The following is a 57,540-nucleotide window of genomic DNA, read 5'->3' as shown; positions in this document are numbered from 1 at the left end:
CGCCATCGCGAGCAGCGTGGCCTGCGGGATCTCCTTGTACGCCTCGAGACGCGCCTTCTCACCCGCCGCCTCTGCCTCGGCGAGCTTGCGGATGCCCTCCGCCTTCGTGTCGTCGTAGACCCGGCTGGACCGGGCGTGGTCCTCGGCCTTCTTGAGCGCGTTCGCTCCTTTTTGGACGACCAGCAGCTCTTCCCGCTTGGCCAGCTCGATCTGGTTCTGCAGCTCGTTCTCGCTGATCGCCCGCTCCCGTTCGACCGCGAGCGCCCGGCGTTCGTAGGTGGCCTTGTCCGCCTCCTGCTGGACCTTCTCGCGGATCGTGGTCTGCAGCGCCTTCTCCATGTCGGAGTCGGGCCGGATCGCCACGACGCGGACGTCGATGATGTCGAGCCCGATGTGCTCCGCTGTGAGGTTCGCGCTCACGGACTCCTTGACCCGCTCCACGCCGGCACGCAGGGCGGTTTCCAGGTCCAGCGTCGAGAGGACCTTCAGCGCCAGCTGCTGGGCCCGCTCCGTCAGCATGCTCGACACCTGGCTCAGCGGGTCCTGGCGCCACGTGCCGGTGTCGGGGTCGATCGAGAAGTCGATCCTGGCGGTCGTGGTCTCGGGGTCGGTGCAGCGGTAGGTGACGGTGAGCTGGACCGTCACCTGCTGGTAGTCCTTGGTGCGGGCGTGGAACAGGGTGGGGAGCTCGCGGTCGTCCACCGGGACTTCACTGAGCACTGCGGTTCTCGGGCGGAACCAGAAGCTCAGGCCCGTGCCCTCGTGGATCAGCTTGCCCTTGCGGACGTGTCTGATGTGGACGGTGGGGGCTCCTCTGAGGTGCCTGAGTCCGGGGTAGCTGCTGATGTCGGCCATGCGGGTCGCTCCTTCGAGTGCTTGTCGTCGATCTGACGATAAGCCTATACTCGTCGGTGTGTACACGCCAAGTGATTTCCCTCCCTTCGCGGTCACGGTCGACCTCGTGGTGCTGACTGTGCGGTCTGACGCACTGTGTGCGCTGCTGGTTCGGCGAGGGGAGGCGCCGTATCGGGGGCGGTGGGCGTTGCCCGGGGGGTTCGTGCAGGTCGCCGAGTCGGTGGATGCGGCGGCTGTTCGCGAGTTGCGTGAGGAGACCGGGGTGTCCGGGCTGCACTTGGAGCAGCTCGGAACCTATGGGGAGCCTCGCCGTGATCCGCGGATGAGGGTCGTCTCCGTTGCGTACCTTGCGTTGGCGCCGGATCTGCCCGTACCGGTGGCCGGCACTGATGCCGCCGCGGCTTCCTGGGTGCCGGTGGACGAGGTTTCCGCGCTGGCGTTCGACCACGCGCGGATCTTGGAGGACGGGGTGGAGCGGGCTCGGGCCAAGCTGGAGTACACGCCGTTGGGCACCGAGTTCTGTGCTGCGGAGTTCACCGTGGCCGAGCTGCGGCGGGTGTACGAGATCGTGTGGGGGGTCTCGTTGGATCCTCGGAACTTTCATCGGAAGGTGACCGGGGTGGCTGGGCTGCTTGAGCCGACCGGAGAGACGACTACACGAGATGGGGGGAGGCCTGCGGCGTTGTTCCGGCGTGGTGGGGCTTCTGTGTTGTATCCGCCGTTGGTGCGGGTGCCTGTTCCTTAGGAAGGGACCGCTGGTGACCAGCCCTGAGGCGCAGATCTGGGAACGGTACGCCGCGAAGTACGAGCCGCGTCGCGCCGTCAACGCGGCCGGCGCGACGACGTGGCTCAACTGGGCCCAGTACCCGGACCACGGCCCCGACGAGACCGTTGAGGCAGGGTTCAGCAAGGTCGTGGCGGAAACTCTCGACGCTCCTGAGTCGGGCATGTCAGGAACCGTGCTGGTGCACGCACGTGCCGCAGGAGCTAGAGGGTGACCGAGTCGCCGGTGATGGCGGATTGTTTGGCGGCTTCGATCACTTCCAGGCCCGTCACGGCGTCTTGCGGTGAGACTGGGGCCCTACCGGCGGCTACGGAGGCGTAGAAGTCTTGGTAGGCGCCCGGTTCGGTGCGGTGCGGCTTGCCTGCCAGGGTGCCCCAGGCGGACTCGGGCTCCTCGCCCCAGCCTGGGCCGGCCGGGGTTTCGCCTGCCTTGAGACGGTCTTCCTGCGGGTCCATGCCGTACTTGACGTAGGCCGCGTCGTGGCCGAGGACTCGGAAGCGTGGGCCCAGGTCTGCTGCCAGGGCGCTCATCCAGAGGTGGGAGCGGACGCCGCCTTCGTGGGACAGGGAGAGGAAGACGTCGTCGTCGGCTCGGGCGCCGGGACGGACGGTGGCGATCTCCGCGTAGACGGACAGAGGGCGGCCGAACAGCGCGACGGACTGGTCTACCAGGTGGGTGCCCAGGTCGAAGAGGATGCTGCCGAGGTCCGCCGGGTCTCCGGATTCCTTCCAGGAGGACTTGATTTCCGGGCGGTAGCGCTCGAAGCGGGACTCGAACTTGTGGACTGCGCCCAAAGCGTTCGAGGACAGGAGCTTTTGGACGGTCAGGAAGTCACCGTCCCAGCGGCGGTTGTGGAACGGGACGAGCATGAGGCCGCGCGACGAGGCGATCGAGGCGAGGGCGCGGGCTTCGGCGGCTGAGGCGGCGAAGGGCTTGTCGACGATGACGTTGAGACCGTGTTCCAGGACCTGGCGGGCGTGGGTGGCGTGGAAGCGGTTCGGGGTGGTGATGACGACCAGGTCGAACTGGCCCGCCCAGACTTCGTCCAGAGAGGACAACAGCTGGGTTGAGGGGTAGCGGGAGCGCACCTCGGCTTGGCGGGCGGGGTTCGACGTGACCACGGCGGATAGTTCGAGGCCCGGGGTTGCCGCGATGAACGGGGCGTGGAAGGCCGCCCCACCTAGTCCGTAGCCGACCAGAGCTGTGCGCATGTGGTCAGACTAGGCGTTCGCAGCGGAGTCCTATTTGGACCGCGAGAACCGGAGGCGGGTGCGGCTGGTTACCGTGCGGTTGAGGCTTCGCGGCCGCCCGACCCTCAAAACCGCGCGAAAGTTTAAATGGTGTTTTCAATGTTACTGTTCAGGGGCATGAGTCAGGACATTCGCGAGTTCATCAGTCCCTTCACGGAGCTCTTGGCGTTCGGCGAGCCGACGCACCTGGAGCACGCTCACACCTGGGTTCGCAACGAGCTGTTCGAGCAGCTGGCCGCGCTGGGGTACCGCTCGATCGCCCTCGAAACCTGCCGGGTGCGCGGGGTGGTGGTCAACGACTTCGTCCTGCACGGCATGGGTGAGCTCGACACGGTCATGAAGGAAGGGTTCTCGCACCGGTTCGGCGAGTGGCCGGCCAACCGCGAGCTGGTCGCGTGGATGCGGGAGTACAACGCGGACAAGCCGCAACAGGACAAACTCGCCTTCTACGGCTTCGACTTCCAGACCGAGACGACCAGCGCGCCCAGCCCGCGGCCCTACCTGGAGCTCGCGCGCGACTACCTGGGTGAACAGGCGGACTTCAGCACCGACGACGAGAAGTGGAGCCGGGACGAGGCCGTCATGGACCTCACGAAGTCACCGGGCAAAACGCAAGAGGCCATCAGGTTCCGCGAGATCGGCACGGGCATGCTCCAGCGGCTGCACGCGCGCATGCCCGAACTGGTCGCCAACACGTCCTGCGAGGAGTGGAACAACGCCGAGCTGCACCTCACGGCCGCGCTGAGCCTCCTGCAGTACCACCGGGAGTGCGCCGAGCCGAACCCGTTGGGCGTGCGGCTGAACCGGTTGTGCCAGATGCGCGACGGTGTCATGGCGCGGAACCTGCTGGAGATCCGCAGGCTCGAAAAAGGCCGGGGGCCGACGTTCGTGCACGCCCACAACGCCCACCTGCAGCGCACCAACAGCAGCATGGAGATGGCGGGCGAGCGGATCGAGTGGTTCTCGGCGGGCGCGCTGGTGGCGCCGATTCTTGGTGATCAGTACACGGTCATCGCGGGCACCCTCGGCCGCAACGACAGCTTCGGGCTGGGCGAACCGGACAAAGCCACCCTCGAAGGGCAGCTGCAGAGCCGGTTCACGACCTGGGGCATGACGAAGGACATGCCCCAGGGGCCGGCGCGCACGGTCGCGGACGAGATCTCGTGGGCCTACTTCCCGCTCGACCAGCACCTCATGGCCGGGGTCGACGCACTGCTGCACGTCAGGGTTGGTCGTCCAGTGACGCGGTGATCCACGGCGCGACGGGCAGGTCGCGCGTCTCGCACTCGATGGCCAGCTTCAGGGTCCACCGCAGGGCTTGTAAGACCACGGTCGCGAGCTCCTGCGGTTGGCCGTTGGCCAGGGCGATCTCGATCTGCTCCGAGGCCGCGTCCTGGTCGCCGTGCACCTCGGCCAGCAACGCGCGGATCGCCGTGCGGACGGGCGGGTCCGCGTCGTCGATCTGGACTTCGTTGCCGTCCTCGTCGAACACCTGCATCTTCACCGGTGTCGCGCCGCCGGAGCCGAGCGCGCCGACCATGCTGCTGCACTCGGCGAACAGCAACAGCACCAGCTCACGGATCTCCTCGTTGCCCTCGGGAGACCCGCTGAGGTAGCCCGTCACGAGGTCCACCGCCACAGCGTCCTCACCGGCCCTGGCCGCGGCCAGCGCCTCACCGGCCACGGCGGTCAGCCGTGCCCAGCGATCTGGATCCTGTGGTGGTCTCACAGGTACTGCCTACCGCGCGGTGTGACGCGTTCGCAATGCCCCATCTTGATCAGAGTGCTACCGGGGTATGTCACTCCGCAGGTCAATGTGGGAATCAGCGGATCCACCTAGCATCGGGTGGTGTTTCGCACGCTGTACCGAACCGTCCTCGGCCCCGACCGCACTCGAGTGCTCGCGAAAGTGCTCGGCCGGTTCCGCGTACCCGCGTACGCGATGTTGATCATCTACGCGCTCGTGTGGGCGATCATCGGCAGCGTGGCCTACGTGGACCGAGCGCTTCCACCCGGTGCACCGGACCGCGGTGACGGCTGGTGGGTGCTCATCTTCTTCGTCACCCTCGGCTCGTACGTGCTGCTGATCCGGTCTCCGCTCTACGCCTGGCGACTGGCGGCGCCGGGGTTCTTCTTCATCAGCTTCATCATCGAGGGCGACCGCGCCGCGCCCTTCCAGTACTGGACCGCCATCCCGATCCTGATCGCGGTCGCGGCCTTCTACTCGCGCGGAATCGTCGTCACGGTCGCGTTGATCACCATGGCGATGGTTCCGTTCGCTGAGCCTCAGCGTGCCGCCTTGGCGTTTTACGTACCGCTCATCGTGGCCGTCGTCTATCTGTTCGGCGCGCGAGGACGGGCCGAACGAGAGCTCGAAGAAGAGCGCAGCTCCAAAGCGGCTCTTGAGGAACGTGCCCGCATCGCGCGCGAGATGCACGACGTCGTGGCGCACCACATGTCGATGGTGGTCGTCAGGTGCGAGACCGCGCCCTATCGTCTCAAGGGACTGAACGAGGAAGCCGAGAAGGAGTTCGCCGAGCTCGGCGACGCGGCGCGCGAGGCGATCTCCGACATGCAACGGTTGCTGGGCGTGCTGCGGACCAACGGCGCGGAGCCGGAACGGGAGCCGCAGCCAGGCATCAGCCGCATCCCCGAGCTGGCGAGGCCCGGCGACGAGGCTGAGGTCGACGTGGACGACGTGCCGGAGGCGGTCGGGCTCACGGCGTACCGGATCGTGCAGGAGGCGCTCACGAACGCCACCAGGCACGCGCCCGGCTCGAAGGCGTCCGTCCACGTGCACAAGAACGAAGGCCAGCTCGACGTGCTGGTGATCAACACCGCTGGTGGGCCGTCCATGGGCGGTGGCAGCGGGCAGGGGCTGGTAGGCATGCGCGAACGCGTCGCGGTGCACGGTGGCACGCTGACCGTGAAGTCCACCGAAGACGGCGGATTCATGGTCAGGGCGCGGATTCCGTTGGGGGACAAGTGATCAGGGTGGTCGTGGTGGACGACCAGGAGATGGTGCGCGAGGGGTTCTCCGCGCTGCTCAACGCCCAGGAGGACATCGAGGTCGTCGGCGCGGCGGGCAACGGCGTGGAGGGCGTCGCACTCGCGCGCAACGTCAAGCCGGACGTCGTGCTGATGGACATCCGCATGCCTGAAATGGACGGACTCACCGCGACTCGCCTGCTGCTCGACGGGTCGCTGGAGGCCAAGGTCCTCGTGCTGACCACCTTCGACCTCGACGACTACGTCTACGAGGCGCTGCAGGCCGGCGCGAGCGGGTTCCTGCTCAAGCACGCGCCCGCCCGCGAGCTGCTCAACGCCGTTCGCGTGGTGGCGGCGGGAGATGCGCTGCTGGCACCGTCGATCACCAAGCGGCTGATCGAGGACTTCGTGAAGTCACGCCGCACCGAACGCGTCCGGCCCGCGCAGCTCAAGGCGTTGACCGAACGCGAGACCGAGATCCTCGTGCTGATCGCGCAGGGCCTGTCGAACGTCGAGATCGCCGCGCATCTCGTACTGGCCGAGCAGACGGTCAAGACGCACGTGAGCCGGGTGCTGACCAAACTCGGGCTGCGCGACCGGGCGCAGGCGGTCATCGCGGCTTACGAGAGCGGGCTCGTAGTACCGGGGTAGTGGCGGGAAAACGGCACGTCAGAGGGACGATTGCGGTGTCGTCGTCTTCCTAGTTTCGGTTCATGCGCCGAGCCGTTCTGTTCCTCCTGCTGATCGCCGTTCCGTCGATCGCGCCGTCGATCGCAGAGTGGCGCGCCGACGTCGCCCGCCGGGTCGCGATCGTCGGTGATCTCGCCACCGCACGTGACGTCGTGATCGTCGTGCCGGGTTCCGACGTGGACGTCGACCGGTTCGACCGGACCGTCGGGAAGATGGCGACCAACCTGTACGAGCAGGCGCACCGCGACGACCTCGCGGTGATCGCGTGGCTCGGATACCGGACGCCGCAAGGGCTTGGGGTGGACGCCGCCACCGGTGGGCTTGCGCGCCAAGGATCTGCGGCGCTCGTCGAGTTCGTACGGGCCTTGCAGACCAACGCGCGGATCCACGTCTTCGGGCACAGCTACGGCTCGGTCGTGGTGGCTCTGGCGGCGCACGAGCTGGACGTCGACGACATCGTGTTCACCGGAAGTCCTGGTGTGCGGGCGGAATCGGTGTCGGAGCTGGGGACGAAGGCGCGCGTCTGGGCGCTGAGGTCGAGCGGTGACTGGATGCGGTTCGTGCCCAACGTGCGGCTCTTCGACCTCGGCCACGGCACCGATCCGACTTCGGACGACTTCGGTGCGACGGTGCTGCGGTTCGAGGGCGGAAAGCACGACACCTACTACGAACCGGGCAGCGAGACGCTCGCCGCACTCGTGCAGATCGCTTCGGGGGAGAAGAAGCTGTGAGGAATCCGTTCATCGATGCCGTGCGTGCCATCGCCGTCGTTGCTGTCGTGCTCGGGCACTGGCTCGTCACCGCGCTGGTCGACACGCCCACCGGCATGTACATAGACAGCCCGCTCAAACACTTACCCGAGCTCACACCGCTGAGCTGGGTGCTGCAAACGCTCGGTCTGTTCTTCTTCGTGGGCGGCTACGCGGCCGCCCACTCGAAAACTCCGTTCCTCGTCAGGCTGAAGCAGCTGGCCGTGCCGACGTCGCTGATGCTGGGCGCGTGGGCTGCTGTCCTCTTCGGACTGTCGATGCGCGGCGTCGACCAGGGCACCGCCTACAACATCGGCTTCCTGGTCACGACACCGCTGTGGTTCCTGGGCGTCCACCTGATCCTGCTGGCGATGAAGCCGTTGGTGCGCAAGCTGGACGAGTACTCGTGGGGTGTGCTCGTCCCGGTCGCTCTGGTGCTCGTGCTGCCGTACGCGGTGTGGTGGGCGGCCTGGCAGCTCGGCTACTCCTTGGCCCGCAAGAAGATCCCGGGCCCGCCGCTGCTCGTGCTGGGTGTCATCGGGTATGCGTTGCTGACGCACTTCGGCGGCTACCCGACCTCGGCGGTCGGCATTCCGGGCGCGGCCGTCTCGAACCTGAATCCGCCGAACTACGCGACGCTCGCGCTGGCGTTCGCACAGATCGGCCTGGTGCTCACGATCGCACCGTGGCTCACCAGGCTCGGCACGGCGAAACCGGTGAGGTGGCTGAACAAACGGGCGCTGGGGATCTTCCTGGCGCACCAGAGCGCGTTGATCACCGTGGCGCTGGCACTCAGCGCGTGGGGGCCGTTGCCGGGGCTCCAACAGCCACCAGATCATCCGGGCTGGGTGTGGCAACGACTGCTGTGGCTGCCGGTGTGCGCGGCAGTGACCTGGGGATGGCTCCGAGCGCTGCAAGGCCGATCGCCACGGCGTGCAGCACCACCACCGGAGGCGTCGGATCCAGTGCCAGCATCGGCGGAACGCACGCCAGCGCCGTGAGCAGCCACGGCAACCGGGTGTCGCAGCTGCCGGTGCGCGCGGTGTGGATCAGGTACCAGCCGAGCAGCAGGTGGATGAGGTTCTGCAACGGGTCCACCGGCAGCAGCACGAGCGTCCCGTCGCCGAGGAACCCGCTCACCACGAACCCGAGCACGCCCAGCGTCCCGAACGACACGCCCATCGCGGTCGCCAGCTGCGTGCGGCGCGACTCGTGCGAGAGCCGCGGGAACCCGACCATGCGCGCCTCGAACCGGTGGAACACCAGCACGAGCGGCAGCAGCAGGAACACCAGCCAGATCGGCGCCTGCGACACGCCCAGCAACCCGACGACCGCGCCGACCCCGGCCAGGTAGGCCAGGTACACCGTCATCGGCGCCCGGCGCGCGAAGTTCACGACGTGCCACGAACGGCCTTCGAGCCACGTGGTCATTCGCCCGCGGGCCAGCAGCGCCAGGCACACCTGCGCCACCCCGAGCACCATCGTCGAACGCGGGTAGTCGCTGAAGAACACCAGCGCGGGCAACGTGATCGCGCCCAGCGCCGCGAGCACCCGGCGGGAGATCTGCTGCAACGTGCCGTCGGCGTAGAAGAACCCGATCTGCTGCATCAGCAACGCGCCGACGATCAGGTTGACGTACCCGCCGGTCTTCCAGTCGGTCGACGTGCGCGCGACCTCGACGACGAGCGTGAGCAGCGTCAGCACGAACGGCGTGGTGCGGCGGAAGTGCTGGTGCAGCCACGCGGCGGCGGGCGTCGCGGCCACCGCGAGCAGGTAGACCCCGAGGAACCACAACGGATGCGTGATCAGCCGGCTGTACGCGTCGACCCGCACGTCCAGCAGGTTCAACGCCGCGAACAACACCACCCAGAGCAACACGAACGCGAGCACCGGCCGCAGCAGCCACGACGTCCGCGACGACACCCAGCAGCCGAAGCCACCCTCGTGCGCCTGCCAGGAACGAAGGTTCGCGTGCCCGCCCGCGAAGAAGAACAACGGCACCGCCTGCAACGCCCACAGCCACGCAGTGCCGTCACCGCGCAGATGAGCCAGCATCGCCACGGTCTCGCCGAGCACGAGGAGAGCGAGGCTGAACAGCCGTAAGAAGGTCGCATACCGGTCCTGCCGGGCGTAGGCCTGCTCCAGCGGCAACGAGTTGACGGGCGGGTCCGCGGGGAAGGGGTCACGGCGGCGGCCGTGCAGGCGTGCCAACAGCAGGAACACCACGATCGCACTGCCGAACGCCCACGCCACCACGGGTTCGTGACCCGGCGGCCCCCACCGCTGGCGCCACGAGTTGAACTGCAGCCCCAGCGCGTAGGTCTCGGCGACCGCGTGACAGCTCGACTCGGAGCCGCGCGGGTTCAGCCGGCACTGCGCGTGCAGGTCCGTCGTCAGCCTGTCGTCCAACGCCTTGCGCGCGTCCGGCCCGAGCGCGTGCCCCTTCTGCTCGGCATAGCGCAACAGGTCGTAGCCCATGTCGTGCGCGCGGCAGGCGACGCTGAAGTCCCACTCGGTGTCGCCGGCCGGTCCCGAGCACCCACCGGAGATGTCGACCACCCGCAACGTGCCGTCCGGCGCCATCACCGTCTTGGGGTCGCGGGCGAGTTCCTTCGCGAAGTCCGACGGCAGGTTGATCCTCGGATCGTGCGTCGCGGAGGGGACCGCGAAGGCCTGCACCGCGTTGGCCGCGGCCACCACGTCACCGTTGGAGAGCACCCCGTCGTCGCCGGTGGCCGGGCGCGAGGCGATGACCCCGCACACGAACACCGCGAGCGTGATCACCGTGAACCGGAACCAGGCCGGGAGTCGGAAGAGGAGTCTGCGCGCGCCCATTGTCGCGCCAGGTTACGGAAGGGTCACGCGTGATCGCCAATTCAGGAGGTCACGACGACCGGAGTGAGTGAGGCGAGAGCCATCCGCGACAACAACGCGGCCATCTGGTCGCGGTCGAGATGAGCGCTGTGCGGCGTCGAGTTGATCAACCCGAACACCGCGTGCGCCGCCGCCCGCGCGGTCGGTTCGTCGAAGTCCGGCACCGTGCGCCTGATCGTCTCGACCCACACCTCGACGTACCGGCGCTGCAACGCCCGCACCCGCCGGCGGTCCGGATCGGTGAGGTTCGCCAGGTTGCGCATCTGCACCGTGATGAGCGCCGGGTCGTCCAGCGCGAAGTCGACGTGCCAGCCGACCAGCTCCCGCAACGCCTCCGACGCGCTCGACGCCGCGTCCACCCGCGCCTGGCCGCCGTCCAGCAGCCGTTCGGAGATCGACGTCAGCATCTCGCCGAGCATCGCGTCCTTGCTGCGGAAGTGCCGGTAGAGCGCCGGGCCGGAGATGCCGACGGCGGCACCGATGTCGTCGATGCCCACGCCGTGGAAGCCGTGCCGCGCGAAGAGCTCGGCCGCGGCGGTGAGGATCTGGTCCCGACGTGAGGGTTTCTCGGCCACATCGGGAGGTTAGCAGCCGTTTACCTAGTCGTCCGATAGATGGAATTTGCGCAGGTACAAGCCCCAAATGTTGACTCTTCACGAATACTTCACACAGGTCTTACTCGTGAGTAACCATTGGCGTGCAAAGCATCACCCCTGCGGCCCCTTCGGGAGTCTTCGATGCGTCCTGCTCACTTCCTCGCCTCGGTGGTCACCGCCGCCGCGGCCGTCATCGCACTGGCCAACCCCGCCAGCGCCGCCGCCGTCAACTACGTCGCGCTGGGCGACTCGTACGCTTCGGGCCTGGGTACGGGTTCGTACGACGGTGCCAGTGGCAGTTGCAAGCGCGGCCCGCTCGCCTACCCGGCGTTGTGGGCGGCCTCGCACGCACCGGCGTCCTTCAAGTCCGTGGCCTGCTCCGGCGCCCGAACATCCGACGTGCTCAACAACCAGGTCTCGTCGCTCACGGCCTCGACCACGCTGGTCACGTTGCAGGTCGGCGGCAACGACGCGGGCTTCACGGACGTGGTCACGACTTGTACTTTTGGTTCAGACCAAGACTGCGTCAACCGGGTGAATCAGTCGAAGGCCTTCATCCAGAGCACGCTGCCGGGACTCCTCGACAACGTGTACGGGACGGTCAGGTCGAAGTCCCCGTCGGCGCGCGTGGTCGTGCTCGGCTACCCGCGCCTCTACAAGGTGCCGGGGTCGTGCAGCGTCGGGCTGAGCGACACCAAGAGGTCCGCGATCAACTCCGGTGCCGACGCGCTGCACGCGGGCATCAGTGCGCGGGCCGCGGCGGCCGGGTTCAGCTACGTCGACGTGCGCGGGGCGTTCACCGGGCACGAGATCTGCTCGTCGAGCTGGTGGCTGAACAGCCTCAGCTGGCCCGTAGAGGAGTCGTACCACCCGAACCAGAACGGGCACCGCAGCGGCTATCTGCCCGCGCTCCAGTCGGTCATCGGCTAGGTTGATTCCGGAACGTGAGAGTGCCCGATCTGGTCCCTGACCTGCTATCTGGTCACTCTCGAGCGGTTCCGGTGGACCGTTAGGTGAGCGGGCGTTAACATGAGGAAGTTAACGCCCGCTAACCTGAGGTCTGGGGAGCATGGACGCACCCGCCCTGCGCAGCGCAGCCGAACCGTCGGACCGCTACGCCAAGGAGCACGCCGCGCTCGTCGACGAGCTGCGCGGCAAGCTCGCCACCGCCGCACTGGGCGGTCCCGAGAAGGCACGGCAGCGGCACGTCGACCGCGGCAAGCTGCTGCCCCGCGAGCGCGTCGACACGCTGGTCGACCCCGGTTCGCCGTTCCTGGAGCTCTCGCCGCTGGCCGCGAACGGCATGTACGGCGACGAGGCGCCGGCCGCGGGCATCATCACCGGTGTCGGGCGGGTCTCCGGCCGTGAGTGCGTGATCGTCGCGAACGACGCCACGGTCAAGGGCGGCACCTACTACCCGATCACGGTCAAGAAGCACCTCCGCGCGCAGGAAGTCGCGCTGCAGAACAACTTGCCGTGCATCTACCTGGTCGACTCCGGCGGCGCGTTCCTGCCGAAGCAGGACGACGTCTTCCCGGACCGCGAGCACTTCGGCCGGATCTTCTACAACCAGGCCACGATGTCGGCGCGCGGCATTCCGCAGATCGCCGCCGTGCTCGGGTCGTGCACCGCGGGTGGCGCGTACGTGCCCGCGATGAGCGACGAGGCGATCATCGTGCGGAACCAGGGCACGATCTTCCTCGGTGGTCCGCCGCTGGTGAAGGCCGCGACCGGTGAAGTCGTGTCAGCCGAAGATCTTGGTGGCGGTGATCTGCACTCGCGCACCTCCGGCGTCACCGACCACCTCGCCGAGAACGACGCGCACGCGTTGAGGATGGTCCGTTCGATCATCTCGACGCTCGGTCCGCGCGTGCAGCGTCCGTGGAACGTCGAACCGGTCGAGGCTCCGGCCGTCACCGACGATCTCTTCGGTGTCGTGCCGACGGATTCCCGGACGCCCTACGACGTCCGCGAGGTCATCGCACGGGTCGTCGACGGCTCGAAGTTCCAGGAGTTCAAGAAGGAGTACGGCACCACGCTGGTGACCGGCTTCGCGCGCATTCACGGCCACCCGGTCGGGATCGTCGCCAACAACGGCATCCTGTTCGGCGAGTCCGCGGTCAAGGGCGCGCACTTCATCCAGCTGTGCGACAAGCGGTCCATCCCGCTGGTGTTCCTGCAGAACATCACCGGGTTCATGGTCGGCCGCGAGTACGAGGCGGGCGGCATCGCCAAGCACGGCGCCAAGATGGTCACCGCGGTGGCCTGCGCTCGGGTGCCGAAGTTCACCGTGATCATCGGTGGCAGCTTCGGTGCCGGCAACTACTCGATGTGCGGCCGGGCGTACTCGCCGCGCTTCCTGTGGATGTGGCCGAACGCGCGCATCTCCGTGATGGGTGGCGAGCAGGCTGCGTCCGTTCTCGCGACCGTGCGCCGTGACCAGCTCGGCGACGAGTGGTCGGCGGAGGACGAGGAGGCGTTCAAGGCGCCGATCCGTCAGCAGTACGAGGACCAGGGCAACCCGTACTACTCGACCGCGCGGCTGTGGGACGACGGCGTGATCGACCCGCGCGACACCCGCATGGTGCTCGGGCTGGCGTTGTCGGCTGCCGCCAACGCCCCCATCGACGATGTTTCCTACGGCGTCTTCCGGATGTGATCATGTTCGACAGCGTTCTGGTGGCGAACCGCGGGGAGATCGCGGTCAGGGTGATCCGCGCGTTGCGGTCGCTCGGGATCCGTTCCGTCGCCGTGTACTCCGACGCGGACGCCGATGCGTTGCACGTCCGGCTGGCCGACGAGGCCGTGCGGATCGGGCCCGCGGCGGCTCGTGACTCGTACCTGTCCATCGAGAAGATCGTTCAAGCGGCCATTTCGACCGGAGCGCAGGCGATTCACCCGGGTTACGGCTTCCTGGCCGAGAACACGGCTTTCGCGGCGGCTTGTGACGCTGCTGGTGTGGTGTTCGTCGGGCCGCCCGCTTCGGCGATCGACGCGATGGGCGACAAGATCCGCGCGAAGCTGACCGTGTCCGCGGCCGGTGTGCCTGTCGTTCCTGGGCGCACCAAGGAAGGCATGTCCGACGACGAGATCGTCGACGCGGCCCTGGAGATCGGCTTTCCGGTGCTGCTCAAGCCTTCCGCCGGTGGTGGCGGCAAGGGCATGCGGCTGGTGCACGAAGAAGCCTTGCTGCGCGAGGCGATCGAGTCGGCCCGGCGGGAGGCGCGCGGGTCGTTCGGTGACGACACGCTGCTGATCGAGCGGTTCATCACGAACCCGCGGCACATCGAGATCCAGGTGCTGGCGGACTCGCACGGCAACGTGATCCACCTCGGTGAACGCGAGTGCAGCCTGCAGCGGCGGCATCAGAAGATCATCGAGGAGGCGCCGTCGCCGTTCCTCACGCCCGAGATGCGCGAGGCGATGGGTGCTGCCGCGGTCGACGCGGCGAAGTCCTGCGGCTATGTCGGTGCGGGCACTGTCGAGTTCATCGTGGACGGTGCGACCGGCGACTACTTCTTCATGGAGATGAACACCCGGTTGCAGGTCGAGCACCCGGTGACCGAGATGGTCACCGGCGTCGACCTGGTCGAGTGGCAGCTCCGCGTGGCCTCCGGCGAGGTGCTGGACCTTTCCGTTGAGCTGACCGGACATTCGGTCGAGGCTCGCGTGTACGCCGAGGACCCGGCGCGCGGCTTCCTGCCGACCGGCGGCCGGGTGCTGGCGCTCAGCGAGCCCACCTCGGTGCGCGTGGATTCCGGGCTGTACGAGGGACTTGTCGTCGGCTCGGACTACGACCCGATGCTCGCCAAGGTGATCGCGCACGGCCGCACGCGCGACGAAGCACTCAGGCGACTTGATCACGCACTGGGCCAGATGGTGCTGCTCGGCGTCACGACGAACATCCCGTTCCTGCGGGCACTTCTGCGTGACGAGGACGTTCGTGCGGGCGCGCTGGACACCGGTCTGGTGGAGCGGAAGCTCGACTCGCTCACCTCGGCCGAGATTCCGGACGAGGTGTACGTCGCGGCGGGTCTGGAGCGGTCGCTGGAGCCCCGTGGCGAGGACCCGTGGGACCAGCTGTCCGGCTGGCGCGTCGGCGAGCACGCGTGGACGACGTGGCGGATCAACGACGTCGACGTGCGGGTTCGTGGCGATGAAGTCGTTGTGGGTGCGGGAGAACCGGTCAAAGCCCGGGCTCGTCGGGAAGGCGCCGACCTGCTCGTCGGGGCGCGCCGGTACGCGATCGCCCGCGACGGCGACGTGCTCTGGCTCGGCCACGACGGCGCCTCCTGGGCGTTGACCGAGGCCGAGTTCCTGGTGGGCGCCTCCGGTGGCGCCGCCGCTTCGGGTGGTCCGGTGAAGTCGCCGATGCCCGGCACCGTGCTGGTGGTCCGCGCTCAGCAGGGCGACGAAGTGACCGCCGGTCAAGCGTTGTTCGTGGTCGAGGCCATGAAGATGGAGCACACCGTGACCGCACCGGTCGACGGCGTGCTCGCCGAAGTGAACGTGCAAGCAGGCCAGCAGGTCAAACTCGACCAGGTGCTGGCCCTCGTCGTCTCTCACGAGGAGTGACAGCAATGTTGGACTTCAGGCTCCCGAGCGAGTACGAGGACCTGCGCAAGACCGTCGAGGAGTTCGCCCGCGACGAGGTGGCCCCGGTCATCGGGGACTACTACGAGCGCGAGGCCTTCCCGTACCCGATCTTCGCCAAGATGGGGCAGATGGGCCTGTTCGGCCTGCCGTTCCCCGAGGAGTTCGGCGGCATGGGCGGCGACTACTTCGCCCTGTGCCTGACCCTGGAGGAGCTGGCGCGCGTCGACTCGTCCGTGGCGATCACGCTGGAGGCGGCGACGTCGCTGGGCGCGATGCCCGTCTACCGCTTCGGCACGGACGAGCAGAAGGCCGAGTGGCTGCCTTCGCTCACGTCCGGCGAGAAGCTCGGCGCGTTCGGCCTGACCGAGCCCGGCAGCGGTTCGGACGCGGGTGCTTTGGCCACCACCGCGCGCCTTGAAGGCGACGAGTGGGTCATCAACGGCACCAAGGCGTTCATCACCAACTCCGGCACGGACATCACCGGTCTGGTGACGGTCGCGGCGGTCACCGGCACGCTGCCGGACGGCCGCAAGGAGATCTCGTCGATCATCGTCCCGTCCGGCACGCCGGGCTTCACGGTGTCGAAGAAGTACTCCAAGGTCGGCTGGTGCGCCTCGGACACCCGTGAGCTGTCGTTCGCCGACTGCCGCGTGCCCGCCGCGAACCTGCTCGGCACCCGCGGCCGCGGGTTCGCCCAGTTCCTGCGCACGTTGGACGAGGGCCGCGTCGCGATCGCCGCGCTGTCCGTCGGCCTGGCACAGGGCTGTGTGGACGAGTCGGTGCGCTACGCCCACGAGCGCGAGACGTTCGGCGCGAAGATCGGGACGTATCAGGCGATCCAGTTCAAGATCGCCGAGATGGAGACCCGCGCGCACACCGCCCGCCTGGCCTACTACGAGGCCGCGTCCCGGATGCTGCGCGGGGAGCCGTTCAAGAAGCAGGCCGCGATCGCGAAGCTGGTGGCGTCCGAGGCGGCGATGGACAACGCCCGCGACGCCACGCAGATCTTCGGCGGCTACGGCTTCATGAACGAGTACCCGGTCGGCCGCTTCTACCGGGACGCCAAGATCCTGGAGATCGGCGAGGGCACCTCGGAAGTCCAGAAGATGCTGATCGCCCGCGAGCTCGGCCTCTAGAGCGGAGGTTGATGAGGGGAGCTTTCATAAACGTCAGGTTTGAGAAAGCTCCCTTCATCGACCTCAGAGCTTGGGGACCGCGCGGTCGATGATCGAGGCGAAGTCGGTGGACTTGGGGAGTGTGCCGAAGGCGTGGCCCCAGTCGCCGGCCAGGCGTGAGGTCAGGAAGGCGTCTGCGACTGCTGGGTGTCCGTGCTTGATGAGCAGGGCGGCCTGCAGGATCAGCGCCATGCGTTCGACCACTCGGCGCGCCTGCGACTCGTCCACGTCGGACAGGGCTGTGCCCAGTTCGTTGAGAGCCTTGTCGATGCGCGGGTCGACACCGCTGACGACGCTGAGGAACTCCTGCACCGACTCGGGTTCCTTCTTCATCGCGCGCAGCACGTCCAAAGCGGCGACGTTGCCCGAGCCCTCCCAGATCGACATCAGCGGTGACTCGCGGAACAGTCGCGGCATCCCGCTGTCCTCGATGTAACCGTTGCCGCCCAGGCACTCCAGTGCCTCGGCCGCGTGTGCCGGCCCGCGCTTGCACACCCAGTACTTGGTGACCGCGAGCCCGAGCCGCGGCCGGGTGGCGGCCAGCCACATCGCTGCCGTCGTGGCTGCCTCGGACTCGACAGCCAGGTCCGCCAGCACGTTCCGCATCGCGGGTTGGTCGATCAGGTAGCTCCCGAACGCCTTGCGGTGTGCGGCGTGGTGCGCTGCCTGCCTCAAACCCGCCCGCATGCCCGCTGCTGAACCGAGAACGCAGTCGAGCCGGGTCGTGTTGACCATCTCGATGATCGTCCGCACGCCGCGGCCCTCGTCGCCGACGCGCCACGCGAACGCCTGGTCGTACTCGATCTCGGCGGACGCGTTGGACCTGTTGCCCAGCTTGTCCTTGAGCCGCTGCAGGAAGAACCGGTTGCGCGTGCCGTCCGGCAGCACCCGCGGCACCAGGAAACAGGTGAGCCCGCCGGGTGCCTGCGCCAAGGTGAGAAACACGTCGGACATCGGCGCCGACGTGAACCATTTGTGCCCGGTCAACACATATCCGTCGTCGACGGGCTGGGCAGTTGTCGTGTTCGCACGGACGTCCGAGCCGCCCTGCTTCTCGGTCATCGACATGCCGGCGATCAGGCCCTGCTTGGTGAGAGGTGCCCTGAGGCCGAAGTCGTAGTTCCGGATGGTGAGAAGCGGTTCGTAGATTTCGGCCAGTTCCGGCTGGACGCGCAAAGCGGGCACAGCCGCATAAGTCATCGAAATCGGACAGCCGTGGCCGGCCTCCACTTGCGACCACACGTAGAACTTGGCGGCACGCTCCACATGGCCACCGTCGACATAGGCGTGCAACCCGTGCGAAACAGCCACGTTCATCAGGTCGTGCCAGGCGGGGTGGAACTCGACCTCGTCGATCCGGTTCCCGTACCGGTCGTGCGTGCGCAGGACCGGCGGATACGTGTTCGCGAGCCGTCCTCGCTCCTGCCACTCCTCGCTGCCCGCGAGCTTGCCCAACGAGTGCAGTTCGGCGTCGTCGACCCAGCTGAGCAGGGCAGGATCGTCCGCGACGTCGTGACCGCTCAGCGGCGGAACCTGGTTGGTCACCTCGTGCGTAGCCATGTCCCGCACGCTACTACTGGTAAGTAACTTTCGGCAGGGTGTGATGAAAGATCGCTGGCCCATTCGGGCTTTTGGGCGTGCCAACGGCGCTGACGAGGAATAACGTCGTTCTGGTGAGTGACCATGGGCACAGCACGGCCGTTGCTGCGTTGACCGCGCAGTACGCCGCTATGCGCGAAGGTGCGCCGGTGCGGCTCGCGAAGAAGACGTCGAACCTCTTCCGGTTTCGCGCCGAGCAGTCGGGCGGGTTGGACGTCGGCAGGTTCGACCGGGTGCTGGCGGTGGACCCGGTCGGACGCACCGCGCAGGTACAGGGCATGACGACCTACGAGAACCTCGTCGCCGCAACGCTGCGCCACGGCCTGATGCCGCTGGTCGTGCCGCAGCTCAAGACGATCACGATCGGTGGCGCGGTGGCGGGGCTGGGCATCGAGTCCACGTCCTTCCGCAACGGACTGCCGCACGAGTCGGTGCGGGAGTTGGAGATCCTGACCGGCGACGGCGAGGTCGTGATCGCCAAACCGGACGACGACCTGTTCCGCGCGTTCCCCAACTCCTACGGGACGCTGGGTTACGCGCTGCGGCTGGAGATCGAGCTGGAACCGGTGCGCCAGTACGTCCGGCTGCGGCACGTGCCCTTCGGTTCTTTCGCCGAGTGCGCTGCCGTGATCGAGGAGGTGTGTTCGGACGGTTCGGCGGACTTCGTCGACGGCACGGTGTTCTCGCGCGGCGAGATGTACCTGACGTTGGGGCACTACGCCGACATCGCGCCGTACACGTCGGACTACACCGGCAACCAGATCTACTACCGGTCCATCCAGAAACGCCGCACGGACCACCTGACGATCCACGACTACCTGTGGCGCTGGGACACCGACTGGTTCTGGTGCTCGCGCGCGTTCGGTGCGCAGAACCCGGTGGTGCGGCGGTTGTGGCCGAAGCGCTACCTGCGTTCGGACGTGTACCGCAAGCTAGTGGCCAAGCATCGGCAGTTGAGGCCGCGGGTCGACGTCGAACCGGTGATCCAGGACGTGGAGATCCCGGTCGGCGCGCTGGCCGACTTCCTGGACTTCTTCGACCGCGAGATCGGCATCGCGCCGGTGTGGCTGTGCCCGGTTCGCCTGCGCGACACCACGGGCTGGCCGCTGTACCCGATGGACAAGGACACGTTGTACGTCAACGTCGGGTTCTGGTCCGAGGTCCCGGTGCGGCCGGGGGAGAAGATGGGTGACCGCAACCGGCTGATCGAGCGCGAGGTGGCGCGGCTGGGCGGGCACAAGTCGCTGTACTCGGACTCCTACTACGAGGAGGACGAGTTCTGGCGGCACTACAACGGTTCGCACTACCGGTCCGTGAAGAGCCGGTACGACCAGACGAACCGCTTGCCGGATCTGTACGCCAAGTGTGTCAGGGGACGATGAATGCGGTTGGCCTCCATTTTCCAGCGCATCACAGGTGGCAGCGACGTTCGCTTCCAGGCCTACGACGGCAGTACCGCCGGGCCGAGCGCGGCCTCGGTGTCCATCGACATCAAAACACCGGAAGCCTTGTCCTACCTGGCTTCCGCACCGGGTGAGCTCGGCCTGGCCCGCGCCTACGTGACCGGTCACCTGGAGATCCTCGGCGACGTGCACGCCGGCCTCTCCCAGCTGTCCGAGTTCTCCCTGCGCGAGCTCCCGTGGCTGCAACGGGTGGAGCTGCTGCGGTTCCTGGGCCGGATTCGCCTGTCGCACAAGGTGACCCCGCCGCCGCAGGAGACCAGGCTGCACGGCCTGCGCCACTCCAAGGCGCGCGACCAGGCCGCCATCGCCCACCACTACGACGTGTCGAACCAGTTCTACGAGTGGATCCTCGGTCCGTCGATGGCCTACACCTGCGCGGTGTACCCGTCACTGGAGTCCACTTTGGAGGAGGCCCAGTTCGCCAAGCACGATCTCGTGGCGCGCAAGCTGGGCCTTCGCTCCGGCATGAGGCTGCTGGACGTCGGCTGCGGCTGGGGCGGCATGGTCATGCACGCGGCCCGTGAGTACGGCGTGCGGGCGATCGGTGTGACGCTTTCTCGCAACCAGGCGGAATGGGCTCAGAAAGCCATTGTCGAGGCCGGTTTGTCGGACCTGGCCGAGGTTCGGCATCTCGACTACCGCGACGTGCGGGAAACCGGATTCGACGCGGTGTCGTCCATCGGCCTGACCGAGCACATCGGCAAGGCTCAGCTGCCCGCGTACTTCAAGTCGTTGTACGGGAAGCTGAAGCCGGGCGGCCGGCTGCTGAACCACTGCATCACCCGGCCGAACAACAAGGAGAAGGCGTTGTCCGGCCCGTTCATCAACCGGTACGTGTTCCCGGACGGTGAGTTGGTCGGGCCCGGTCACATCGTGTCGCAGATGCACGACACCGGGTTCGAGGTGCGGCACGAGGAGAACATCCGCGAGCATTACGCGCTGACTCTCGCGGCCTGGAGCCGCAACCTGGACGCGCACTGGGAAGAGGCCGTGGAGGAGGTCGGGGAGGCACGGGCACGGGTGTGGCGGCTGTACCTGGCGGCGTCGCGGCTCGGGTTCGACCGCAACAACATCCAGCTGCACCAGGTGCTCGGGGTGAAGCTGGACGGAACCAAGTCGCACATGCCGTTGCGCCCGGACTGGCTGTCCTGACGGAAGGCGGGCGGCTCGTCGCCGCCCGCCTCGCACTCGCAGCGCTTTTGCTAAGGAGCCGGCACGGGGAACGCCGCCGGGCTGCGCCGCCCGTTCGCCCCGATCGCCCGCACCCCGAAGAACACGTTGTCCTTCGACAGGTCCACGGTGTGCGCGTTCACGGGGCCGAGCGGAATCCGGTGCGTCCAGTCCGCCGCCTCGGTGGGCCGCCACACCACCTCGTACCCCGCGGCCGTCGGGTCCGCGTCCCACACCAGGTCCGTCTCGTTCGTCAGCCGGTTGGTGCGGATGCGGACGTTGCGCGGCGTGCCGGGTGCGGTGGCGAGCGACCACAGCGTGGCGGCGTTCACGCGCGCGACGCCGGCCATGTACTTGAAGTCGCAGAACTCGGGCAGGTCGCCGTACTGCACGCCGTTCTCCACGCGGACGTTCTGGTGCTGGTGCGCGTAGTCCTCGTGCGGTTCGGTGAAGCGTGCGGCCGGGAAGCCCTTCTCCAGGAACGGGATGTGGTCGCCGCCGCGCAGGTAGCGGTCGCGCCGGTAGATCACCTCGACGGTCATGCCGGTGCCCGCGAGGTCCGTGACGAACCGGGCCAGCTGCCGTGACGGCGAGTCGTTCTCACCGCCGACCGAACGCCGGATCGCGGCCTGCTCCGGGGTTTCCGAGGTGGGCACGCCTTCCGCGAACAGCCGGACGATGTTGGCGGCTTCCGGAGGTGCGGCGCCGACGATGTCGTTGGTGAACATCCCCTGCACGCCGGCGAGCGTCGAGGCCAGGTGCGCCGAGCCGTAGAGCCCCTGCTCCTCACCGGCCACCGCCGCGAAGATGATCGTGGCGTCCACTTCCCGCGTGGCCAGCACTCGGGCGATCTCCATGACCGCCGCCACCCCGGACGCGTCGTCGTCGGCCCCCGGAGCGTCGCTGACGGCGTCCAACGGATCGGAGGCGCGCGAGTCGTAGTGCCCGGACACCACGTAGATCCGCGACGGGTCCTTCGAGCCTCTCAAAGTCGCCAGGACGTTGGTGATGGGCGTCGCCACCGGAACCCGCGGCGACGGTGGCTGCACGAACGTCTGCAGCTCGACGGAGAGCTTGCCGGGGTAGGACCTGAGTTCGCGGAAGATCCAGTCCCGCGCGGCCCCGATGCCGCGCACCGGGTCGGTCTGGCTGGACAGCGTGTGGCGGGTGCCGAACGACACCAGCTTGCGCACCGTCGCCTCGATCCGCCGCTGGTCGATCTCGGTGAGGATCCGCCGCAGCTCCCGGTCGGGTTGCTGCTGGGGGGTGCGGCGACCAGGGCCGGTCGGCCAGTCAGGGGTAGCCGCGGAAGGTGCACTGGTCGGGGAAACGGCCGCGGCCGCGGGGCTGAGAGCCGCCGCGGCCATGAACTGTCGTCGACTGGGCATCACCCCGGTCTAGACCCGGAACGCAGGCCCGCACAAGGTCCTAGCTGAGCTTGTCGACGATCTGCTTCGCCGTGTTGGACGGGATCGCGAACCCGATTCCCACGCTCCCGGCCTCACCACTGCTCGACGCCGGCGAGTAGATCGCCGAGTTGATGCCGATCAGCTCACCGGCCGCGTTCACCAGCGCGCCGCCGGAGTTGCCGGGGTTGATCGACGCGTCGGTCTGGATCGCCTGGTACGAAACGGAAGACGCGCGGCGGCTCTCGCCCGGCACGGTCACCTTGCGGTCCAGCGCGGAGACGATGCCGGTCGTCACGGTGCCCTGCAGGCCCGACGGCGAGCCGATGGCCATCACCGCGTCGCCGACCTTGACGGAACCGGAGTCGGCCCACTTGATCGGCGTGAGGCCGGAGACGCCGGAGGCCTTGATGACGGCCAGGTCCGAGGACGGGTCGGTCGCCACGACGGTGGCGGGGACCTGACGGCCGTCGTTCAGCGTCACGGTCAGCTGGCCACCGGAGGCCGCGACGACGTGGTTGTTCGTGAGGATCTGGCCGTCAGCGGTCAGGATCACGCCGGAGCCGAGGCCGTTCGGGAGGTTGACCTGCACCACCGAGGGCAGCACGGACGAGGCGACGGCGGACCAGTCCAAAGTGGACGTGTTCGAGACCGTCTGCGCGGACACGGAGGAAGAAGCCGGCGGGGTCGAGTCCGGCGACGCGATGACCGCGCCCGTCACACCCCCGAACAAACCGGCGACGAGTGCCGCCGCGGTGAGCATCGGGGCCGTGCGGCGCCAGAACTTCGGCGCCGGGGTAACGGCGGGCTGCGGTTCCACCAGTGACCCGCTCATGGCGGGGAAGCTCTGCTCGGTCATGGCTCCACGATGGACCGCCATCATGTGAGCAACCTGTGGGCCAAGCCAAAAAAACCCTGATAAGAACTAGCTGAGAAGGAGCGTCGAGACGTCCGAGGCCAGCAGCGGCGGCCCGAAGTGCGGCCCCTGCCCGCCCGTGACGCCCAGCGACGCCAGCCGCGCGGCCTCGGCGTCGGTGCGCACGTCCTCGGCGTAGAGCGGCAGCCGCAGGATCGACGCCCACTGCAGCAGCGCGACCGACGCGCTCTCGTCGACGCGGTTCGCCCCGGAGTCGAGCCCGTGCACCACGGCGCCGGTGAACTTCACGCCGCTCAACGGCAGCAGCCGCAGCCGGTCGACCCCGACGTTGCCGCCGTTCACCTGGTCCAGCACCAGGCCGACGCCGCGTTCGGCCAGGATCGTCAGCTCCTCCATCTGCTCGTCGTTCAGCAACGCCGGCAGGCGCTCGTGCAGCTCGAAGCGCAACAACGAAGCGGGCAACCCGGTCCGGTCCAGCACGCGGGCGACCTCGGCGACCAGTTCGGGCTCCTGGCACAACCGCGGCGGCAGGTCGAAGGCGAGCACCGGCGTGGCAGACCCCAGCACCGAGTACCACGACGCAGCCTGCGCGCACGCCTCCGAAAGCGCCCAGTGCACGAGCCGGACGATCATGCCGTTGGCGGAGGACTGGTCCATGAACATGTTGGGGCACAACACCCCGTGCACCGGGTGGTGCCAGACGATCTTCGCCTCGAGGGCCATCATCGAACCGTCGGTCAGCGAGTACACGGGCAGGTAGTCGACCCGGAACTGACCCTCCTCCAGCGCACCGGGGATCGACGCGGCGAGCGCGTAGCTCTCCTTGTCGCGCAGGTCCCGGTCCTTGTCGTACAACGCCCACTGCGCCTTGCCGTCGCGCTTCGCCCAGCCGACGGTGACGTCCGCCGCGCGCAACAGGTCCACCGCGTCGCCACCACGAGCCGCCCGCGCCACGATGCCGACCGACGTCGTCACGCCGACGCCGTGCGAGCCGATCCAGATCGGCTCCTCCAGCCGCGCGGTGAACTCCTCGACCAGCGCGATCACGCCCAGCACGTCGCGCGGGTCCTTGATCAGCACGCCGAACTCGTCCTCGCCGATCCGCGCGACCTTGCCGACCTCGGAGAACACCGCCCGCAGGTGCGTCGCGACCTGGTTCAGCACCCGGTTGCCCGCCTCGTGCCCGAACGCGTCGTTCACGCCGCGGAACCCGTCGATGTCGACCTGCACCAGTGCCAACGCCTCCGGACCTTTGGTGCCGACCGCGCCCTCCAGCCAGCCGAGGAACTGCGCGCGGTTCGGCAGGCCGGTCTGCATGTCGTTGAGGCTCTGCCGCACGAGCTGCGTCTGCAGCGCGCGCATCTCGTTCATGTTCTCGATCATCGTCACGAAGTACGGCGGCGCGTTCTCCTCCTCACGCACCAGCGAGATCGCCATGTGCGTCTGGATCGTCTCGCCGTCGCTGCGGATCATCCGCTTCTCGACCCTGATGTGGTCGAGGTCGGTCGTGATCAACGTCTGGCCGATCTCCCGCAGCGCCTCGCGGTCGTCCGGGTGCGCGAGCTCGCGGCCGGTGATCTTGCGCATGTCCTCGCGCTTGTAGTCGAGCATCGTCAGCAACGCCTCGTTGACGTCGATGATCTTGCCCTCGAGATCGACGACCACGATCGGGAACGCGGAGCTCTGGAAGATCGCCCGGAACTTCGCCTCGCTCGCCCGGACGGCGTTCTCCGCGCGGCGCATCGTGTTGATCGCGGCCGTGCGGCTGATCTCCTGCTGGTCGAGCGTGCGGTCGCGCAGCCCCTCCGCGTACCCGGCGGCGAGCGCGGCCAACTGGCCCGGGGTGAGCAGCTCGTGCTCACCGAGGTAGGAGAGCGACTGCTCCAGCGTCGCCGAGGAGATGAAGTCGTGCTCGACCATCGACCGGCCGACCTGCCGAGCGTCGTCCACGCCACCACCGAGCAACTGCTCGACGTAGCCGCCGAGCAGTTGCTGGAGTTTCTCGCGGGTGAGGTTCGCGAGGAGGGTGGTGGAGATCATCGCTGCCCAGTGGACGGCGTGCTCTCGGCTGTCGACCATGTTCATTCAGCTCAGGTGGCCATTCGTGGGGACCGGTGTGATCTGCTGATCGATCGTCGGACGCCAATCGATACGCCTGCGCAACCCACTTCCGCCAGATTCGGTCGAACGGGTGACATCCCCGCGCGGTACCACCACCGGGTGTGGGTCCAACGAAACAGCTTACTGATCACGACTGGCCTGTCCAACCGAACCCGGAATCCCGGTCACGAATGACTGGATCGGCGACGAATTCACTCGTTTGAACTAATGAATCACCTTCTCGAACGGGAGCGGACCTATTGTCAGTGGGTCTGTATCAACGTCGAACAACGGCGTGTAGCCCGTCGCCAGGTACAAAGCTTTCGCCTCTGGCTGCCGCGGCCCGGTGGTGAGGTAGACGCGGCGGTAGCCGAACGCCAGCGCCTCCTTCTCCAGTTCTTCCACGACCCGGCGGGCCAGGCCGCGCCGGCGATGGCGTGAATGCGTCCAGATCCGCTTCAGCTCCGCCGTCTCGTCGTCGAAGCGTTTGAACGCCCCGCCCGCGACGGCTTCTCCGGCCTCCATGAGCAGCAGGAACTGCCCGTGCGGTGGCTCGAACACGTCCGCCGCCCGCTGCATCTCCTCTGCGCCACTTGGCCCGTAACGAGTCGTGTACTCGTACGTCAGCTCAGCGACCAACGGCGCCGCGTCCGGATCCGACTGCCGGACGCGGCGCACTTCGAGAGTGGTCATGCGGCCTTGGCCCGGTCCCGCTTCGCGACCTCTTCGCGCACAAGGGGAATCACGTACCGGCCGAAGTCGATCGCGTCGTCCAGCAGGTCGTATCCGCGTGCCGACAGGATGTCCACGCCGAGGTCGTAGTAGTCCAGCAATGCCTGCGCGACCGTCTCCGGAGTGCCGACGAGCGCGTTGGAGTTGCCCGCACCGCCGGTCGCCTTCGCGGTGGGCGTCCACAGTGCGCGGTCGAATCGCTCACCGCGTTCCGCGACGGCCAGAAGTCGTTGCGAGCCGGTGTTCTCCGGGTTCGTCAGCGAATGCCGCCGGCTCAACGGCCCGCCGGCTTTCCGCGCCTCGATCCGCTCGACCGTCCGATGGGCCTTCTCCCAGGCCAGTTCCTCGGTCGGCGCGATGATCGGCCGGAACGCGACCTGGATTCTCGGCACGTCCTTGCGCCCGGCGTCCTTCGCGGCCTGCTTGACGGACTCGATCTGCTGCGCGGTTTCAGCCAAAGGCTCGCCCCAGAGGCAGAAGATGTCCGCTTCCGCACCACCCGCGGCATATGCGGCGGGAGAGGAACCGCCGAACGACACGCCCGGACGTGGTTGCTGCACCGGGAAGACGTCGCTCACGAAGTCCGCGAACTGGTAGTGCTCACCGTCGTGGTCGAAGGCGGACCTGCTGGTCCAGGCCTTCTTGACGATCTGGATGTACTCGCGCGTGCGGCTGTAGCGCTGGTCCTTCGTCAGGTAGTCGCCCTCGCGCTGCTGCTCGTGGTCGGTGCCGCCGGTGATGAAGTGCACCGTGATCCGGCCGTCGCTGATCTGGTCCAGCGTCGCGAACGTCTTGGCGGCGAACGTCGGGTAGGAGACGTTCGGCCGGTGCGCCAGCAGGATCTGCAGCTTGTCGAGCTTCGAGGCGAGATAGGCCGCTGCCGAGGCGGGTTCCGGCGCGCCAGAGCCGTACGCGAACAGCACGCGGTCCCACCCGTGCTCCTCGTGCGCCCGAGCGAGCCTGAGCGTGTAGTCCTTGTCGAACGCCCCACCCGACCGCGGCGTCGTCTCCGACCCGTCGTTCGTGGCTGCGATCCCGAGAAACTCAACTGGCATGGCCGATTCCCCAGAGTTGGTAGGAGATTTAGGGGTGCGTTGAGGGAGACGCCCTTCGAGTGCACACCTGGTGCCGGCTCGTCGCAACGGTGTCCACAGAGCGGGATTTGCTTGCACGCGCGGGGTACTGTGGTGGTGTTCGCGTTGAGGGGCGCGGCTCGTTTCTCGTTGCCCTCCAACGGAAAGACGCGCATGCGCTCACTCGTCGTCATCGGCGGCGGTCCTCGTGCCGCCGGCCTGCTCGAACGCATTGCCGCCCAATCGCCGACGCTGGACCTGGCCGTGCACGTCATCGACCCCTTCCCACCTGGTGCGGGACGGGTGTGGCGGCACGCGCAGTCACCGTTGCTGCGGATGAACTCCATGGCCGAGGACGTGACGGTCTTCACCGACTCGTCGTTCGACGGCGTCGGTCCGGTTCGCCCCGGCCCGTCGCTGGCGGAGTGGGGTGACGTCGACCCGGCGTCGTTCCCGTCCCGTCAGGTGCAGAGCAGGTACCTCGCGTGGTTCTTCGACCACGTAAGGGAATCTCTGCCTCCGAACATCTCGGTGACCGTGCATTCCGCGCGTGCGTTGAAGGTCGTCGGCAACTGGGTGTGGCTGGACAGCGGGGAGTCGCTCCAGGCGGACGTTCTGGTCCTGGCGCTGGGGCACCTCGACGCCGAACCGGAGCCAGAGCACCGCAAGCTCGCCGAGCACGCCGCGGAGCACGGCCTGGTCTACGTGCCGCCGCTGTACTCCGCCGACGCGGATCTCTCCGAGGTCGCGGGAGACGTGGTGCTGCGCGGGTTCGGGCTCGCGTTCATCGACCTGATGGTGCTGCTGACCGAGGGCCGTGGTGGCAGGTACGAGCGCGTTGACGACTTGTTGCGTTATGTGCCTTCAGGTTTGGAGCCGCGGTTGTTCGTGGGCTCACGGCGTGGCGTGCCGTACCACTCGAAGACCGGCTATCGGCTGCAGGGAACCAGGCCGTCCTTGCCGCACTTCTTCGTCGCGTCGGACTTGAACCGCGACTTGGACTTCCGCGCGGACGTGTGGCCGTTGATGGCCAAGGAGATCGCGTGGGGCTACTACCACGAGCTCTTCACCGGCCATCCCGGTCTGGTGCGGATGCCGTTCGTCGAGTTCGCCACGTCGTTCGCCGGTTTGGACTGGTACAGCGACGAAATGCGCTCGTTGGAGCTGCTGGCGGTGCCCGACCCGGCCGACCGCATCGACTTCGAACGGCTGGACCGCCCGCTGACCGGCCTGACCTTCGCGTCCGGCGAGGAGTTCCAGGACTACCTGCGCGCCTACATCGAGGCGGACGTGACCCGCCGCTCCGATCCCCGGCACAGCGCGGATCTGGGCGCTTTCCTGGCCCTGCTGTCGGTCTACGGGCAGATGGCCCAGGTGATGCCGCACGACGGCTGGTGGCACGGTTACTTCAGCTACCTCGCCTCCGGTCCTCCACCGGACCGGCTGGAGGAGTTGCTGGCGTTGTCCCGCGCGGGAATCGTGCGGTTCGTCGGCGCGGACATGTGGGTGGAGGCGGTCAGCGGGGCGTTCCTGGCGGGCAGTCCGACCACGCCCGACGTGGTGCGCGCCAACGGTTTGGTCGAGGCGCGCCTGCCCACGCACGCGTTGTCCCGCACGGCTGATCCGGTGCTGCAGTCGTTGCGCGCGGTCGGTGACGTCTCCGAGGACGACGCCGGGCTCGTGCGGGTGTCGCCGGAAGGACGCCTGATCAACGAGCGCGGCGAGGAGGACCCGGCGCGGTTCGCCGTCGGGCCTTATACGACGGGAAAGGCGTTCGCGGCCTTCGCGCGGCCGCACACCAACGCGCCGGCGTTCCGGCAGAACGACGTGCTGGCCCGGGAGATCCTGAAGGTGTTAGGCGACTGAGGTGTAGCGCCCCTGGTGCCGCACCAGGGGCGTGGCGATGTCGGCGTGCGTGATGTCCAGCGGCTCGCCGACGAGCGCGATGTGATCCCCGACCACGATCCTGCGCGCGGTCCGGCACCGCAGCCGCACCGGCGCGTCCAGCAGCCACGGCACGCCGTCCTCGTCTGGCTGCCAACGGGTCTCGGCGCCGAACCGGTCGACGTTCTTGGTGGCGAACAGGTCCGCGAGCCCGGTCTGGCCCGCGTCCAGCAGGTGCACGGAGAACAAAGGCGCGGTTCGCAGCACCGGCCACACCGAAGCGCCTTCGCCGATCCACACGACGACGAGAGGCGGCTCGAAGGACGCCGAGGTGAACGACGACACGGTGGTGCCGACAGGTCCGTCGGGCCCGGCCGCCGTGACGATCGTGACGGCTTGAGCGTGGTGCCTCAACGCGTTGCGCAGCTGTTCCTTCATCGCAGCACCTTCAGGGAGTCCAGGTCGAAGTCGGTGACGTCGGCGGGCAGCGAGGCCTCGTTGAGGAACACCGCCTGCGGGACAACAGCACCCAGCTCGGCCAGCACCGGCCGCAAGTGCACCTCGACGGCCAGCGCGTGCTTGTCGGACGCGGCGATCTGCAGCGGCACGACGATCTTGCCGCGCAGCCATCCCGACGGCGCCTGGTCCAGCACGGCCTTCAGCAGCCCGGTGTACGCGGCCTTGTACGTCGGCGTGGCGATCACCAGCACGTCCGCCTGGCCCAGCGTCTCCAGCGCGGCCTTGATCGTGTCCGGTTGCGTGAACACGGCCGGTGCCAGCTCCGCAGCCTCCACCACAGGTCCCTCGACGGGCACGCCCAGCGTCGAGGCGAGGGCCTCGCGCAGGGCCAGGGCCGCCTGCAGCGTGCGCGAGGCGGGCCGCGGGTTGCCGACCAGAACACCGATCTGCGTCATGCCTCCAGCACAGCCGCAAGCCGGGAGACCGTCAACCCGCGTCCACCACGCGAGATCAGTACAAAATCTCTTTCGCGACCCACGAGTTGATGGCATCGACCCGCGCGTAGATCGCCGGGTGGTCCGGCCGCGCACAGCCGTCGCCCTTCGACACCAGACCGATGAGCTTGCCGCCCGCGACGAACGGGCCGCCCGAGTCACCGTTGCAGGCGTCGATCCCGCCTTCCTGATGACCGCCGCACAGCATGCTCTTGTTCTCGTAGAAGTCGTTGCCCTCGTCGTCCTTGCCCCAGAACACGCGGCACGTCTCGTCTTCGAGGATCGGGATCGACGCCTTCATCAGGTAGCCGTTGGTGCTGCCGCCCTCTTTGACCGCACCCCAGCCCATCACCGTGGCCGACTTGCCGGGCTTGTACAGACCGCGATCGGCCGCGCCGGCCATCTTGATCGGCTTCTGCTTCAGCGAACGGTCGAGCGTGAGCACGGCGGAGTCGAAGGAGATGCCGTCGTACTTGGGATTGATGACGATCTTCGTGAGCTTCGCGACCACGCCCTCGTCGGTGCTGTGCACGTTCTCGCGGCCGGCCACGACCACGCGCTTGGTCAACGGGATCGGCTTCGGCCCGGTCACACCCTCGTCGACGCAGTGCGCGGCGGTGAGGATCTTGTTCGGCGCCACGATCACACCGGTGCAGTGCGGATCGCGCGTGTCGGCCGGAGGTGCCAGGTACACCGCGAACGGGTTGTCCTTGATGGACGCTCGCGTGCCGCCGACGACCAGGACCGACGGATCCGCGACCGCCGTGCCCGCCATCGCGAGCACGAGCAGGCCCGTCGCGATTCCACCTCGTAAAAGCATTCGCCGTTCCTTCCGCGGGGGAACTTCGGTTACGCGGCGAGGAACGGCGGATGATTCGTCTCAGTTCGGCTCTGTAACTTAGGAAACGGCATCGGCCGCGGAACGACCGGCGACCCGTCCGGAGAACAGGCAGCCGCCGAGGAAAGTTCCTTCCAGCGCGCGGTATCCGTGCACACCACCGCCACCGAAGCCGGCGGCCTCACCGGCGGCGTAGAGGCCTGGCAGCACCTCGCCGGAGCTGTCGAGCACCCGCGACGACAGGTCGGTGTGCAGGCCTCCCAACGTCTTCCGGGTGATCACCGACAGCCGGACGGCGATCAGCGGCCCGGCCTTGGGGTCCAGCAACCGGTGCGGCTCGACGACGCGGATCAGCTTGTCCGTGAGGAAGTGCCGGGCCGCGCGGATCGCGTTGACCTGCATGTCCTTGCCCAGCCCTGAAGTCACCTGCCGGTCGCGCTCGACGATGATCTTTTCCAGCGCGGCCGCGTCGATCCGCGAGTCGCCGGTCAACGCGTTCATGCCGCGCGCCAGGTCCGCGACCGTGCCGGCCTGGATGAACTCCTCGGACTTCTGCGCGAACGCCTCGACGGGCGCCACCGCACCCGGCAGCGCGCGTTTGAGCACCGCCCGCGTGTCCTTGCCGGTCAGGTCCGGGTTCTGCTCGGAGCCCGACAGCGCGAACTCCTTGCCGATGATCCTCTTGTTCAGCACGAACCACGAGTGCTCGTGGCCGTGCGTCGTGATGTGCTGCAACGAGCCCAGCGCGTCGAAGCCGGGGAACAGCGGGATCGGCAGCCGGTTGCCGTCCGCGTCGAGCCACAGCGGCGACGGGCCGGGCAGGATGCGGATGCCGTGCCTGCTCCACACCGGCGCGTAGTTCGCGATGCCCTCGGGGTAGTGCCACATGCGGTCGGCGTTGATGATCGACGCGCCGGCCTTCTGCGCGACCTCCATCATGTGCCCGTCCACGAAGTCCGGCACACCGGACAGCATGAACTTGGGCGGCGTGCCCATGCGCTCCGGCCAGTTCCTGCGCACCAGGTCGTGGTTGGCGCCGATGCCACCGGACGTGACGATCACGGCCTGCGCGTTGAGTGAGAAGTCGCCGACGACCGTGCGCGACGACGGTTCGGCGCGACTGACCGCGGACGGCTCCAGCACCTCGCCGGACACTCCGTCGCACACGCCGTTCGTGACGTTGATGCCGGTGACCCGGTGGCGGAACTTCAGCGTGACGAGCCCCTTCACCACACCCTCGCGCACCCGGCGCTCGAACGGCTCGACCACGCCCGGCCCGGTGCCCCAGGTGACGTGGAAGCGCGGCACCGAGTTGCCGTGGCCGCCTGCGAGGTAGCCGCCGCGTTCTGCCCACTGCACGAACGGGAACCAGCGCACCCCCATGTTGTGCAGCCAGCTTCGCTTCTCGCCGCTCGCGAAGTCCACATAGGCCTGCGCCCACAGCCGGGGCCAGTGGTCGCTGTCGCGGTCGAACTGCGCCGAGCCCATCCAGTCCTGCAGGGCGAGGTCGTGCGAGTCCCTGACCCGGAGCCTGCGCTGCTCCGGGGTGTCGACGAGGAACAACCCGCCGAACGACCACCACGCCTGGCCGCCGAGGGTCGCTTCCGGCTCCTGATCAAGGAGGATGACCTTGCGGCCCGCGTCCGCGAGCTCTGCGGTCGCGACGAGACCTGCGAGGCCCGCGCCGACGACGATGACATCCGCGTCATGTGCCATCGGCCGAGCATAGGTCCACCGCTGATCACGCACGAGACCTGAGCGATTTTCATATCTGGGGAGTTGTTTTTCGATGAGCTTTCGACCGGCTTCTGAGGTGGGCTTCAGCACCAAGACCACCCGGTTCGTGGCACCCGGCTCGGTGACGAACGGCGAGTTCGGCCTGTTCGAGTGGCGCATGGAGGCTCGCCAGCCCGGCGCGCGCCCGCACTTCCACAAGACCTTCTCCGAGTCGTTCTACGTGCTCGAAGGCGAGATCACGCTGTACGACGGCGACGAGTGGATCAAGGGCGGGGAGGGCGACTTCCTGTACGTGCCGCCGAACCGGCCGCACGCGTTCCGCAACGACAGCGACGCACCGGTGCGGATGCTGATCCTCTTCTCGCCCGGGATCGCCCGCGAGAACTTCTTCCTGGAGGTCGGTGCGGCCAAGGGGCTGGACCCGGAGGCGCTGGCGGCCTTCTACGCCCGCCACGACCAGTACAACCTGTAGGGGATGCCGCCGACCGCCACAACCAGAGAGGGGGGTTTCCGGTGTGCCGGCCGACGGCGGGTTGACCGCGGCGCGAGCACGCGACGCCTGCGGAAGGACTTTTCCAGCCTGGGGGTGCCGGATCGTCCTGGCGAGCAGCTCGAGCGCCCGCGGCCAACCACATTGTTGAACGTACAACCGGACCGCTGTGTTCCGGTCGGTTTTGACTGTGACACGGCTCAATTCCTTCAGGTTCGCTTCAGGTTCGGCCTGGGTATGTCACCTGGTGTGACGGATGAGCTGCCCACGATCACGAAACTCGCCGAACTGGTCGGCCTCCTGGGTGACGACGTCTACGTGCGCTGGTCGAAGGGACCCGACGCCGACGCCGCCTCGGTGTCACGCGACTCGTTGACCGGCGTGGAGCTGCCGGGCCTGTCCGCGAACCCGTTGCGCATCGAGCCGTGGTGGGGCGAGCGCTCGCACGAGCTGTGGGTGGCGCGCCGCCTCTTCGACTACCGCCACCTGCGTGACCTTCGCGGCCCGGACGTCTGCGCGTGGGTGCTGCGTGGCGCCGAGGTGGGCCGTGGGCCGGACAACGAGCCTCTGGTCCGTTGCCTCGAACCGCTGGCATGGGTGGCCGACACCGCGCTGGACGAGTGCATCGAGCTGGTCGACGCCCAGAACTCCGAGGAGTGGGGCCCGCTGGACCGCTCTAGCTGAGATCGTTGAGCTTGCGTTCCGCCGCCTTGCGAGCCTTCTCCGCCGCACTCGCGACCCTCTTGGCGTCCTCCAGCCGTTCCGCGGCCCGGTCGAACGCCCGCTGCGCCGCCAGCTGGTCCGCCTGCGCCTCCCCGAGCGCCTGTTCGGCCTCGTCCAGCGCCTGCTGCGCCTCGGCCCGCTTGCGCTCCTGCCGCTCCCGGCGCTTGCGGGCCAGCGCGTCCTCACCGTCCGGTTGAGCCGGCTCGGGCACCGGCAGCGCGAAGCCGAACCCCGAATATTCGAGCGGCTTCGTGAGATGCCCGGTGCGCACCTGCTCGGCCGACTCGGGATCGGACATCGCGGCCGTGAGCGTGTTCCGCACCTGCGTGACGGCGTCGTCCGCGAGCGGCCCGGTCAGCTCCAGCGTCCGGTAGACCAGCGTCTCCAGCAGCTCCTTGCGCTTGCGCCCGAGCTCGCGCATCGTCAGCTGCGCCGTGGAGAGCCCCAGCGCCTCCTCCAGGCCGTCCGGAGCGTCTCGGACCAGCCTGTTGACCGCCCACGCGCCCACCGTCGGCTTGCGCAGGTCCGCGATGGCCTTGGCGAGGTCCTTGTCGTCGGCCTGCTTGGCGGCGGCGTTGCGGGCCGCGGTGAACTCCTTCGGGGGCAGCCCGTAGAGCTCGTCGGCGACCGGCTTGAGGTCCATGCGCGCAAGGTAGCGCCTGATCAGCCTCCAGTCCCGCTGAATCGGCTCAACGAGCCGGGCGCGGCCCGCGTTGAAGAAGCCGGTACCCGAATCGGGTAAACAGGATGGGGAGATGCACACCAGGTGGAGATGGGTCCTGTTCGGGCTCGGCGGCGCGGTGGCCGCCAGCGGGCCGATCGCGATGGCGGGCGGCCCCTGGTACGGCTACGTCTTCGGCGGCCTGTGGGCGTTGATGGGCGGCACGGTCGCGTGGCGCAGTTTCCGGATGGGAACGAAGCTCACGTCCGACGGCATTACGTCGAACAGTCTCGACCGCGAGACCGCCATTCAGTGGTGCGATGTCCGAACAATCGAGCCCAAAAGACGTCGAAACCTGATCTTCTTCCACACGATCGCGCCGGCCGTCCGTCTGCACAACGGCACAGAGACGCTCACGGAGCTGAGTCTGCTCTCGATCAAAAAGGATTCAGTGCCCGAACGGACTGCTGGCCACGTCCAGCAACTCGAACGTGCGCTGAAAGCACACCGCACCACCTGCCCGACGTGTGGTGCGCAGCCGAAACCGGTCGCGACCAGCCAGGGCCTCGTCGCCTGCGTGCGGTCGAGATTGAAGTCGCTATTCGGCGGGAATAGCGATCAATCCATCGTCCGGTGAGCTCAGCCCGTTACACACCGGCAGTGTTCACCGTTGACGCAGACTTGACATTCCCCTCTATCAGCTCTTGACTGGAGGAGGACTGCTCGTTCTAAGGCGTTAAAGAAACGCGCAGCACTAAAAGTGTGCCCGTACAAGACGCTGAACAGTCCAATGTGGAACCACAAAATAGCCCGGTGAGACTATTGCCCCTCGCGAGGCGAAGAGATGCACTTCGGAGCACTCTTTACCCCACGAAGGGCACATGCGCCGTGAAGAACTGGAGACGCCGCACCGGAACGGTCTTGCTGACCGCGGTGTTGGGCACTGCCGGGCTCGGCTTCGCCGCCACCCCCGTCATCGCGCAGAACGCGCAGCAGGACAAGCCGGCCGCCGACAAGCAGCTGGACAAGCAGGACCGCGCGCTCGTCGACCAGGCCGCCCGTGAGGGCAAGCCGACCGTCGACCTGCTGGTCGCCGCCGAGGCCGGCAAGACCGACGCCGCGGTCAGCGAGCTGAAGGCGCTCGGCGCCACGGTCCAGAAGACCGAGAAGGACGTCGACTACGTCAAGGTCACCATCCCGCGCGACAACGCGGAGAAGGCGGCCAAGCTGAAGTCGGTCAACGCCGTGGACGTCGACGGCCTCATCGCCCTCGACGACCCGCGCCCGGACGGTGCGCAGCAGCCCGCCCCGCAGACGCCGCCGGGCGCGTCGACGCCGCGCACCAACCCGTACATGCCGACGCAGGACACGCAGGCGGCGCAGTTCGCCACCGCGCACCCGAAGTGGGACGGCCGCGGCACCACGATCGCCGTGATCGACTCCGGCATCGACCTGGACACCCCTGCCCTGCAGACGACCAGCACCGGTGAGCGCAAGATCGTCGACTGGTTCACGGCCAACAACCCGGCGTCCGGCGACGGCACCTGGGTCACCATGACCAAGACCGGCACCGTCGGCAAGTTCACCAACGGTGGCAAGGAGTGGACGGCTCCGGCCACCGGCGGCCCCTACTCGTTCGGTCTCTTCCGCGAGGTCGCAGGCGACCTCGGCGGGCCCGACAGCGAGATGGGCGGTGACATCAACCGCGACGGCGACCGGCTCGACTCGTGGGGTGTCCTCCAGGACATCACGACGAAGGAAGTCTTCGTCGACACCGATGGTGACGGGAACTTCACCAACAACCCGCGGATGATCGACTACAAGGTCAAGAAGGACTCCGGGTTCTTCGGCACCGACAACCCCGCGACCGCGGTGATGGACCGCGTCGCGTTCGTCGTGCAGACCGACAAGTCGATCTACGACAACGGCGGTACGCCGTACGTCAGCATCGGCATCGCCGCCGGCGAGCACGGCACGCACGTCGCCGGCATCACCTCGGCGCACAAGCTGTTCGGCGGCCTGATGGACGGTGCGGCCCCCGGCGCGAAGCTGATGGCGGTCAAGGCCTGCCTCTCCACGCCTTCCTGCACCAGCTCCGGCCTCATCGACGGTGTCCTCTACGCCGCGCGCAACGGCGCCGACGTCGTGAACATCTCCATCGGTGGTCTCCCGGCGCTCAACGACGGCAACAACGCCCGCGCCGAGCTCTACAACCGCACGATCAACGAGTACAACGTCCAGCTGTTCATCTCGGCGGGCAACTCGGGTGCGGGTGCCAACACGGTCGGCGACCCGTCGGTCGCCACGGACGCCGTCAGCGTCGGCTCGTACATCACCAGCCAGACCTGGCTCTCCAACTACGGCTCGAAGACCGCGCAGAAGCAGAGCCTGCACGGCTTCTCGTCGCGCGGCCCGCGTGAGGACGGCGGCTTCAAGCCGAACATCGTCGCGCCGGGTTCGGCCATCTCCACCACGCCGCGCTGGTTGGAGGCCACCGTGGTGGCGGGCACCTACAGCCTCCCGCCCGGCTACTCGATGCTGAACGGCACCTCGATGGCCGCCCCGCAGGCGACCGGTGCCGCCGCGCTGCTCGTGAGCGCGTTCAAGGCCACGCACAACGGCACCAAGCCGACCAGCGCCGAGCTGCGGTACGCGATCCAGCGCAGCGCCAAGTGGGTCGACACCCTGCAGGCTTACGAGCAGGGCGCGGGTCTCTTCAACACCAACGCCGCGTGGTCGTTGCTGGACAAGCACTCCCAGCCCAACCAGATCACGACCTCGGTCCAGGTCAACACCGTCCTCAGCGGACTGCTGGCCAAGCCGAACACCGGTGTCGGCATCCACGACCGTGAAGGCGTTGCCGCGGGCCAGGAGTACACCCGCACCTACACGCTGACCCGCACCACGGGCGACGACCACGACACGCACAACGTGACGTGGAAGGGCAACGACGGCACGTTCAAGTCGGACCGCACGGTCAACCTGCCGCTGAACACCCCGGTGGAGTTCACGGTCCGGGTCAAGGCCAAGGCCTCCGGCGTGCACAGCGCCATCCTGCAGATCGACAACCCGGAGACGCCCGGCATCGACTCGCAGACCCTGAACACCGTGTTCGCGGCGGACAACTTCAACGCCGCCAACAAGTTCTCGGTCACGAAGGCCGGCACGATCGCCCGCAACCAGACGACCAGCTTCTTCGTGAACGTGCCCAAGGGCACGACCGCGCTGAAGGTCGACCTGACCGGTGGCGGCGAGGCGGGTAAGGGCCAGGTCCGCTTCCTGCGCTTCACCCCGCAGGGTGTCGGTGTCGAGTCCAACGCGTCGACCAGCTGCTACAACCCGGACGCCGGTGCCGGTTGTGCCGGTGGCACGCCGACCAGCCGCACCATCACCAGCCCGATGGCCGGTGTGTGGGAGATCGTGGTCGAGGCGCGCCGCACCTCCGACGCCGACGAGGCGCCGTACTCGGTGACCGCGTCCGTGCTCGGCACGACGATCAGCCCGAACCCGGACGTCATCGCGTCCGCGACCCTGGGCGTCCCGCTGAACCGCAACTACACCGTCACGAACACGCAGGCCTCGTTCAACGGCCGGCTCGTGGCCGGTGCGGTCGGCAGCGCGGTGACGAGCCGCAACACGATCGCGGACGGGGACGTCAAGGAGTTCGACGTCCAGGTTCAGCCCGGTGCGTCGCGGCTGACCGCCACCATCGGCAACCCGTCGGACGGTGGCGCGGACCTCGACCTGTTCGTGCTGAACTGCACGTCCGGCACCTGTGTGACGGTCGGGCAGTCGGCGGACGGTGACTCCGAGGAGTCGGTGACCGTCAACAACCCGGCCGCCGGTCTGTGGCGAGTTCGGGTGGACGGCTACGCGGTGCCCACGGGCACCACGCAGTACGACTACTTCGACGCCTACGTCTCGGCCGGTCTCGGCACGCTGACCGTGACCGACGCCAACGCCGACCGGGCCGCCGGTTCGTCGTGGAACGTCGCGGGCGTCATCACGCCGCAGGGTCAGCCGGGTGCCGGCCGCGTGCTGCGCGGTGAGCTCGAAGTCCGCACGTCGGGCGAGAACGTCGTCGGCCGCGGTTCGGTGGTCATCCAGTCCGTCAGCTAGTCGCTTGAACGCGGAAAGCCCCAGGATTCACGAGATCCTGGGGCTTTCCGCGGTTTTGCGCTTCTTCCACGTCGTCGACCGGCATCTCGGCGCGCAGGAAGCCGATTCTGGGAATCCGCGACACGACGGCCTCATCGCGTCCCGGCTGCACGGTGATCGTCAGTGGCGCGATGAGGAAGCCGTCACGAATCGCCTGCTCGTTGCTGAGCTTTCCGAGAGCCAGCGCGCGAGCCGTGACGGCCTGTCGTCTTCTCATGCGCCTAGGACGGAACGGCCTCGGCGAGAGGTTGCATCTTCGTTTCCGGGACCGTCAGCATCATCATGATCACGCCGCCCACCACCACGACGCCGAGCACCGCGAACGTCAGCGGCAGCCCCAGCCGCGGCCAGAGGAACGCCCCGAGCAGCACCGGGACGAACCCGGCGCCGATCCGGCTGATCGTCGAGGCCCACCCGAACCCGCTGGCCCGCAGGTGCGTCGGGTACAGCTCCGGCGCGAACGCGTACAGCGCGGGAATCGCGATCTGGATCAGCATCCCGTAGAGCGTGATCCAGACTTTCGCGGCCGTGTCGACATTGATCTGCACCGCGAACATGACCAGCGCCACCGACGCGAGTGGCGCCGTGACCGCGATGACCCACTTGCGCCCGAACACGTCCACGAGCCACGCGCTGATCAGGGCGGCCACGACACCCACCGCCACGGTGCCCGTCGTGACCATGAACGCCGCGTACGTCCCGTACCCCTGCGCCTTGAGGATGCTCGGCAGCCACGTGATGGCGCCGTAGTACAGCAGGAACACGGCGAGGAACATCAGCCACATCGCGCCGGTGCGCTTCGGGTCGAACCGCCAGATGTCCTTGAGCTGCGCGAACATGGCCCCGGGGGAGAGGCGCTGGGCCTGCTGGGGTTCCGGGAGCTGCCACTCCTCCCGCGGCGCCCCGGTCTTCGCGACCAGGTCGTCGATGACCCTCTTGGCTTCCTGGGTGCGCCCTTTCGCGACCAGGAACATCGGCGACTCGGGCACGCCCCGGCGGATCCAGAAGAGCAGCAGCGCGGGCAGCACCATCGTGAGCATCAGCATCCGCCAGCTGCCCAGGTCCGCGAAGAAGGCCGCGGTGAGGCCGCACAACGTGGCGCCCAGCGGCCAGAACCCGTCCATCGCGGCCAGCACCCTGCCGCGCACCTTCGCCGGCGTGAACTCGCCGACCAGCGCGAAGTCCACCGGGATGCACCCGCCGAGCCCGACCCCGGCGAGGAACCGGAACACGCAGAACGTCACGAAGTCCTGGCTGGCCGCCCCGGCGACGGTGAACACCGAGAACATCAGGATCGTGAGGGTGAACGCCTTCTTGCGCCCGATGGTGTCCGCGACCGCACCCCACGCGAACGCGCCGACGGCCATCCCGATGAGGTTGGCCGTGCCGACCCACCCGCGTGCACCGAGGCTCAGCCCCCACTCGGCGCTGACCAGCGGGATCAGGAACGCGTTGAGCGTGACGTCCCACGCGTCGAACAGGAACCCGAGCCCGCCGATGACGAAGATCGTGCCCTGCGCGCGCCACCGCCACGGCAGGGTCTGGACGACCTGGTCCCCGGTTCTCATCCGCTCAGTGTGGTGGATGCCCGCCGGATCGTCGCGGCCAAGAGCGTGTTGATCGAGGCGTGATCACCGGAATCCCGGAGCGTTCTACTTGGGTCCCGCAAACGCTTGCTCCCGCTGCGCCCCGTCCACGCTCTCGCCGAACACCCGCGCGTCCGTGTGCTGGTCGCCCGCCGGCTGCTGGCGTTTGGTTCCGGTCACCGCTCGCGTCCTGACCTGCGGCAACGCACCGTTGTGGTGTCGCTGCAACCAGTCCACCAGGTGCTCGCGGGTGAGACACCTGAGATCCCACAACTTGCCCGCGTCCGTCGCGCTGACCAGCGCCCTGACGCGCACGAACCCCTGCGTCGCGGCCGTCACCTGCAGCACGGACACCCGCCCGTCCCACAGGTCGCTGCCCTCCAGCATCGACCGCATCTCCTGCCGCATCGCCTCCACCGGCACGGTCCAGTCGAGGTCCAGCTCCACCGTGCCCAGCAACGCCGACTGCGTGCGCGTCCAGTTCTCGAACGGCGTCTTCAGGAAGTACGACGTCGGCAGCACCAGCCGCCGGTCGTCCCACAAGTGCAACACCACGTACGTCAGCGTGATGTCCTCGACCCGCCCCCACTCGCCTTCCACCACCACGACGTCATCCAGCCTGACGGCGTCGCTGAACGCGATCTGCATCCCCGAGATCACGTTGCCCAGCAACGACTGCGCCGCCAACGCCGCCACCGCACCGATGACCGCCGCAGACGCCAGCACCGTCGACCCGACCGCTCGTGCGCCGGGGAACGTCATCAGAATCGCGCCGATCGCCAACACCCCGATGACCACCAACGCCAGCCGCCTGATGAGCGTGACCTGCGTGTGCACGCGCCGTGCGTGCCGGTTGTCCGTGACGTCAGTCCTCACGCGTGACAGCGATATGTCCACAAGGGTGCTGATGAACGCCGACAGCAGCCACGCGCCGGCCATGATCAGCGCGATGCCCAGCACGTGCAGGGTGATCGGCAGGTTGACCGGATAGACGCTGAGGCTTATCTGAGCCGCCAGCAGCGCACCGAACACCTGGCCGGGCCGGTACATCTTGCCGCTGTGGGTGAAGCGCTTGACCAGTCGGTGGATCACCTCCACCGCCAGCAACGCGAAGACCACCGAGCAGCCGAGAACCACGAACAGCACGTTTCCTCCTCCCTGTCAGGGCGGGGTACCCGCCGTTCGGGGTAAGGAACACGTGCTTGTGACTCGACGCTCAGTGCAGCAACCGTCGCACTGAGCGGGGATTCGAGTCGGCTGTGTCGTCAGTTCGGCAGGGCGGGCTCGAACAGCCACCGGTTGAGCAGGTCGTCGTGGCCGGCGAGGGCGAGGAAGTCCTCAGTGGTCACCACGCCGTGCCGGTTGCGCGCACACCACTCCCGCAGCAGCGCGAAGAACGAGTCGTCACCCATCGCGCGGCGCAGCGTGTGCAGCGTCAACGCCCCGCGCTTGTAGACCCTGTCGTCGAACCAGTCAGCCCGATCAGGCCGTCCGATCACCAGGTCCTGGGGCAAACGCCGCAACAGATCCCGAGCCCCGGCCGCACACGCGTCAGCCGAGCGGCCACCGGAAGCCTCGGACCACAACCACTCCGAGTAGCACGCGAAGCCCTCGTTGAGCCAGATGTGCTCCCACGAGGCGATGCCGACCGAGTTGCCGAACCACTGGTGCGCCAGCTCGTGCGCGACCAGGCGTTCGGAGCCGCGCCGGCCGTCCACGTGGTTGGCTCCGAACGTCGACAAGCCCTGCGCCTCAACGGGAACGTCCAGCTCGTCGTCGGTCACGACAACTGAATACTGAGCGAACGGGTACGGTCCGAACAGGGACGAGAACAGCTCGAGCATCTGGTTCTGCCGGGCGAAGTCGTGCGCTACCAGGCGACGCAGCCGGGCGGGTGCCCACACTCCTGGCAGCGCTTCGACGTACTGGCCGATCTGGACGGTCGCGAGGTACGTGGCCATCGGGGCGGCCATCGAGTACGTCCAGCGCGTGGTGCTGCCGGACACCTTGCCGTCGACCAGAACCCCGTTGCACACCACCGTGTACGGCGAGGGCGCGGTGATCTCCAGGTGGTACGACGCCTTTGAGGAAGGCACGTCCAGGCAGGGGAACCACGACGGCGCGCCGATGGGTTGTGAGGCCACCAGAGAGCCGTCGGTGAGCTGGTCCCAGCCCAGGTCGCCCCACTCCGGCGTGTGCACCGGCACCGGCATGCCCGAGTAGCGGACCTCGACCGAGAACGAGCCGCGCACAGCCGCGCGGATGTTCAGCACACCGCCCGCATGTGTATAACGCGCGGGCTTGCCGTTCACCAGGACTTTGGAGACCCGCAACTGGCCGAACGACAACGAGAACGAGGAGAGCGAGGTGCAGGAAGCCTGCAGCACCGCACGCCCGGAAAGGCGTGCGGAGTGCGGCTTGTAGTCAAGCTCTAGTGCGTAATGGTGTACGGAGAAGCTCATGTCCACGCGGAGATCGGGTTGCCCAGCCAACGGGTTCCCGACGGTACATCCTCTCCGCGCATGACCAGCGAGGCGGGTCCGATGGTGGTGTCGGAGCCGACCGTCGCACCGGGCAGGACGATGCCGTGCGGGCCCAAAGTAGCGCCGCGACCGAGCGTTACCCGGTCCATCCGCAGGATTCGGTCGTGGAACAGGTGCGTTTGGACGACGCAGCCGCGGTTGACCGAGGCACCGGCGCCCAGGGTCACCAGGTCGGCCTCGGGCAGCCAGTACGACTCGCACCACACGCCACGGCCGACGGACGCGCCCAGCGCGCGCAGCCACAGGTTCATCAACGGCGTGCCACCGGAGAAGCCGACGAGCCACGGCACCGCGAGCACCTCGACGAACGTGTCCGCCAGCTCGTTGCGCCACACGAACGCCGACCACAGCGGGTACTCACGCACGCGGAAACGGCCCACGAGCGCCCACTTGGCGACCACAGCCACCAGGCAGGCGGCGACACCGGCGCCCAGCAGCACGACGCCGGACCACCAGAGTCCGAACTCCTTCAACGCGAACAGCACCAGCACGACCAGCGCGACGTTCAGCATCACCGGGACGAACCGGCAGAGCTCGACCAGAGCCCGCGCCCACATCAGGTGCTTCGGCGGGTTGAACGTGCGCGACTGGTCGGAAACCTCAGCGGCACGCGGCAGCTTCATCGGCGGCATGCCCAGGTAGGAAGAACCCGCCTTGGCCCGCTTCGGAGCCGCCGACAGCACGCCGACGAGCCCGCCCTTGGGCACGTTGCGGCCCGGCGCGGTCATGCCGGAGTTGCCGAGGAACGCGCGCTTGCCGACCCGCGCCTCGGCGATGCGCAGGTAGCCGCCGCCGAGCTCGTAGGTCGCGACCATCGTGTCGTCGGCCAGGAAAGCGCCGTCGCCCACGCGGGTCATCTTCGGCAGCGCGACCACCGTGGACGCCTCGACGTGGCGGCCGACCTTCATGCCCAGCAGCCGCAACCACACCGGCGTGAACAGCGAGGCGTAGAGCGGGAACAGGGCCGTGCGCGCGTTGTTCATCAGGCGCTCGGTCGTCCACGCCTGCCACGCGGCGCGGCTGTGCACGGGGTAGTAGCCCTCGCGCATGCCGATGCCCAGCAGGCGCACGGAAACGAGCACCAGCAGCGCGTACGAGCCGAACCAGATCGCGGAAGCGACGGGCACGTCCCACAACGCCGAAGTGAGCGAAACGGGCTGGCGCAGCACGTACAGCACGGCAGGAGCCGCCGCCAGCAACGGCAACGCACCCAGCAGGCCCGAGGACACGCCGTACATCAGGTTCCAGAAGTACGAGCGCGACGGACGACGAGACGGGAACGAGCGCGCCGACTTGCCCTCGCGGACCGCGGGCACACCGGCCCACCGCTGACCCATTGGCACCGAACCGATGACGCCCGAACCAGGAGCCACCTCGGCCCGCTTGCCGATGCGGGCACCGGGGAACAGCGTGCTGCGAGCACCCACCGTCGCCCCCGCCCCGATCCGGATGCGGCCCAGCACCAGGCGGTCGCCGTCCAGCCACCAGCCGGACAGGTCCACCTCGGGCTCGACGGCGGCACCGCGGCCCACCTTGAGCATGCCGGTGACCGGCGGCAGCGAGTGCAGGTCGACACCGGAGCCGATCTTCGCGCCCAGCGCCCGCGCGTAGTGCGTGATCCACGAGCCGGAAAGCTCGGTGGCGCGCGACATCTGCGCCAGCATCTCGGCGGTCCACAGTCGCATGTGGACAGATCCGCCGCGCGGGTACTCACCGGGCTTCACGCCGCGCAGCAGAAGTCGTGCGCCACCGGCGGAGACCGCGAGACGGCCGGCGGGGGAGATGAACACCGCCCAGCCCGCGACGACCCACCACCACGAAACGGAAGTCCAGCCCAGCACGTTCGACAGCGCGGTCAGGCCAACGACCCAGCGTGCACCGGAGATGGTGAGCAGCGGGATCATCAGCAGCGTCTGCAGCACACCGGTCCAGCGCGGCGTCGGCGCGACCTCGCGCACCTCGGCCGTCTGACCGTACGACTCCAGGCGCCGCGCGAGCTTGTACAGCGTCGTGTTCTGGTAGACGTCCTGAACAGACGCGCTCGGGTAGCGCGTGCGGATCATCGAGACCAGCTGCGCCGCGGACAGCGAGCTACCGCCGGACGCGAAGAAGTCGGCGCCCTCGGAAGCCGGACCGGAACCCAGCACGGCCGCCCACTGCTCGGCCAGCCAGCCTTCGAGACCCGAGAACACCACACCGGCGGTGTCCATCGACTCCAGCGGCCACGGCAGCGCGGCGCGGTCGACCTTGCCGGACGTGCGCGTCGGCAGCGTGTCGACGACCGCGAGCAACGGCACGAGCGCGGCCGGCAGTTCGGCGCGCAGCGTCTCCACCGCGATGGCCTGGTCGAACTCGCCGTCGACCACCACGTAGCCGACGAGGATCTGGTTGCCACCACGCGTCGTGCGCACGGCGGCAGCGGCACCGGCGACACCGTCGAGAGCCAGCAGGGCCGCGTCGACCTCGCCCAGTTCGATGCGCCGGCCGCCGAGCTTGATCTGCTCGTCCGCGCGGCCCAGGAACACCAGGCCCTCCGGCTCGGCGCGGACCATGTCACCGCTGCGGTACGCGCGGTCCCAGCCCATCGACGGCAGCGGCGCGTACTTCTCGGCGTCCTTCGCCAGGTCCAGGTAGCGCGCCAGGCCGACGCCACCGATCACCAGCTCGCCGGACTCGCCCATCGGCACGACCTCGCCCGCCGCGTCCACGACGGCGAGCTCCCAGCCGTCCAACGGCAGACCGATGCGCACCGGACCCGTGCCGGTCAGCTGCGCGGCAGTGGCGACCACGGTCGCTTCGGTTGGGCCGTAAGTGTTCCAGACCTCGCGGCCGTCCACGGCGAGCCGCTCAGCGAGCTCCGGCGGGCAGGCCTCGCCACCGAAGATCAGCAGCCTGATGTCGTCCAGCGCCTCGACCGGCCACAGCGCGGCCAGCGTCGGCACCGTGGAGACGACGGTGATCTCCTGCTCGACCAGCCACGGGCCGAGGTCCATTCCCGTGCGCACCAGCGAACGCGGCGCGGGCACGAGGCAGGCGCCGTAACGCCACGCGAGCCACATCTCCTCGCAGGAGGCGTCGAACGCCACCGAAAGTCCCGCGAGCACGCGGTCCTCCGGGCCGATCGGCTCGTCCTGCAGGAACAGCCGCGCTTCCGCGTCCACGAAAGCGGCGGCGTTGCGGTGGGTCACGGCGACGCCCTTGGGCTTGCCGGTGGAGCCGGACGTGAAGATGATCCACGCGTCGTTGTCGAGACCAGGCTCGCCCGGTACGCCGAGCGGAGTGCCGTGCAGCACAAGGGATCGGCCTTCGCCGAGCACGGCACTCACTTGCGCCTCACCGAAAACGAGCTCGGCGCGCTCGTCCGGGTCCTCGAAGTCGACGGGCACGTAAGCCGCGCCCGCCGCGAGGGTGGCCAGGATCGAGACGTACAGGTCCACGGTTCCGGACGGCACGCGAATGCCGACGCGGTCGCCGACCCCGACGCCCTCGGCGGCGAGCTTTTCGGAGAGTTCCAGTACCTCAGTGATCAGCGCGCGGTACGTGAGCGCGGTCGTGCCGTCGTCGACGGCCAGCGCGTTCGGGTGCTCGGTGGCACTCGCGCGCACGATGTCCAGGAGTGTGCGCGGTGTGGGCGCATCCCCTGCCGTGAACATCGATGGAAGAACAACGGGTTCGGCCGCAATGGTCACGACAGCGTCACTTCTCACCCTCTCGGCAACTTGTGGACCCGCCACTTTACCGTGAGTTAACCCACTACCTGTCGCCCCAGTAACCCGACTCACAGGTGGCTTCAGTCACCGGAACACTTTCGAGTGACTTCTTTGCGTTGTGCCGCGCCAGGTTGAAGTCGCGCCAGTCCTGTTCCACGTTGCGGTCCCGCGCCCACTTCAGCGCGCAGAACCGTTGCGGCTCAGGCAACCTGACGAGTGCGGGAACCGCATCCTCCGACAGCGTCGCCAAGTAGCCGGTGTCGATCTTCTGCGTGGCCTCGTACCGCGACACGTTGTAGTCGGCGACCACTCGTTCGGGGTTCATCACCATCACCGCAAGGAGAAACGCCGTCCCGGTCCCGATGATCGCCTTGGGCAACCAGTTGGCGCGCAACGAGATCCCGCCCGCGATCACCATCAGGTACACGACCGCGAGCCAAAGCTCGCACGACGCAACGAGAAGCCGCAGCACGGTCCACCCGTACGCCTGCTGGTAGAACCACATGCGGCTCAACGCGCTGGACACGATCACCAGCGTCAGCACGGCGAGCGACCCGAGCAACACCCGCAGCCACAACTGCTCCTGCTTCGACTTCTTCGCGGCGAAGTGGCCCACCCCGGCGATGACCCCGAGCGTCAGGATCGCGACCCACAGCAGCTGCCAGAACCCGGACCGCGCGTACTCGGCGAACGTCACGCCCGCCGTCTCCATCACGTACTTCTCGCCACCGAACAGAACCGCGAGCTGCGTCCCGACAAACCCGGCGAACAGCAGCACAAGCACACCAACCGGCAGCGCGTAGTCCTTGACCCGCAACGTACCCGGCTTGGCCTCCGCGTCCTCCTTGATGCGCGGCGGCGCTGCCACGAGGTAGCACGCCCCCAAGGCCCCGAGCGCCGCCACGACCCCGAAGAAGCCCATCCGCACGTACACGCCGATGTCGAGGTCCGGCACCAGCCCTTCGAGGAACTTCCCGAACGCCTGGTCCGCCCCTGCCAGCAACGACCCGAAGATCAGCAGCAACACCAGGGCCACCCCGACCGAGATGAACGGCCTGATGCCGATCGGCCCGCGCCTGCTGAGCCCCTTCGCGACCCACGGAATCGACCGCAGCCCACCGAGCGCGACCCCGAGCGCGCCGAAGATCAGCCCGCGCACGGTCTTCCCGCCCGCCATGGCGATCGAGCCGCACAGGAACGACGCCATGAGGCACAGCGGGAAGATCCACTCGGCGGCGCGGAGGAAGCCCATCGCCAGGAACGCGAGCGCACCGGCCAGCCAGAGCGCGCGCTCGATGCTCGGCCTGCCCGCGTAGTAGAGGACCGCGCCGACGCCGAACAGCCCGGCCAGGAACCAGCCGATGCCGTTGTTGGCCGGTGCGAGGAACGCTCCCGCGAGGCCTGCGACCAGGCCGACCGCCATGACCTTCGCGGGTGCGGGGTCGACAGGTGGGGTCCACCAGGGCATGAAGGCGACGCCAGGTGCCGCTGGCACGACCGCAGGGCCCGCGGTGGGGTAGCGAGCGGGCCCCTGCCACGGCGACGGCGGGGGCAGGGTGGCCGTCGCGACCTGAGCAGCACTCCCACGCGCCGGCTGATCTTGTCGGACCCCCTGAGTACGTTGAGATGTAGGGGTTCCCAGCTCGGGGGTACCCCCGCGTGAGCCTGCCTCGGCGCCCTCAGCGGCCTCGTCTTCGCCCTGGTCAGCGCCCTTCGAGCCTGCGAAGCCCTCCGAGCCCTCCGAACCCTCCGCGGCCTTGGCCTCTTCAGCGCCGTCAGCCAGCGCGTCGGCTTCCAGGTCGTCCGCGTCCTCGAAATCGGGGTCCGGCGAGCCCCCAGCGCCCGCCGGTTCACCCGCAACCGGCCGATACCCGACCTTCCGGAAGTTCCGATACCGCCGCCGCGAAGCAGCCGCCTCGTCCGGGGCCGGCCCAGCAGACGACCCAGCGGACGACCCAGCAGACGACTCAGTGGAGTCAGGCGTGTCAGTCATGTCTCTCTCCCAAGCCCAAAAGGGCGCGCTTCACCGTCACACCGCCCAGCGGTGCGAGCAAGAACCAGAAAGTCAGCGAGGCAGGGTCACCCGGATGCACGACCCGGGATCCACCACGGCGATCGTCCCGCCGTGCAGGTCCACCACCCACCGGGCGATGGCGAGACCGAGCCCGGTCCCACCACCGCCCGCCCTCTCCCCTCGGGTGAACCTCTCGAAGATCCGCGACCGGTCCGCCGCGGCGATCCCCGGCCCTTCGTCCCGAACCTCCAGCACCACACCAGAACCGGCGAGATACCCGGACACGGACACCAACCCCCCGGTGGGTCCGTGCCGGGCGGCGTTGTCCACCAGGTTCACCAGCACCTGGTGCAGCCGTTCCCCGTCGGCCAGCACCGACAGGTCCCCGGGAACATCGATCGAGAACGACGCGGCAGGCGCGGCCACCGCGGCCTCGGCCACCACATCAGCGACCAGCGACGACACCGACAACGTCTCGCGGTTCAACGAAAGAACCCCGGCGTCGATCTTCGACAGGTCCAGCAGCTCGGTCACCAACCGCCCGAGCCGTTCGGTCTGAGCCAGTGCCGTCTTCATGGTCGTCGCGTCAGCGACAGCCACCCCGTCCACCACGTTCTCCAGCACGGCCTGCAGAGCCGAAATCGGAGTCCGCAGCTCGTGCGACACGTTCGCGATCAACTCCCGCCGCTGCTGATCCGCGGCCGCGAGATCCGCGGCCATCACCGTGAACGCCTCGGCCAGCTGCCCGACCTCGTCCGAAGACGACGCCCGCACCGACCGCGAGTAGTCCCCGGAAGCCATCGAACGAGCCGCCGACGTCATCTCCCGCAACGGCGAAGTCATGCCGTGCGCGAGCAACTGCGAGGTCAACAACCCCAACACCAGCGCGATCAGGGTCGTCCGCGGCGGCAACCACCCCGTCACGTACCGGAAGTAGGCGAACGACACGCACCCCGACACCACGATGACGATCCCGAGCTTGAGCTTGATCGACCGCACCGAGTCCAACGGCCGCGGCAGCTTGTCCAGCAAGCTCAGAACCCGGTTCATCGGGGCACCTCCAGCGCGTACCCCACCCCGTGCACGGTCCGGATCAGGTCGGACCCGAGCTTGCGCCGCAGCGCCTTCACGTGGCTGTCGACCGTCCGCGACGAAGCCCCCTCGTGCCACCCGCACGCCTCCGCCAGCAGCCGCTCCCGAGCCTGCACGGCGGAAGGACGCTCAGCCAGGAACACCAGCAGGTCGTACTCGGTGGGCGTCAGATGAGCCTCGACGCCCGACCGCGACACCCGCCGCGCCGCCAGGTCGATCACCAGATCCCCGAGTTCCAGCGACGTAGAAGCCACCGCCCGCGAGACTCGACGCAGCAGCACGTGCACCCGTGCCGCCAGCTCCCGCATCGAGAACGGCTTCGTCAGGTAGTCGTCCGCCCCCACGGCGAGCCCGACCAGCAGATCTGTCTCGTCTCCCCGCGCGGTCAGCATCAGCACCGGCACCGACCGCAAAGCCTGGATCCGCCGGCACACCTCGAGCCCGTCGAACCCCGGCAGCATCACGTCCAGAACCACCAGGTCAGGCACGAAGGAAGCCGCGAGCGAAACCCCGGACGGCCCGTCGTGAGCCACCGACACCACGAACCCCTCGGCCCGCAGCCGCGCGGCCACGGACTCGGCGATCGTGATGTCGTCCTCCACGACGAGCACCCGGCGCTGACCTGTCATGACGGCGACTTTATGGGCAGGAAGTGGAGGACGCCGGGACAAGTTGTGAAGATCGTGTGCAGAGATCCATCAGTTACCGCTCAGTTACCGAAACCGGGAACGCGCGCACTGTTAACAAAGCGAACCATTTAATTAGGCTCCGAACATGGACGGGCTCACCTCGCAGCTCCTCGACGCCGACCCGCTGCTGCTCGGCGACGGCCACTCCCTCAGGGCGAGCCTGGGCAGGCTCGGCGGCCGTACGGTCGGCGTGGTGGAGGAGTCCGGCCCGCTCGACGCCACCGCCGCGGAGCAGGGCGCGCGGTTCGTGCGCATGTGCGACGCGTTCGGCATCCCGCTCATCGCCATCGCCGGCGCACCGCAACCCGGCGGGGAAGTGCACGGCGGCGCGCTGCTGCACGCGTTCGCGGAAAGCATCGTCCCCAGGATCACCCTGGTCGCGGGCCCAGAGCACGTCACGATGATCGCCGAGACGACCTGCGCTTCCTTCCACGACCCGCGCGACGCCCGCCGCGCCCTGGTGGAGGCGTTCTGTAAGTTCGGTCCATGAACGTCCTCGAAGCGGTCCTGGAGAGGATCACGTACGCCAACGAGGACAACGGCTACACCGTCGCGAAGGTCGACACCGGCCGGGGCGACCTGGTCACGGTCGTCGGCGCGCTGCTCGGCGCCCAGCCCGGCGAGTCGATCAGGATGCGCGGCCACTGGGGCTCACACCCGCAGTACGGCAAGCAGTTCCACGTCGACGACTACACGACGATCCTGCCCGCGACGATCCAGGGCATCCGCCGCTACCTCGGTTCCGGCCTGATCAAGGGCATCGGCCCGGTGCTCGCGGACAAGATCGTCACGCACTTCGGCGTCAACGCCCTCGACGTGATCGAGCACGAGCCGGAGCGCCTCATCGAGGTCCCGAAGCTCGGCCCGAAGCGCACCAAGGCCATCGCGGCGGCCTGGGAAGAGCAGAAGGCCATCAAGGAAGTCATGATCTTCCTGCAGGGCGTCGGCGTGTCCACGTCGTTGGCCGTCCGGATCTACAAGCAGTACGCGGACAAGGCCATCGAGGTCGTCAAGGAAGAGCCCTACCGGCTGGCGAACGACGTGTGGGGCATCGGCTTCCGGACCGCCGACGTCATCGCGAAAGCCGTCGGCATTCCGCACGACAGCCCGCAACGCGTCAAGGCGGGCCTGCAGTTCACGCTGTCCGAGGCCACCACCAACGGCAACTGCTACCTGCCGGAGCAGTCCCTCATCGCGGACGCCATCAAGATCCTCCAGGTCGACGCGGGCCTGGTCATCGACTGCCTGGCCGAGCTCGTCGAGGAAGAGGGCGTGGTCCGCGAGGAGTTCCCGGACGACGAGGTCGCCGTCTACCTGATCCCGTTCCACCGCGCGGAGATCTCGATGGCAGCGCAGCTCAAACGCCTGCTGCACGCCGACGACGACCGCCTGCCCGGCTTCGCGGACGTCAACTGGGACAAGGCTTTCGCCTGGCTCGGCACCGACCTCGAAGAACACCAGGCGGCGGCGGTCAAACTCGCGCTCACCGAGAAGGTCGCGGTGCTCACCGGCGGACCGGGCTGCGGCAAGAGCTTCACCGTCCGCTCGATCGTCCGCCTGGCCCAGGCCAAGAAAGCCAAGATCGTCCTGGCCGCGCCCACCGGACGTGCCGCCAAGCGCCTCACCGAGCTGACCGGCCACGAGGCCCGCACGGTGCACCGCCTGCTGGAACTCAGACCGGGCGGCGACGCGGCCTACGACCGCGACCACCCGCTGGACGCCGACCTGGTGGTGGTCGACGAGGCCTCGATGCTGGACCTGTTGCTGGCCAACAAACTCGTGAAGGCCGTCCCACCCGGCGCCCACCTGCTGCTCGTCGGCGACGTCGACCAGCTGCCGTCCGTCGGCGCGGGCGAGGTGCTCAGAGACGTGCTGGCCCAAGGCAGCCCGATCCCGAACGTCCGGCTGACGCACATCTTCCGCCAGGCCCAGGAGTCCGGCGTCGTCACGAACGCCCACCGCATCAACAGCGGCGACTACCCGCAGGTGCAAGGACTTCCGGACTTCTTCCTCTTCAGCACCGACGAGGCCGAGGAAGCCGCGACGATGACCGTCGACGTCGTCGCGAACCGCATCCCGCGCAAGTTCCGGCTCGACCCGCGCAAGGACATCCAGGTCCTCGCTCCGATGCACCGCGGCCCGGCAGGCGCGGGCGCCCTCAACACCGTGCTGCAGGAGGCTTTGACGCCTTCACGTGACAACCTGCCCGAGAAGCGGTTCGGCGGCAGGGTGTTCAAGGTCGGCGACAAGGTCACCCAGATCCGCAACAACTACGACAAGGGCCGCAACGGCGTCTTCAACGGCACTCTGGGCAACGTCATCGCGCTGGACCCGGTCGAGCAGAAGCTGACCATCCGCACCGACGAGGACGAAGAGGTCGACTACGAGTTCTCCGAACTGGACGAGCTCAGCCACGCGTACGCCATGACGATCCACCGCTCGCAGGGCAGCGAGTACCCGTGCGTGGTCATCCCGATCACGACCAGCGCGTGGATGATGCTGCAACGCAACCTGCTCTACACCGCCGTCACCCGCGCGAAGAAGCTCGTCGTTCTCGTCGGCAGCAAGAAGGCCATCGGCCAGGCCGTCCGCACGGTGGGCGCCGGCCGACGCCACACCGCACTGGCCTACCGCCTCCGCTGTTCCTGACGGTACGCGGGGCCCTCCCGTCCTCCAGGAGAGTACGAAAGCTCCCCGCGTACTGTTAAATCGACGTGAGGTAGTCGGTGATGAGGCGTGCCCACGGCATCGCGGACTCCAGGGCGATGGCGTGGCCGCTGGCGATGTCGGTGTACTTCGAACCCGGGATCAGGTCCGAGACCTCCTTGCCGAGGTTGCGCGACAGCAGTTGGTCGCCGGACGCGCCGATCACCAGCGTCGGCTGCGACACCCGCGGCAGCAGCTCGCTGAGGTCGATCTTGAGAATGAGATCCACGTGCGCGGGCGACCCGGTCGGCACGCTCGCCCCGATCAGCTCGGCGAACCCCTCGGCCTGCGCGGGCGTGAGCCGGGCCAGGTACTCACGGCTGCACATCACCGACAGGATGAACCGCGACAGCACCGCGCGTGACCCGTCCAGCAACGACTTCCACTCGTCGATCTTGGCTTTCGTCGCCGCGTCGATCTTGGTGAACGGCGTGCTCAGCACCAGCCCCCGCACCCGCTCCGGATGCCGCACGGCCGCCGTGACCGCGACCGCGCAGCCCATCGAGTAGCCGCACACGAAGAACGACTCGTGCCCGGCCTGCACCGCGACGTCCACGAGGTCGTCGGCGAGCTTCTCCAGGTCGAGCGGCCCACCGGCCTTCGGTGAGCCGCCGGAGCCCGGCAGATCCGGTGCGATGACGGTGAAGTACTGGGTGAGGGTCCCGATGATCGGGCCGTAGTTGGCCTGGACGCTGCCACCAGCGCCGTGCACGAGGAGCAGGGCAGGGCCGGTGCCCTTGACGACGGTGGACAGGCCGGACATGCGGAACCCCCGATAGGTCAGTCCATGCTGCGGACGATGGTCGGCTCCAACCCCTCGTCGTCGTCCGCGAGAGAACCCCGCCAGGGAAAGTCGTAGGAGATCTCAGCGACACCGTCGTTGTAGAGATGATCCATGGCTGTGAACTCCTGTCGACTTCTCAAGGGGGTTTCCGCGGACCTCGCTTGTCGAGTCGGTTTCGGCCTGCCAGCACAATAACCGCTGCGATGCTGGGACAAATCCTATTGACTTTCGTCACAGCGCACCAAGTGGACCGTTTCCCGATCCCAAGCACCGGACGGTAATCATCCGGTCGGTCGAACGAGCTGGCGTGTCTCACCCGGACAGCCCATCATCGTCGATCATGCGCACCGCTCTGGCCCTGCTCGCCTGTCTCGGCCTTCTGCTCAGCCCAGCACCGGCACCGGCGGAAGGTCCACAAGCGACGTTCGTGCTGCGGGTGCCCGCTCCTCTCGGTGCGGAGGCCCAACGTCTGCTCGGCCGCGGCTACGACGTGCTGGAGCAGCGCGACGGTGCGGACCTGTTCGTCGTCGGCGACGCGCACACCGCCGACGAGCTCCGATCGGATGGTTTCCGGCCCTCTGTCGAGACGGCGATGCCGCCATCTCAATGGGCGCCGCGCTCTCTCGGAGATGCGACTTACTACGGCGGCTACCGAACGGTCACCGCTCATATCGCCCACCTCGACGAGGTCGCACAAGCGCATCCCGATCTCGCGACGGTGGTGGACTACGGCGACTCCTGGCGAAAGACCCAGGGTTCCGGCGGACATGACCTGAAAGCCATCTGCATCACCCGAAAAAACCCTGGTGACTGCGCATTGACGCCTGCTGCGCCGAAACCGCGCCTGTTCGTGATGGGCCAACTCCACGCGCGGGAAATCACCACCGGCGACATGGCGTGGCGCTTCATCGACGACCTGGTCGGCTCCGACCTCACCGCGATGCTCGGCGATCTTGAGGTCTGGGTCGTGCCGATCGCGAACCCGGACGGCGTCGAGATCGTCGAGTCCGGCGGCGACTCGCCCGTCCTGCACCGCAAGAACGCGCACGGCGACTGCTCGTCCGGCCCGCGCGGCGTCGACCTGAACCGCAACGCCGGCTCGCACTGGGGCGAGGTCGGCACGTCGGCGAACAAGTGCAGCGACATCTACCGAGGCCCGCGCGCCGACTCCGAGGTGGAGACGCAGGCGCTGGAGTCGTTGTGGCGCAAGCTCTACCGCGACACCCGCGCGCCGGGCGACACCGCGGCGGCTGCTGCGGACACCACCGGCGCCGTGGTCTCCATGCACAGCTACGGCAACTACGTGCTGTTCCCGTGGGGCTGGAGCACGGAGAAGACCGGCAACGACGCCGCGCTGCGCAAGATGGCCCAGGACATGGCGTCGCTGTCGGGCTTCACCGCAGGGCAGCCGGGTGAGGTGCTCTACAACGCCTCCGGTGCCACGGACGACTGGGTGTACGAGGACCTGGGCGTGCCGAGCTTCGTGTGGGAGATCGGCGCTTCGTCCGGCACCTGTGGAGGCTTCCTGCCGCCGTACTCGTGTCAGAAGGACACGCATTGGCCGAAAGTGCGTTCGATGCTCGTTTCGGCCATGAAAGCGGCGCACAAGCCCTACTGACGGCATCTTGGGTGCCATGGGGATTCGATTACTCGCCACGCTCGCGGCGACGAGCCTGCTCTTCACCGGCACCGCGGTCGCCGACGACCAGCAGATCGACCGCAAGGTCATCCAGCAGAGCCTGGACCAGATCGCCGGCACCGCGGCTCAAGGCGTGCAGCTGCGCGTCACGGAAGGCCGGCACAGCTTCACCGCCCGCGCCGGCACCGCTGAGCTCGGGAGTGAGCGCCCGGTACCGCTCAACGGCCGGTTCCGCGCGGGCAGCATCACCAAGTCCTTCACCTCGACCGTCGTGCTCCAGCTCGCCGGTGAGGGCGAGGTCGGGCTGGACGAGCCGGTCGACCGCTACCTGCCCGGTCTGGTCGACCCGCGCATCACCGTCCGTCAGCTGCTGCAGCACACCAGCGGCCTCTTCAACTACACCAACGCCATCGGCTTCAGCCCGCAGGACTTCGAGCCGATCCGCTTCAAGCACTGGACGCCGGAGGAGATCATCGCGATCTCGACGAGCAGGCCGCTCCAGTTCGAGCCGGGCACCAAGTGGGAGTACAACAACACCGGGTTCGTCATCCTCGGTCAGCTCATCGAGAAGATCACGCATCAGCCCTACGACCGCACGGTCCAGCAACGCGTCCTCAGGCCGTTGCACCTCAGCGACACCACGTTCCCCGGCGACGACCCGGACATCCACGGCCCGCACGCGCACTCGTACGGCCTGGTGAACGGCAAGGCGACCGACACCACCCGCTTCAACCCGTCGGTCTTCTGGGCGGTGGGCGACGTCGTCACGACCACTCGCGACCTCGACACCTTCTACACCGCGCTGATCGGCGGCAAGCTCCTGAAGCCCGCCCAACAGGCCGAGCTGACGAAGACCACGCCGGCCAGCCCGCAGTACGGACTCGGCCTGTTCGTCCAGCAGACGCCCTGCGGCACCACGGTCCTCGGCCACACGGGCAGCGTGCCGGGCTACGGCAGCTACGCCTTCTTCAGCCCGGATCTCCAGCGGCACGCGGAACTGTCCGCCACCGCCGGACTCCGGGCTACTACGGGATCCTCAACGAGGTGTTCTGCTGAGCGGAACGCCTCCGGCCTGGACGAGCTGGTAGACCGCCGCCTGCCCGGCTTCGCGTCACTGGTGCTGAGCACGCCGGATGCTCGAAAACGCCTCGCGTTGAACGCCGTCTTCTGCTGACCGGCCTCAGGGAAACCCCTAGGGCCAAGGTAAGACTCAAGGCTGATGCGGCGGGTCCCGTTCCTCGAAAGGGTGGGAAGCATGGGGATTCGATTGGTAGCCACCGTTACCGCAGCGAGCCTGCTGGCGCTGACCACCGCGGGCACCGCTCTCGCCGACGAGCAGAGCGTTGACCGCAAGGTCGTCCAGCAGGCTCTGGACCAGATCACGCAGGGCGGGGGAGGCCTTGGCGTGCAGGCCAGAGTGACCGACGGACGGCAGCGCTTCACCGCCCGTTCCGGCAAGGCAGACCTGAACGGCAACCAGCCCGTACCTGAGAACGGCCGGTTCCGCGTCGGCAGCATCACCAAGACGTTCGTGTCGACCGTGCTGCTCCAGCTCGTGGGCGAGGGCAAGGTCGACCTGGACGCGCCGGTGGTTCGCTACCTGCCCGGCCTGATCGACAGCCGCATCACCGTCCGCCAGGTCCTGCAGCACACCAGCGGCCTCTACAACTACACCAACGCACTGCCGCTCAACCCGGACGAGTTCGAGAAGATCCGCTACAAGCACTGGGAACCCGCCGAGATGCTCGCCATCTCCACGAGCAAGCCGCTCGACTTCGAGCCCGGCACGAAGTGGAGCTACTCCAACACGAACTACATCGTCGCGGGCCTGCTGGTGGAGAAGCTGACCGGCAAGCCGTACGAGAAGGCGGTCGAGCAGCGGATCCTGAAGCCGTTGCACCTCAAGGACACCGAGGTGCCCGGCGACAACGCGAACATCTACGGCCCGCACGCCCGCGCGTACTGGACCGTGGCGGGCAAGCCGTCCGAGATCACCCGGATGAACCCGTCAGTCGCCTGGTCCGCCGGTGAGATCATCTCGACGACCCGCGACCTCGACACGTTCATCACCGCGCTGGCCGGCGGCAAGCTGCTCAAGCCCGCGCAGCAGCAGGAGATCAGCAAGACCACCGCGGTCAGCCCCGGCTACGGCCTCGGCCTGGAGGTCGAGACCCTGCCCTGTGGCACGAAGGTGTGGGGCCACGGCGGCGGCATCCCGGGTTACTCGTCGCAGCTGCTGTCCACGCCGGACAGCAAGAAGCGCCTGGAGCTCAACGCCACCAGCGCACCGGTCGCCGGCAAGGAGAAGGACGCTCTTGAGGCGATCGAACGGCTCGGGCGCGTGCACACGTTCATC

General features: G+C 68.1%; 46 protein-coding genes and 2 pseudogenes (1 of these 48 only partly in view). 23 read left to right on the top strand and 25 right to left on the bottom strand.

From position 1 onward, the window contains the following. Nucleotides 1-855: the 5' portion of an SPFH domain-containing protein gene (locus ABZX92_RS06570; RefSeq protein ID WP_355554752.1), read on the bottom strand. The gene continues 93 nt to the left of window position 1, outside the view; only the first 855 of its 948 coding nucleotides appear in the window; its start codon is at nt 853-855; the stop codon falls past the left edge of the window. Nucleotides 856-913: 58 nt separating this feature from the next. Here ABZX92_RS06570 and ABZX92_RS06565 point away from each other — a divergent pair, with 58 nt between their 5' ends. After that, complete coding sequence (locus ABZX92_RS06565) at nt 914-1,600, top strand: NUDIX domain-containing protein (protein ID WP_355554750.1); 687 nt, start codon at nt 914-916, stop codon at nt 1,598-1,600. A gap of 13 nt (nt 1,601-1,613) precedes the next feature. Next, a complete protein-coding gene (locus tag ABZX92_RS06560; RefSeq protein ID WP_355554748.1) occupies nt 1,614-1,853 on the top strand; it encodes a hypothetical protein in 240 nt (79 codons plus the stop codon). Here the strand turns inward: ABZX92_RS06560 and ABZX92_RS06555 are convergent. Beyond that, entirely contained in the window at nt 1,843-2,850 is a 1,008-nt protein-coding gene (locus ABZX92_RS06555) for a Gfo/Idh/MocA family oxidoreductase (RefSeq protein ID WP_355554746.1), read from the bottom strand. The two genes, ABZX92_RS06560 and ABZX92_RS06555, sit on opposite strands and share 11 nt — an antisense overlap. 156 nt (nt 2,851-3,006) lie before the next feature. Here ABZX92_RS06555 and ABZX92_RS06550 point away from each other — a divergent pair, with 156 nt between their 5' ends. Continuing rightward, a complete protein-coding gene (locus ABZX92_RS06550; RefSeq protein ID WP_355554744.1) occupies nt 3,007-4,140 on the top strand; it encodes an erythromycin esterase family protein in 1,134 nt (377 codons plus the stop codon). Here the strand turns inward: ABZX92_RS06550 and ABZX92_RS06545 are convergent. After that, nucleotides 4,112-4,618, bottom strand: a complete 507-nt coding sequence (locus ABZX92_RS06545) for a hypothetical protein (protein ID WP_355554743.1) — start codon at nt 4,616-4,618, stop codon at nt 4,112-4,114. The genes ABZX92_RS06550 and ABZX92_RS06545 overlap by 29 nt on opposite strands. Before the next feature lie 120 nt (nt 4,619-4,738). Here ABZX92_RS06545 and ABZX92_RS06540 point away from each other — a divergent pair, with 120 nt between their 5' ends. The 4 genes from ABZX92_RS06540 to ABZX92_RS06525 all read left to right on the top strand — a co-directional run bounded on the left by ABZX92_RS06540 (nt 4,739) and on the right by ABZX92_RS06525 (nt 8,317). Next, complete coding sequence (locus tag ABZX92_RS06540) at nt 4,739-5,878, top strand: histidine kinase (protein ID WP_355554741.1); 1,140 nt, start codon at nt 4,739-4,741, stop codon at nt 5,876-5,878. Further along, nucleotides 5,875-6,528 (top strand): response regulator transcription factor, encoded by a 654-nt coding sequence (locus ABZX92_RS06535; protein ID WP_355554739.1) that lies wholly within the window; start codon nt 5,875-5,877, stop codon nt 6,526-6,528. Before ABZX92_RS06540 ends, ABZX92_RS06535 begins: the two co-directional genes overlap by 4 nt. A gap of 62 nt (nt 6,529-6,590) precedes the next feature. Next, nucleotides 6,591-7,298 carry an alpha/beta hydrolase gene (locus ABZX92_RS06530; protein ID WP_355554737.1) on the top strand — a complete coding sequence of 236 codons (708 nt, stop codon included), beginning with the start codon at nt 6,591-6,593 and terminating at the stop codon, nt 7,296-7,298. Next, on the top strand, nt 7,295-8,317 hold the full coding sequence (locus ABZX92_RS06525; protein WP_355554735.1) for an acyltransferase family protein: 1,023 nt from the start codon (nt 7,295-7,297) through the stop codon (nt 8,315-8,317). Before ABZX92_RS06530 ends, ABZX92_RS06525 begins: the two co-directional genes overlap by 4 nt. A 1,324-nt stretch (nt 8,318-9,641) precedes the next feature. Here the strand turns inward: ABZX92_RS06525 and ABZX92_RS06520 are convergent. After that, nucleotides 9,642-9,899 (bottom strand): annotated as a pseudogene (locus tag ABZX92_RS06520) (phospholipase A2); the annotation flags it as partial. Between the two features lie 293 nt (nt 9,900-10,192). Then, nucleotides 10,193-10,765 carry a TetR/AcrR family transcriptional regulator gene (locus tag ABZX92_RS06515; protein ID WP_045311802.1) on the bottom strand — a complete coding sequence of 191 codons (573 nt, stop codon included), beginning with the start codon at nt 10,763-10,765 and terminating at the stop codon, nt 10,193-10,195. 162 nt (nt 10,766-10,927) lie between these two features. Between ABZX92_RS06515 and ABZX92_RS06510 the strand changes: the two genes are divergently transcribed. The 4 genes from ABZX92_RS06510 to ABZX92_RS06495 all read left to right on the top strand — a co-directional run bounded on the left by ABZX92_RS06510 (nt 10,928) and on the right by ABZX92_RS06495 (nt 16,518). Continuing rightward, on the top strand, nt 10,928-11,716 hold the full coding sequence (locus tag ABZX92_RS06510; protein WP_355554733.1) for an SGNH/GDSL hydrolase family protein: 789 nt from the start codon (nt 10,928-10,930) through the stop codon (nt 11,714-11,716). Between the two features lie 139 nt (nt 11,717-11,855). Next, nucleotides 11,856-13,445 (top strand): carboxyl transferase domain-containing protein, encoded by a 1,590-nt coding sequence (locus ABZX92_RS06505; RefSeq protein ID WP_355554731.1) that lies wholly within the window; start codon nt 11,856-11,858, stop codon nt 13,443-13,445. A gap of 2 nt (nt 13,446-13,447) precedes the next feature. Then, the gene (locus tag ABZX92_RS06500; protein WP_355554729.1) at nt 13,448-15,361 is read left to right on the top strand and encodes an acetyl/propionyl/methylcrotonyl-CoA carboxylase subunit alpha; all 1,914 of its coding nucleotides are present in this window, start codon (nt 13,448-13,450) and stop codon (nt 15,359-15,361) included. A 5-nt stretch (nt 15,362-15,366) separates the two neighbouring features. Beyond that, nucleotides 15,367-16,518 carry an acyl-CoA dehydrogenase family protein gene (locus tag ABZX92_RS06495; protein WP_355554727.1) on the top strand — a complete coding sequence of 384 codons (1,152 nt, stop codon included), beginning with the start codon at nt 15,367-15,369 and terminating at the stop codon, nt 16,516-16,518. A 63-nt stretch (nt 16,519-16,581) separates the two neighbouring features. On the opposite strand, the gene ABZX92_RS06490 is transcribed toward ABZX92_RS06495, so the two are convergent. After that, entirely contained in the window at nt 16,582-18,117 is a 1,536-nt protein-coding gene (locus ABZX92_RS06490) for an acyl-CoA dehydrogenase family protein (RefSeq protein WP_355554725.1), read from the bottom strand. Between the two features lie 170 nt (nt 18,118-18,287). Between ABZX92_RS06490 and ABZX92_RS06485 the strand changes: the two genes are divergently transcribed. Both ABZX92_RS06485 and ABZX92_RS06480 read left to right on the top strand, forming a co-directional pair. Next, nucleotides 18,288-19,538 carry an FAD-binding oxidoreductase gene (locus ABZX92_RS06485; RefSeq protein WP_355554823.1) on the top strand — a complete coding sequence of 417 codons (1,251 nt, stop codon included), beginning with the start codon at nt 18,288-18,290 and terminating at the stop codon, nt 19,536-19,538. Next, nucleotides 19,539-20,771 (top strand): cyclopropane-fatty-acyl-phospholipid synthase family protein, encoded by a 1,233-nt coding sequence (locus ABZX92_RS06480; RefSeq protein WP_355554723.1) that lies wholly within the window; start codon nt 19,539-19,541, stop codon nt 20,769-20,771. A gap of 50 nt (nt 20,772-20,821) precedes the next feature. Here ABZX92_RS06480 and ABZX92_RS06475 read toward each other — a convergent pair whose 3' ends face one another. The 5 genes from ABZX92_RS06475 to ABZX92_RS06455 all read right to left on the bottom strand — a co-directional run bounded on the left by ABZX92_RS06475 (nt 20,822) and on the right by ABZX92_RS06455 (nt 26,959). Then, nucleotides 20,822-22,177, bottom strand: a complete 1,356-nt coding sequence (locus ABZX92_RS06475; protein ID WP_355554721.1) for a M20/M25/M40 family metallo-hydrolase — start codon at nt 22,175-22,177, stop codon at nt 20,822-20,824. A 40-nt stretch (nt 22,178-22,217) separates the two neighbouring features. Beyond that, entirely contained in the window at nt 22,218-23,054 is an 837-nt protein-coding gene (locus ABZX92_RS06470) for a trypsin-like peptidase domain-containing protein (RefSeq protein ID WP_355554720.1), read from the bottom strand. A 66-nt stretch (nt 23,055-23,120) separates the two neighbouring features. Further along, the gene (locus ABZX92_RS06465) at nt 23,121-25,151 is read right to left on the bottom strand and encodes an EAL domain-containing protein (protein ID WP_355554718.1); all 2,031 of its coding nucleotides are present in this window, start codon (nt 25,149-25,151) and stop codon (nt 23,121-23,123) included. Nucleotides 25,152-25,397: 246 nt separating this feature from the next. Beyond that, nucleotides 25,398-25,865 carry a GNAT family N-acetyltransferase gene (locus ABZX92_RS06460; protein ID WP_355554716.1) on the bottom strand — a complete coding sequence of 156 codons (468 nt, stop codon included), beginning with the start codon at nt 25,863-25,865 and terminating at the stop codon, nt 25,398-25,400. Then, a complete protein-coding gene (locus tag ABZX92_RS06455; RefSeq protein WP_355554714.1) occupies nt 25,862-26,959 on the bottom strand; it encodes an LLM class flavin-dependent oxidoreductase in 1,098 nt (365 codons plus the stop codon). The genes ABZX92_RS06460 and ABZX92_RS06455 overlap by 4 nt, the downstream gene beginning before the upstream one ends. 192 nt (nt 26,960-27,151) lie before the next feature. On the opposite strand from ABZX92_RS06455, the gene ABZX92_RS06450 reads away from it, so the two are divergent. Continuing rightward, nucleotides 27,152-28,843: an FAD/NAD(P)-binding protein gene (locus ABZX92_RS06450; protein ID WP_355554712.1), complete on the top strand. Its 1,692-nt coding sequence runs from the start codon at nt 27,152-27,154 to the stop codon at nt 28,841-28,843. Here the strand turns inward: ABZX92_RS06450 and ABZX92_RS06445 are convergent. The 4 genes from ABZX92_RS06445 to ABZX92_RS06430 form a co-directional block, all read right to left on the bottom strand. Next, a complete protein-coding gene (locus ABZX92_RS06445; protein ID WP_355554710.1) occupies nt 28,832-29,299 on the bottom strand; it encodes a flavin reductase family protein in 468 nt (155 codons plus the stop codon). The genes ABZX92_RS06450 and ABZX92_RS06445 overlap by 12 nt on opposite strands. Then, a complete protein-coding gene (locus ABZX92_RS06440) occupies nt 29,296-29,775 on the bottom strand; it encodes an NAD(P)H-dependent oxidoreductase (protein WP_355554708.1) in 480 nt (159 codons plus the stop codon). Before ABZX92_RS06440 ends, ABZX92_RS06445 begins: the two co-directional genes overlap by 4 nt. Nucleotides 29,776-29,830: 55 nt before the next feature. Beyond that, on the bottom strand, nt 29,831-30,634 hold the full coding sequence (locus ABZX92_RS06435) for a serine protease (RefSeq protein ID WP_355554706.1): 804 nt from the start codon (nt 30,632-30,634) through the stop codon (nt 29,831-29,833). Between the two features lie 78 nt (nt 30,635-30,712). Continuing rightward, entirely contained in the window at nt 30,713-32,368 is a 1,656-nt protein-coding gene (locus ABZX92_RS06430; RefSeq protein ID WP_355554705.1) for an FAD-binding dehydrogenase, read from the bottom strand. A gap of 73 nt (nt 32,369-32,441) precedes the next feature. Here ABZX92_RS06430 and ABZX92_RS06425 point away from each other — a divergent pair, with 73 nt between their 5' ends. After that, nucleotides 32,442-32,861: a cupin domain-containing protein gene (locus ABZX92_RS06425; RefSeq protein WP_355554704.1), complete on the top strand. Its 420-nt coding sequence runs from the start codon at nt 32,442-32,444 to the stop codon at nt 32,859-32,861. Nucleotides 32,862-33,128: 267 nt separating this feature from the next. After that, a complete protein-coding gene (locus ABZX92_RS06420; RefSeq protein WP_355554702.1) occupies nt 33,129-33,563 on the top strand; it encodes a DUF6098 family protein in 435 nt (144 codons plus the stop codon). Here the strand turns inward: ABZX92_RS06420 and ABZX92_RS06415 are convergent. Then, nucleotides 33,556-34,245, bottom strand: coding sequence for a hypothetical protein (locus ABZX92_RS06415; RefSeq protein ID WP_355554700.1), 690 nt, complete (start codon nt 34,243-34,245; stop codon nt 33,556-33,558). The genes ABZX92_RS06420 and ABZX92_RS06415 overlap by 8 nt on opposite strands. 112 nt (nt 34,246-34,357) lie before the next feature. Here ABZX92_RS06415 and ABZX92_RS06410 point away from each other — a divergent pair, with 112 nt between their 5' ends. Beyond that, nucleotides 34,358-34,900, top strand: a complete 543-nt coding sequence (locus tag ABZX92_RS06410) for a hypothetical protein (protein WP_355554699.1) — start codon at nt 34,358-34,360, stop codon at nt 34,898-34,900. A 251-nt stretch (nt 34,901-35,151) separates the two neighbouring features. Beyond that, entirely contained in the window at nt 35,152-38,382 is a 3,231-nt protein-coding gene (locus ABZX92_RS06405) for a S8 family serine peptidase (RefSeq protein ID WP_355554697.1), read from the top strand. Here ABZX92_RS06405 and ABZX92_RS06400 read toward each other — a convergent pair. The 8 genes from ABZX92_RS06400 to ABZX92_RS06365 all read right to left on the bottom strand — a co-directional run bounded on the left by ABZX92_RS06400 (nt 38,375) and on the right by ABZX92_RS06365 (nt 49,995). Further along, nucleotides 38,375-38,638, bottom strand: coding sequence for a hypothetical protein (locus tag ABZX92_RS06400; RefSeq protein ID WP_355554695.1), 264 nt, complete (start codon nt 38,636-38,638; stop codon nt 38,375-38,377). The two genes, ABZX92_RS06405 and ABZX92_RS06400, sit on opposite strands and share 8 nt — an antisense overlap. Nucleotides 38,639-38,642: 4 nt before the next feature. After that, nucleotides 38,643-39,989 (bottom strand): MFS transporter, encoded by a 1,347-nt coding sequence (locus tag ABZX92_RS06395; protein ID WP_355554693.1) that lies wholly within the window; start codon nt 39,987-39,989, stop codon nt 38,643-38,645. Nucleotides 39,990-40,073: 84 nt separating this feature from the next. Beyond that, nucleotides 40,074-41,153: a mechanosensitive ion channel domain-containing protein gene (locus ABZX92_RS06390; protein WP_355554691.1), complete on the bottom strand. Its 1,080-nt coding sequence runs from the start codon at nt 41,151-41,153 to the stop codon at nt 40,074-40,076. Between the two features lie 119 nt (nt 41,154-41,272). Continuing rightward, on the bottom strand, nt 41,273-42,469 hold the full coding sequence (locus ABZX92_RS06385; RefSeq protein WP_355554689.1) for a M1 family metallopeptidase: 1,197 nt from the start codon (nt 42,467-42,469) through the stop codon (nt 41,273-41,275). Then, nucleotides 42,466-46,203 (bottom strand): Pls/PosA family non-ribosomal peptide synthetase, encoded by a 3,738-nt coding sequence (locus tag ABZX92_RS06380; RefSeq protein ID WP_355554821.1) that lies wholly within the window; start codon nt 46,201-46,203, stop codon nt 42,466-42,468. The genes ABZX92_RS06385 and ABZX92_RS06380 overlap by 4 nt, the downstream gene beginning before the upstream one ends. A 100-nt stretch (nt 46,204-46,303) precedes the next feature. Then, on the bottom strand, nt 46,304-48,253 hold the full coding sequence (locus ABZX92_RS06375) for a DUF4153 domain-containing protein (protein WP_355554687.1): 1,950 nt from the start codon (nt 48,251-48,253) through the stop codon (nt 46,304-46,306). A gap of 72 nt (nt 48,254-48,325) precedes the next feature. Then, nucleotides 48,326-49,324, bottom strand: coding sequence for a HAMP domain-containing sensor histidine kinase (locus tag ABZX92_RS06370; protein ID WP_355554685.1), 999 nt, complete (start codon nt 49,322-49,324; stop codon nt 48,326-48,328). Continuing rightward, nucleotides 49,321-49,995, bottom strand: a complete 675-nt coding sequence (locus ABZX92_RS06365; protein WP_355554684.1) for a response regulator transcription factor — start codon at nt 49,993-49,995, stop codon at nt 49,321-49,323. The genes ABZX92_RS06370 and ABZX92_RS06365 overlap by 4 nt, the downstream gene beginning before the upstream one ends. A 220-nt stretch (nt 49,996-50,215) precedes the next feature. Here ABZX92_RS06365 and ABZX92_RS06360 point away from each other — a divergent pair. Together ABZX92_RS06360 and ABZX92_RS06355 are read left to right on the top strand one after the other, a co-directional pair. Continuing rightward, nucleotides 50,216-50,434 (top strand): annotated as a pseudogene (locus ABZX92_RS06360) (carboxyl transferase domain-containing protein); the annotation flags it as partial. Between the two features lie 107 nt (nt 50,435-50,541). After that, on the top strand, nt 50,542-52,704 hold the full coding sequence (locus ABZX92_RS06355) for an ATP-dependent RecD-like DNA helicase (protein ID WP_355554682.1): 2,163 nt from the start codon (nt 50,542-50,544) through the stop codon (nt 52,702-52,704). Between the two features lie 55 nt (nt 52,705-52,759). Here the strand turns inward: ABZX92_RS06355 and ABZX92_RS06350 are convergent, their stop codons facing one another. Continuing rightward, nucleotides 52,760-53,524: an alpha/beta hydrolase gene (locus tag ABZX92_RS06350; RefSeq protein WP_355554681.1), complete on the bottom strand. Its 765-nt coding sequence runs from the start codon at nt 53,522-53,524 to the stop codon at nt 52,760-52,762. 361 nt (nt 53,525-53,885) lie between these two features. Between ABZX92_RS06350 and ABZX92_RS06345 the strand changes: the two genes are divergently transcribed. From ABZX92_RS06345 to ABZX92_RS06335, 3 genes are all read left to right on the top strand, one after another. Beyond that, entirely contained in the window at nt 53,886-55,163 is a 1,278-nt protein-coding gene (locus tag ABZX92_RS06345; RefSeq protein ID WP_355554680.1) for a M14 family zinc carboxypeptidase, read from the top strand. Nucleotides 55,164-55,179: 16 nt separating this feature from the next. After that, the gene (locus tag ABZX92_RS06340; protein ID WP_355554678.1) at nt 55,180-56,358 is read left to right on the top strand and encodes a serine hydrolase domain-containing protein; all 1,179 of its coding nucleotides are present in this window, start codon (nt 55,180-55,182) and stop codon (nt 56,356-56,358) included. An 81-nt stretch (nt 56,359-56,439) separates the two neighbouring features. Further along, on the top strand, nt 56,440-57,540 hold a 1,101-nt coding region (locus ABZX92_RS06335), incomplete at its 3' end, for a serine hydrolase domain-containing protein (RefSeq protein WP_355554676.1).

The sequence above is a fragment of the Lentzea sp. NPDC006480 genome, from assembly GCF_040611995.1.
In the GTDB taxonomy this organism is placed as follows: domain Bacteria; phylum Actinomycetota; class Actinomycetes; order Mycobacteriales; family Pseudonocardiaceae; genus Lentzea.
Note: the sequence above shows the minus strand (reverse complement) of the source record. Positions and strands in the feature narration are given on the sequence as shown.

What these genes read in the sequence shown, in the direction of transcription:
- ABZX92_RS06370 (WP_355554685.1), bottom strand. Translation starts at nt 49,324, where the DNA reads ATGAACCGGGTTCTGAGCTTGCTGGACAAGCTGCCGCGGCCGTTGGAC.
- ABZX92_RS06385 (WP_355554689.1), bottom strand. Translation starts at nt 42,469, where the DNA reads ATGAGCTTCTCCGTACACCATTACGCACTAGAGCTTGACTACAAGCCG.
- ABZX92_RS06440 (WP_355554708.1), bottom strand. Translation starts at nt 29,775, where the DNA reads ATGACGCAGATCGGTGTTCTGGTCGGCAACCCGCGGCCCGCCTCGCGC.
- ABZX92_RS06490 (WP_355554725.1), bottom strand. Translation starts at nt 18,117, where the DNA reads ATGGCTACGCACGAGGTGACCAACCAGGTTCCGCCGCTGAGCGGTCAC.
- ABZX92_RS06345 (WP_355554680.1), top strand. Translation starts at nt 53,886, where the DNA reads ATGCGCACCGCTCTGGCCCTGCTCGCCTGTCTCGGCCTTCTGCTCAGC.
- ABZX92_RS06430 (WP_355554705.1), bottom strand. Translation starts at nt 32,368, where the DNA reads ATGGCACATGACGCGGATGTCATCGTCGTCGGCGCGGGCCTCGCAGGT.
- ABZX92_RS06415 (WP_355554700.1), bottom strand. Translation starts at nt 34,245, where the DNA reads ATGGACCTCAAGCCGGTCGCCGACGAGCTCTACGGGCTGCCCCCGAAG.
- ABZX92_RS06550 (WP_355554744.1), top strand. Translation starts at nt 3,007, where the DNA reads ATGAGTCAGGACATTCGCGAGTTCATCAGTCCCTTCACGGAGCTCTTG.
- ABZX92_RS06400 (WP_355554695.1), bottom strand. Translation starts at nt 38,638, where the DNA reads ATGAGAAGACGACAGGCCGTCACGGCTCGCGCGCTGGCTCTCGGAAAG.
- ABZX92_RS06425 (WP_355554704.1), top strand. Translation starts at nt 32,442, where the DNA reads ATGAGCTTTCGACCGGCTTCTGAGGTGGGCTTCAGCACCAAGACCACC.
- ABZX92_RS06355 (WP_355554682.1), top strand. Translation starts at nt 50,542, where the DNA reads ATGAACGTCCTCGAAGCGGTCCTGGAGAGGATCACGTACGCCAACGAG.
- ABZX92_RS06505 (WP_355554731.1), top strand. Translation starts at nt 11,856, where the DNA reads ATGGACGCACCCGCCCTGCGCAGCGCAGCCGAACCGTCGGACCGCTAC.
- ABZX92_RS06510 (WP_355554733.1), top strand. Translation starts at nt 10,928, where the DNA reads ATGCGTCCTGCTCACTTCCTCGCCTCGGTGGTCACCGCCGCCGCGGCC.
- ABZX92_RS06460 (WP_355554716.1), bottom strand. Translation starts at nt 25,865, where the DNA reads ATGACCACTCTCGAAGTGCGCCGCGTCCGGCAGTCGGATCCGGACGCG.
- ABZX92_RS06340 (WP_355554678.1), top strand. Translation starts at nt 55,180, where the DNA reads ATGGGGATTCGATTACTCGCCACGCTCGCGGCGACGAGCCTGCTCTTC.
- ABZX92_RS06480 (WP_355554723.1), top strand. Translation starts at nt 19,539, where the DNA reads ATGCGGTTGGCCTCCATTTTCCAGCGCATCACAGGTGGCAGCGACGTT.
- ABZX92_RS06500 (WP_355554729.1), top strand. Translation starts at nt 13,448, where the DNA reads ATGTTCGACAGCGTTCTGGTGGCGAACCGCGGGGAGATCGCGGTCAGG.
- ABZX92_RS06375 (WP_355554687.1), bottom strand. Translation starts at nt 48,253, where the DNA reads ATGACTGACACGCCTGACTCCACTGAGTCGTCTGCTGGGTCGTCCGCT.
- ABZX92_RS06450 (WP_355554712.1), top strand. Translation starts at nt 27,152, where the DNA reads ATGCGCTCACTCGTCGTCATCGGCGGCGGTCCTCGTGCCGCCGGCCTG.
- ABZX92_RS06365 (WP_355554684.1), bottom strand. Translation starts at nt 49,995, where the DNA reads ATGACAGGTCAGCGCCGGGTGCTCGTCGTGGAGGACGACATCACGATC.
- ABZX92_RS06470 (WP_355554720.1), bottom strand. Translation starts at nt 23,054, where the DNA reads ATGACCGAGCAGAGCTTCCCCGCCATGAGCGGGTCACTGGTGGAACCG.
- ABZX92_RS06465 (WP_355554718.1), bottom strand. Translation starts at nt 25,151, where the DNA reads ATGGTCGACAGCCGAGAGCACGCCGTCCACTGGGCAGCGATGATCTCC.
- ABZX92_RS06380 (WP_355554821.1), bottom strand. Translation starts at nt 46,203, where the DNA reads ATGTTCACGGCAGGGGATGCGCCCACACCGCGCACACTCCTGGACATC.
- ABZX92_RS06530 (WP_355554737.1), top strand. Translation starts at nt 6,591, where the DNA reads ATGCGCCGAGCCGTTCTGTTCCTCCTGCTGATCGCCGTTCCGTCGATC.
- ABZX92_RS06485 (WP_355554823.1), top strand. Translation starts at nt 18,288, where the DNA reads ATGCGCGAAGGTGCGCCGGTGCGGCTCGCGAAGAAGACGTCGAACCTC.
- ABZX92_RS06350 (WP_355554681.1), bottom strand. Translation starts at nt 53,524, where the DNA reads ATGTCCGGCCTGTCCACCGTCGTCAAGGGCACCGGCCCTGCCCTGCTC.
- ABZX92_RS06410 (WP_355554699.1), top strand. Translation starts at nt 34,358, where the DNA reads ATGCACACCAGGTGGAGATGGGTCCTGTTCGGGCTCGGCGGCGCGGTG.
- ABZX92_RS06475 (WP_355554721.1), bottom strand. Translation starts at nt 22,177, where the DNA reads ATGCCCAGTCGACGACAGTTCATGGCCGCGGCGGCTCTCAGCCCCGCG.
- ABZX92_RS06395 (WP_355554693.1), bottom strand. Translation starts at nt 39,989, where the DNA reads ATGAGAACCGGGGACCAGGTCGTCCAGACCCTGCCGTGGCGGTGGCGC.
- ABZX92_RS06435 (WP_355554706.1), bottom strand. Translation starts at nt 30,634, where the DNA reads ATGCTTTTACGAGGTGGAATCGCGACGGGCCTGCTCGTGCTCGCGATG.
- ABZX92_RS06455 (WP_355554714.1), bottom strand. Translation starts at nt 26,959, where the DNA reads ATGCCAGTTGAGTTTCTCGGGATCGCAGCCACGAACGACGGGTCGGAG.
- ABZX92_RS06445 (WP_355554710.1), bottom strand. Translation starts at nt 29,299, where the DNA reads ATGAAGGAACAGCTGCGCAACGCGTTGAGGCACCACGCTCAAGCCGTC.
- ABZX92_RS06495 (WP_355554727.1), top strand. Translation starts at nt 15,367, where the DNA reads ATGTTGGACTTCAGGCTCCCGAGCGAGTACGAGGACCTGCGCAAGACC.
- ABZX92_RS06555 (WP_355554746.1), bottom strand. Translation starts at nt 2,850, where the DNA reads ATGCGCACAGCTCTGGTCGGCTACGGACTAGGTGGGGCGGCCTTCCAC.